General features: G+C 74.8%; 36 protein-coding genes and 1 pseudogene (1 of these 37 running past the window's edge). 31 read left to right on the forward strand and 6 right to left on the reverse strand.

The window, feature by feature from the left end; translation table 11 throughout:
* From ACEPPI_RS13100 to ACEPPI_RS13130, 7 genes are all read left to right on the forward strand, one after another.
* A partial coding sequence (locus ACEPPI_RS13100; RefSeq protein ID WP_373915402.1) for an SDR family NAD(P)-dependent oxidoreductase occupies positions 1 to 3,495 on the forward strand: 3,495 nt, incomplete at its 5' end.
* 29 nt (positions 3,496 to 3,524) lie between these two features.
* Entirely contained in the window at positions 3,525 to 8,246 is a 4,722-nt protein-coding gene (locus ACEPPI_RS13105) for an SDR family NAD(P)-dependent oxidoreductase (protein WP_373915403.1), read from the forward strand.
* Positions 8,247 to 8,295: 49 nt separating this feature from the next.
* Positions 8,296 to 13,815, forward strand: coding sequence for an SDR family NAD(P)-dependent oxidoreductase (locus tag ACEPPI_RS13110; protein WP_373915404.1), 5,520 nt, complete (start codon positions 8,296 to 8,298; stop codon positions 13,813 to 13,815).
* Positions 13,812 to 15,107, forward strand: coding sequence for a hypothetical protein (locus tag ACEPPI_RS13115; RefSeq protein WP_373915405.1), 1,296 nt, complete (start codon positions 13,812 to 13,814; stop codon positions 15,105 to 15,107). The genes ACEPPI_RS13110 and ACEPPI_RS13115 overlap by 4 nt, the downstream gene beginning before the upstream one ends.
* A complete protein-coding gene (locus tag ACEPPI_RS13120) occupies positions 15,095 to 16,420 on the forward strand; it encodes an activator-dependent family glycosyltransferase (RefSeq protein WP_373915406.1) in 1,326 nt (441 codons plus the stop codon). Before ACEPPI_RS13115 ends, ACEPPI_RS13120 begins: the two co-directional genes overlap by 13 nt.
* Positions 16,417 to 17,175, forward strand: a complete 759-nt coding sequence (locus ACEPPI_RS13125) for a trans-aconitate 2-methyltransferase (protein WP_373915407.1) — start codon at positions 16,417 to 16,419, stop codon at positions 17,173 to 17,175. Before ACEPPI_RS13120 ends, ACEPPI_RS13125 begins: the two co-directional genes overlap by 4 nt.
* Positions 17,176 to 17,696: 521 nt before the next feature.
* Entirely contained in the window at positions 17,697 to 19,643 is a 1,947-nt protein-coding gene (locus tag ACEPPI_RS13130) for a helix-turn-helix domain-containing protein (protein WP_373915408.1), read from the forward strand.
* A gap of 472 nt (positions 19,644 to 20,115) precedes the next feature.
* Here the strand turns inward: ACEPPI_RS13130 and ACEPPI_RS13135 are convergent.
* A pseudogene (locus ACEPPI_RS13135) lies at positions 20,116 to 20,814 on the reverse strand (IS701 family transposase); the annotation flags it as partial.
* 422 nt (positions 20,815 to 21,236) lie between these two features.
* Here ACEPPI_RS13135 and ACEPPI_RS13140 point away from each other — a divergent pair.
* The 3 genes from ACEPPI_RS13140 (at position 21,237) to ACEPPI_RS13150 (ending at position 25,571) form a co-directional block, all read left to right on the forward strand.
* Complete coding sequence (locus tag ACEPPI_RS13140) at positions 21,237 to 23,762, forward strand: glycoside hydrolase family 3 protein (RefSeq protein WP_373915409.1); 2,526 nt, start codon at positions 21,237 to 21,239, stop codon at positions 23,760 to 23,762.
* 33 nt (positions 23,763 to 23,795) lie between these two features.
* The gene (gene hflX, locus ACEPPI_RS13145; protein WP_373915410.1) at positions 23,796 to 25,202 is read left to right on the forward strand and encodes a GTPase HflX; all 1,407 of its coding nucleotides are present in this window, start codon (positions 23,796 to 23,798) and stop codon (positions 25,200 to 25,202) included.
* A gap of 186 nt (positions 25,203 to 25,388) precedes the next feature.
* Positions 25,389 to 25,571 carry a DUF5302 domain-containing protein gene (locus tag ACEPPI_RS13150; RefSeq protein WP_266845177.1) on the forward strand — a complete coding sequence of 61 codons (183 nt, stop codon included), beginning with the start codon at positions 25,389 to 25,391 and terminating at the stop codon, positions 25,569 to 25,571.
* Positions 25,572 to 26,239: 668 nt separating this feature from the next.
* Here the strand turns inward: ACEPPI_RS13150 and ACEPPI_RS13155 are convergent.
* Positions 26,240 to 26,722, reverse strand: coding sequence for a DUF1772 domain-containing protein (locus ACEPPI_RS13155; RefSeq protein WP_373915411.1), 483 nt, complete (start codon positions 26,720 to 26,722; stop codon positions 26,240 to 26,242).
* A gap of 247 nt (positions 26,723 to 26,969) precedes the next feature.
* On the opposite strand from ACEPPI_RS13155, the gene gdhA reads away from it, so the two are divergent.
* The 3 genes from gdhA (at position 26,970) to ACEPPI_RS13170 (ending at position 30,636) form a co-directional block, all read left to right on the forward strand.
* Positions 26,970 to 28,319: an NADP-specific glutamate dehydrogenase gene (gene gdhA, locus ACEPPI_RS13160; protein WP_373915412.1), complete on the forward strand. Its 1,350-nt coding sequence runs from the start codon at positions 26,970 to 26,972 to the stop codon at positions 28,317 to 28,319.
* A 179-nt stretch (positions 28,320 to 28,498) separates the two neighbouring features.
* Entirely contained in the window at positions 28,499 to 29,857 is a 1,359-nt protein-coding gene (locus ACEPPI_RS13165; protein WP_373915413.1) for an AMP-binding protein, read from the forward strand.
* A complete protein-coding gene (locus tag ACEPPI_RS13170) occupies positions 29,854 to 30,636 on the forward strand; it encodes a thioesterase II family protein (protein WP_373915414.1) in 783 nt (260 codons plus the stop codon). Before ACEPPI_RS13165 ends, ACEPPI_RS13170 begins: the two co-directional genes overlap by 4 nt.
* Before the next feature lie 34 nt (positions 30,637 to 30,670).
* Here ACEPPI_RS13170 and ACEPPI_RS13175 read toward each other — a convergent pair whose 3' ends face one another.
* The 3 genes from ACEPPI_RS13175 to ACEPPI_RS13185 form a co-directional block, all read right to left on the reverse strand.
* Positions 30,671 to 31,567 carry an RNA polymerase sigma-70 factor gene (locus ACEPPI_RS13175; RefSeq protein ID WP_373915459.1) on the reverse strand — a complete coding sequence of 299 codons (897 nt, stop codon included), beginning with the start codon at positions 31,565 to 31,567 and terminating at the stop codon, positions 30,671 to 30,673.
* Between the two features lie 49 nt (positions 31,568 to 31,616).
* A complete protein-coding gene (locus ACEPPI_RS13180) occupies positions 31,617 to 32,804 on the reverse strand; it encodes an NAD(P)/FAD-dependent oxidoreductase (RefSeq protein ID WP_373915415.1) in 1,188 nt (395 codons plus the stop codon).
* A gap of 143 nt (positions 32,805 to 32,947) precedes the next feature.
* Positions 32,948 to 33,376, reverse strand: a complete 429-nt coding sequence (locus ACEPPI_RS13185; RefSeq protein ID WP_373915416.1) for a MarR family winged helix-turn-helix transcriptional regulator — start codon at positions 33,374 to 33,376, stop codon at positions 32,948 to 32,950.
* Position 33,377: 1 nt separating this feature from the next.
* On the opposite strand from ACEPPI_RS13185, the gene ACEPPI_RS13190 reads away from it, so the two are divergent.
* Together ACEPPI_RS13190 and ACEPPI_RS13195 are read left to right on the forward strand one after the other, a co-directional pair.
* A complete protein-coding gene (locus tag ACEPPI_RS13190; RefSeq protein WP_373915417.1) occupies positions 33,378 to 34,091 on the forward strand; it encodes an alpha/beta fold hydrolase in 714 nt (237 codons plus the stop codon).
* A gap of 126 nt (positions 34,092 to 34,217) precedes the next feature.
* Positions 34,218 to 35,135: a DMT family transporter gene (locus tag ACEPPI_RS13195; protein WP_373915418.1), complete on the forward strand. Its 918-nt coding sequence runs from the start codon at positions 34,218 to 34,220 to the stop codon at positions 35,133 to 35,135.
* An 80-nt stretch (positions 35,136 to 35,215) separates the two neighbouring features.
* Here ACEPPI_RS13195 and ACEPPI_RS13200 read toward each other — a convergent pair whose 3' ends face one another.
* The gene (locus ACEPPI_RS13200; protein ID WP_373915419.1) at positions 35,216 to 36,073 is read right to left on the reverse strand and encodes a LuxR C-terminal-related transcriptional regulator; all 858 of its coding nucleotides are present in this window, start codon (positions 36,071 to 36,073) and stop codon (positions 35,216 to 35,218) included.
* Between the two features lie 257 nt (positions 36,074 to 36,330).
* On the opposite strand from ACEPPI_RS13200, the gene ACEPPI_RS13205 reads away from it, so the two are divergent.
* The 16 genes from ACEPPI_RS13205 to ACEPPI_RS13280 all read left to right on the forward strand — a co-directional run.
* Complete coding sequence (locus ACEPPI_RS13205) at positions 36,331 to 36,612, forward strand: hypothetical protein (protein WP_356225225.1); 282 nt, start codon at positions 36,331 to 36,333, stop codon at positions 36,610 to 36,612.
* Positions 36,613 to 36,687: 75 nt separating this feature from the next.
* A complete protein-coding gene (locus ACEPPI_RS13210; RefSeq protein ID WP_373915420.1) occupies positions 36,688 to 37,485 on the forward strand; it encodes a thioesterase II family protein in 798 nt (265 codons plus the stop codon).
* 38 nt (positions 37,486 to 37,523) lie between these two features.
* A complete protein-coding gene (locus ACEPPI_RS13215; protein WP_373915421.1) occupies positions 37,524 to 38,408 on the forward strand; it encodes an oxaloacetate decarboxylase in 885 nt (294 codons plus the stop codon).
* Complete coding sequence (locus ACEPPI_RS13220; protein ID WP_373915422.1) at positions 38,405 to 39,466, forward strand: 3-oxoacyl-ACP synthase; 1,062 nt, start codon at positions 38,405 to 38,407, stop codon at positions 39,464 to 39,466. The genes ACEPPI_RS13215 and ACEPPI_RS13220 overlap by 4 nt, the downstream gene beginning before the upstream one ends.
* Before the next feature lies 1 nt (position 39,467).
* Positions 39,468 to 41,762 carry an iron-containing redox enzyme family protein gene (locus ACEPPI_RS13225; protein ID WP_373915423.1) on the forward strand — a complete coding sequence of 765 codons (2,295 nt, stop codon included), beginning with the start codon at positions 39,468 to 39,470 and terminating at the stop codon, positions 41,760 to 41,762.
* Positions 41,763 to 41,773: 11 nt separating this feature from the next.
* Positions 41,774 to 42,970, forward strand: coding sequence for an acyl-CoA dehydrogenase family protein (locus ACEPPI_RS13230; RefSeq protein ID WP_373915424.1), 1,197 nt, complete (start codon positions 41,774 to 41,776; stop codon positions 42,968 to 42,970).
* Between the two features lie 140 nt (positions 42,971 to 43,110).
* Positions 43,111 to 44,316, forward strand: a complete 1,206-nt coding sequence (locus ACEPPI_RS13235) for a hypothetical protein (protein WP_373915425.1) — start codon at positions 43,111 to 43,113, stop codon at positions 44,314 to 44,316.
* A 90-nt stretch (positions 44,317 to 44,406) separates the two neighbouring features.
* The gene (locus ACEPPI_RS13240; protein ID WP_373915426.1) at positions 44,407 to 45,477 is read left to right on the forward strand and encodes a saccharopine dehydrogenase; all 1,071 of its coding nucleotides are present in this window, start codon (positions 44,407 to 44,409) and stop codon (positions 45,475 to 45,477) included.
* Positions 45,467 to 46,666: a saccharopine dehydrogenase family protein gene (locus ACEPPI_RS13245; protein ID WP_373915427.1), complete on the forward strand. Its 1,200-nt coding sequence runs from the start codon at positions 45,467 to 45,469 to the stop codon at positions 46,664 to 46,666. The genes ACEPPI_RS13240 and ACEPPI_RS13245 overlap by 11 nt, the downstream gene beginning before the upstream one ends.
* A complete protein-coding gene (locus tag ACEPPI_RS13250; RefSeq protein ID WP_373915428.1) occupies positions 46,663 to 48,030 on the forward strand; it encodes an acetyl-CoA carboxylase biotin carboxylase subunit family protein in 1,368 nt (455 codons plus the stop codon). The genes ACEPPI_RS13245 and ACEPPI_RS13250 overlap by 4 nt, the downstream gene beginning before the upstream one ends.
* Positions 48,020 to 49,273: an MFS transporter gene (locus tag ACEPPI_RS13255; RefSeq protein WP_373915429.1), complete on the forward strand. Its 1,254-nt coding sequence runs from the start codon at positions 48,020 to 48,022 to the stop codon at positions 49,271 to 49,273. The genes ACEPPI_RS13250 and ACEPPI_RS13255 overlap by 11 nt, the downstream gene beginning before the upstream one ends.
* A 57-nt stretch (positions 49,274 to 49,330) precedes the next feature.
* A complete protein-coding gene (locus ACEPPI_RS13260) occupies positions 49,331 to 50,659 on the forward strand; it encodes a lysine N(6)-hydroxylase/L-ornithine N(5)-oxygenase family protein (RefSeq protein ID WP_373915430.1) in 1,329 nt (442 codons plus the stop codon).
* Complete coding sequence (locus ACEPPI_RS13265; RefSeq protein WP_373915431.1) at positions 50,659 to 51,846, forward strand: NAD(P)/FAD-dependent oxidoreductase; 1,188 nt, start codon at positions 50,659 to 50,661, stop codon at positions 51,844 to 51,846. The genes ACEPPI_RS13260 and ACEPPI_RS13265 overlap by 1 nt, the downstream gene beginning before the upstream one ends.
* The gene (locus ACEPPI_RS13270) at positions 51,843 to 54,152 is read left to right on the forward strand and encodes a class I tRNA ligase family protein (protein WP_373915432.1); all 2,310 of its coding nucleotides are present in this window, start codon (positions 51,843 to 51,845) and stop codon (positions 54,150 to 54,152) included. The genes ACEPPI_RS13265 and ACEPPI_RS13270 overlap by 4 nt, the downstream gene beginning before the upstream one ends.
* Positions 54,149 to 57,439: an amino acid adenylation domain-containing protein gene (locus tag ACEPPI_RS13275; RefSeq protein ID WP_373915433.1), complete on the forward strand. Its 3,291-nt coding sequence runs from the start codon at positions 54,149 to 54,151 to the stop codon at positions 57,437 to 57,439. Before ACEPPI_RS13270 ends, ACEPPI_RS13275 begins: the two co-directional genes overlap by 4 nt.
* Positions 57,436 to 57,671, forward strand: partial view of an AMP-binding protein gene (locus ACEPPI_RS13280; RefSeq protein WP_373915434.1) — the 5' end (the start) only. It continues 1,348 nt past the right edge of the window; only the first 236 of its 1,584 coding nucleotides appear in the window; it begins with the start codon at positions 57,436 to 57,438; its stop codon lies off the right edge, out of view. Before ACEPPI_RS13275 ends, ACEPPI_RS13280 begins: the two co-directional genes overlap by 4 nt.

Below are 57,671 nucleotides of genomic sequence, written 5' to 3' on the forward strand. Positions count from 1 at the left end.
GCCCCCGCCGGGGACACCCCGCCCGCCGCCGCTCCCGGGTGGCCGGCGCCCCCCGCCCGGCCCGCGTCCCGCCCGGCCCCCGACTCCTTCTACGAGGAGTTCACCGCCCGCGGCTACGACTACGGCCCGCACTTCCGCGGCTTCCGCGACGGCTGGCGCGACGGCACCGCCGTCCACGCCGAAGTGGCCCTGCCCCCGCAGACCCGCGAGGGCTCCGCGGGCTTCGGCATCCACCCGGCGCTCCTCGACGCGGCGCTCCAGGCGATGAGCCTCGGCGCGTTCTTCCCCGACGACGGCCGCGCCCGCATGCCGTTCGCCGTCCGCGGCGTCCGCCTGCACGCCGAGGGCGCCGACCGGCTGCGCGTCACCGTCACCCCCGCCGGCCCCGACGCCGTCACCCTGCGCTGCGCCGACGAGGACGGCCGCCCCGTCCTCGACGTGGACGAACTCCTCGTCCGCACCGTCTCCGACGAACAGCTCGCCGCCGCCGCGGGCCCCGCGGGCGCCCTGCGGGGCGGATCCCTCCACGAGGTGACCTGGCCGCGGCAGCACACCGCCGCGGCCCCGCCCGGACGCCGCATCGCCGTCGTCGGCGAGGACCACGCCAAGGTCCTCGCCGCCCTGGAGAGCACCGGCGGCCACGGCGACTGGTACCCCGACCTGGCCGCGCTGTTCGCCGACACCGACGCCGCCACCCCCGACAGCGTCGTCGTCTCCTTCCCCCAGCACCCCCGCCCCGAGGCCGCGACCGCCCACACCGTCACCCACCGGACCCTCGACCTCGCCCGGACCTGGCTGGAGGCCCCCGAACGGTACGCGCACACCGCCCTCACCCTCGTCACCCGCGGAGCCGTCGCCACCGCCCCCGACGAGCACGTCACCGACCCGGCCACCGCCACCCTGTGGGGCCTGATCCGCTCCGCCCAGTCCGAGGAACCCGGCCGCTTCGCCCTCCTCGACCTGGACCCGGCCGCCGTCGACGGCACCGCCCTGACCGCCGCCCTGGCCGGCACAGAACCCCAGCTCGCCGTCCGCGGCGCCGCCGTCCGCGCACCCCGGCTGGCCCGCGCCGGCACCACCGACCCCCGTACGGACCTCCTCGTACCGGACGCCGGCACCACCGCATGGCGGCTCGCCACCGACGGCGGCGGCACCCTCGAAGGCCTGCGCCTCGCCCCCGCCCCCGACACCCTGGCCCCCCTGGAGGAAGGCCAGGTACGGATCTCCGTACGGGCCGCCGGCATCAACTTCCGCGACACCCTCATCGCGCTGGGCATGTATCCCGGAGAAGCGGCCGTCATGGGAGCCGAGGGCGCCGGCGTCGTCACCGAGGTCGGACCCGGCGTGAGCACCCTCACCCCCGGAGACCGCGTCCTCGGCATGTGGACCGGCGGATTCGGCCCGTACGCCGTCGCCGACCACCGCATGGTCGCCCCGGTCCCGGCCGGCTGGACCTACGCCGAAGCCGCCTCCGTCCCCGCCGTGTTCCTCACCGCCCACTACGCGCTGACCCGCCTGGCCCGGGCCACCCCCGGCCAGTCCCTGCTCGTCCACGCGGCCGCCGGCGGCGTCGGCATGGCCGCCCTGCAACTGGCCCGCCACCTCGGCCTCACGGTCCACGCCACCGCGAGCACCGGCAAGTGGGACACCCTGCGCGGCCTGGGCCTCACCGACGACGCCATCGCCGACTCCCGCACCACCGGCTTCGCCGACGCCTTCCTCGCCCGTACCGCGGGCCGCGGCGTCGACATCGTCCTCAACTCCCTCGCCGGGGAATTCGTCGACGCCTCCCTGCGCCTCCTGCCCCGCGGCGGCCACTTCCTCGAACTGGGCAAGGCCGACGTCCGCGACCCGCAGACCGTCGCCGCCGCCCACCCCGGCACCCACTACCAGGCCTTCGACCTCGTCCAGGCCGGCCCCGAAACGGTCGGGGAGATGCTCCGCGAACTCCTCGCCCTGTTCGAGGCGGGCGTGCTGCGGCCCCTGCCGCTGACCGTCCACGAGGTGCGCCGCGCCCGCGAGGCGTTCCGCACCCTCAGCCAGGCCCGCCACACCGGAAAGCTCGTCCTGACCATGCCGCCCGCCTTCGGGCCCCACGGCACGGTCCTCGTCACCGGGGGCACCGGCACCCTCGGCAGCGCCGTCGCCCGCCACCTCGTCACCGCACACGGCGTACGCCACCTCGTCCTCGCCGGCCGGCAGGGCCCCGAAGCCGAAGGCGCCGCCGAACTCGCCGACGAACTCACCGGGCTCGGCGCCCGCGTCACCGTACGGGCCTGCGACGCGGCCGACCGCGACCAGCTCGCCGCGCTGCTCGCCGCCGTCCCCGCCGCCCACCCGCTGACCGCGGTCGTCCACACCGCCGGCGTCCTCTCCGACGGCACCCTGGCCACCCTCACCCCCGAAACCCTCGACACCGTCCTGCGTCCCAAGGTCGACGCCGTACTCCACCTCCACGACCTCACCAAGGACCTCGACCTGTCGGCGTTCGTCCTCTACTCCTCCTCGTCCGCGCTGTTCGGCAGCCCCGGCCAGGGCGGCTACGCGGCCGCCAACGCCTTCCTCGACGCGTTCGCCGACCACCGCCGCTCCCTGGGACTGCCCGGCGTCTCCCTCGCCTGGGGCCTGTGGTCCGCCAACAGCCGCATGGCCGGCCACCTCGACCAGAGCGGCATGCACCGCCGTCTCGCCCGGGGCGGCGTCATGCCCCTCACCGACGCCGAGGGCCTCGCGCTCTTCGACGCCGCCCAGACCCTCGACACCCCCCTCCAGGTCCCGATCCGCCTCAACCCTGCGGCCCTGCGCGCCGCCGGACCCGTCCCCCCGTTCCTCAGCGCCCTCGTCGGCGCGACCGACGCCCCCGGCGGCCCCCGGCAGACCGGCGGACCCACCGGCACCCTCGCCGAACGCCTTCCGGGCGTGCCCGTCGAGGAGCAGGAAGAACTGCTCCTCGACGCCGTACGCGCCCACGCCGCAGCCGTCCTCGGCCACGGCGGCCCCGAGGGCATCACCGTCGACCGCGCCTTCAAGGAACTCGGCTTCGACTCCCTCACCGCCGTCGAGATGCGCAACCGGCTCGCCGCCGACACCGGGCTGCGCCTGGCCGCGACCCTGGTCTTCGACCACCCCACCCCGGCGGCCCTCGCCGAACACCTGCACCGCGCCCTCGCACCGCGGGACGACACCGCGGCCACCCCGGCCGCCGATGCCCGCGGCACCTCCGTCATGGCGGAACTCGACCGCCTGGAGGCCCTCTTCGGATCCCTGTCCGGCCAGGCCGCGCACGGCGCCGCGGGCCCCGACGAAGCCGCCCACAAGGAGATCGCCAACCGGCTCGCGGCCCTCACCGGCCTGTGGAACGGCATCGGCGGCACGAACGGCACGAACGACACCACCGGGGGCACCGGGCCCTCGGACCCCGGCGGATCCGTCGCCGTGTCCCTGGAGGACGCCGACGACGACGAGATCTTCGCATTCATCGACGAGCGGTTCTGAACCGCACAGCACGTGACGGGTGACGAGACATGGCGAACGAAGACAAGCTCCGCGAATACCTGAAGCGGGCCACGACCGAACTGCACCGCACCAGCGAACGCCTCAAGGACCTGGAATCCCGGGCGCACGAGCCGATCGCGATCGTCGGCATGGCCTGCCGCTTCCCCGGCGGTGTCGACAGCCCCGAGGCCCTGTGGAAGCTGGTCTCCTCCGGCACCGACGCGGTCTCCCCCTTCCCGGGGGACCGCGGCTGGGACGTCGAGGGCCTCTACGACCCCGACCCCGACGCGGCCGGCCGCTCCTACTGCCGCGAAGGCGGCTTCCTGGACGCGGCGGGCGCCTTCGACCCCGCCTTCTTCGGCATCTCCCCGCGCGAGGCGCTGGCCATGGACCCTCAGCAGCGGCTGCTGCTGGAAACCTCCTGGGAAGCCCTCGAACGGGCCGGAGTCGACCCCCGGTCCCTGCACGGCAGCCGCACCGGCGTGTTCGTCGGCGCCTGGGACGGCGGCTACACCTCCGGCGTCCACGCGCCGTCCGCCCAGCTCGAAGGCGACCTGCTCACCGGCAGCGTCGTCAGCTTCACCTCCGGCCGCATCGCCTACACCCTCGGCCTGGAAGGCCCCGCGGTGACCGTCGACACGGCCTGCTCGTCCTCCCTGGTCGCCCTGCACCAGGCCGCCCAGTCCCTGCGCCGCGGCGAGTGCGACCTCGCCCTGGCAGGCGGCGTCACCGTCATGTCGACACCCGCCGTCTTCGTCCAGTTCTCCCGCCAGCGCGGTGTGGCCACCGACGGCCGCTGCAAGGCCTTCTCGGACTCCGCGGACGGCTTCGGCCCCGGGGAGGGCGCCGGGATCCTGCTCGTCGAACGGCTCTCCGACGCCGTGCGCAAGGGACACCGCGTCCTGGCCGTCCTGCGCGGCTCCGCCGTCAACCAGGACGGCGCCAGCAACGGCCTCACGGCGCCCAGCGGCGCCGCACAGCAGCGCGTCATCCGCCAGGCCCTCGCCGACGCCCAGGTCACCGCCGCCGACGTCGACGCGGTCGAGGCCCACGGCACCGGCACGAAGCTGGGCGACCCGATCGAGGTCCAGGCCCTCATGGACACCTACGGCAGTGCCCGAGGGGTCGAACAGCCTTTGTGGCTGGGGTCGTTGAAGTCGAACATCGGGCATGCGCAGGCGGCTGCGGGTGTGGGTGGTGTCATCAAGATGGTGATGGCGCTGGAGCACGGTGTGCTGCCGCGGACGTTGCATGTGGGTGTGCCGTCTTCGGAGGTGGATTGGGCGGCGGGTGCGGTTGAGCTGCTGGCCGAGGAGCGTGTGTGGCCTGAGGTGGGGCGTGTGCGGCGTGCGGGGGTGTCGTCCTTCGGTGTGAGCGGGACGAACGCACACGTGATCCTGGAGCAGGCTCCGGTTCGGGTGGAGGAGCCGGCGGGGGAGGCGCGTGAGCTGCCCGTCGTCCCGCTGGTGGTGACGGGCAGGACGGCGACGGGCCTGCGTGACCAGGTGGAACGCCTGCGTACCCACATGGAGGTGGAGCGGGAGCCTGCGCCGCGTCCGCTGGACGTGGCGTGGAGCCTGGTCACGGGCCGTTCGATGCTGGAACACCGCCGGGTGGTCCTCGGCGGTACGACCGTCGAGGGTGTGGCGGGGTCGTTCGGTCGTCGGGTGTTGGTGTTTCCGGGTCAGGGGACGCAGTGGGTGGGGATGGGTGCGGGTCTTCTTGACTCTTCCCCGGTGTTTGCGGGGCGGTTGCGGGAGTGTGCCGATGCCCTGGCGCCGTTCGTGGATTTTGATGTGGTGGAGGTGGTGCGGGAGGGGCGTTCGCTGGAGCGGGTGGATGTGGTCCAGCCCGTGACGTGGGCGGTGATGGTTTCCCTCGCCGAGGTGTGGCGTTCGCTGGGTGTGGTGCCGGATGCGGTGGTGGGGCATTCGCAGGGTGAGATTGCCGCTGCTGCCGTGTCGGGTGCGTTGTCCCTCGGGGATGCGGCTCGGGTGGTGGCGTTGCGTGCGCAGGTGATCGGGCGTGAGTTGGCCGGTCTGGGGGGTATGGCGTCGATTCCGTTGCCGTTGGCGGTTGTTGAGGCGCGGTTGGAGGCGTGGGCGGGCCGGTTGGGTGTGGCTGCGGTGAACGGTCCGTCGAGCACGGTCGTGGCGGGGGACGCCGATGCGGTGGCCGCGTTCGTCGCGGAGGCGGTGGAGGAGGGGATCCGGGCCCGTCAGGTGCCCGTCGACTACGCCTCCCACTCCGCGCACGTCGAGCGGATCGAGGCCGAGCTGTTGGACGTCCTCGGGCCGATCGTGCCGCGCAAGGCGGACATCCCCTTCTACTCGACCGTGACCGGGGGCCTCCTGACGGAGATCCTCCTCGATGCCGGGTACTGGTACCGCAACCTGCGCCACCCCGTCCGCTTCGAGGACACCGTGCGCAAGCTGATCGCCAAGGGGTTCGGGACGTTCGTCGAGTCCAGCGCGCACCCCGTCCTCACCATCGGGATCCAGGAGACCGCCGACGCGGCCGGTGCCGAGGTCGTCACCACCGGCTCGCTCCGCCGTGACGAAGGCGGACTCCAGCGGTTCCTCACCTCCGCCGCCGAGCTCTTCGTGCGCGGCACCGACATCGACTGGGCGCGCCTCTTCGAGGGCACCGGCGCCCGCCCCGTCGACCTGCCCACCTACGCCTTCCAGCAGCGGCACTACTGGCTGGAGCCCTCGACCCCGGCCGCGTTCCGGGCCCCGGAGGCGCCCGGCGTCGACGGGTGGCGGTACCGGGCCGGGTGGAAGAAGCTGCCGGGCCGTGAGCTTCCGGCCCGGCTGGACGGGACCTGGCTGCTGGTGATCGCCGACGCACTCCCGTCCGGCCTGGCCGACGAGGCGGAGGCGGCCCTCGTGCGGCACGGCGCCCGCGTCGAGCGGTTCGCCCTCGACGCGGCGACCGCCACCCGTGCCGCCCTGGCCGCCTCACTCGCCCGGCACACCGCCCCGGCCGGGATCCTCTCCCTCCTCGGCACGGGCGAACTCCCGTACCCCGAGACGTCCGACGTGCCCCTGGCCGTGGCCGGTACCACCCTGCTCGCCCAGGCAGCCGTAGACGCGGGCCTCACGGCCGGGATCTGGGCCCTCACCCGGGGCGCCGTCGCCGTCTCGCCGGGCGAACTCCCGCACTCCGCCGGAGCCCAGCTCTGGGGTCTCGGACGCGGGATCGCCCTGGAGCACCCCCGCCTGTGGGGCGGGCTCGTGGACCTGCCCGAGGCCCCCGACCGGCGCGCCTGGCAGCAGTTGGCCGCCGCCCTGACCGGCACCACCGGCGAGGACCAGATCGCCGTACGGGCCTCCGGCACCTATGGGCGCCGGCTCGTCCCGGCGGACCGTACGCCCGTCCGCCGGACCTACGCTCCGCGCGGCACGGTCCTGGTGACCGGGGGGACCGGGGCCCTCGGCGCGCACGTCGCGCGCTGGCTCGCAGCGCAGGGCGCCGGGCACCTCGTCCTGACCAGCCGCCGGGGCGCCGGGGCGCCGGGTGCCGAGGAGCTGGCCGCCGAACTGCGTGCGCTCGGCGCCGAGGTGACCCTCGCCGCCTGCGACGTCTCCGACCGGAGCGCGCTCGCCGCCCTCCTCGACGCCCACCCCCCGACGGCCGTCTTCCACACCGCGGGCGTCCCGCACTCCGAGACCTTCCTCGACACCGGCACCGACTCCCTCGCGGCCGTGTACGGGGGCAAGGTCGCCGGGGCCCGCCACCTGGACGAACTCACCCGCTCCCGCGGCCTGGAACTGGACGCCTTCGTGCTCTACGCCTCCGGGGCCGGCGTATGGGGCAGCGGCGGCCAGAGCGCCTACGGCGCCGCCAACGCGGCCCTGGACGCGCTCGCCGAGCGACGCCGGGGCGAGGGCCTCACCGCCACCTCCGTGGCCTGGGGCCTGTGGGGCGGCGCGGGCATGGGCGAAGGCGCCGGGGAGGAGTTCCTCAGCAGCCGGGGACTGCGCGCCATGGACCCCGCCGAGGCCGTCCGCGCCCTCGGCCGCGCCCTCGACCGCGACGACGTGTGCGTGGCCCTCGCCGACATGGACTGGCCGCTGTTCGCGAAGGGGTTCACCACCTTCCGGCCCAGCCCGCTCATCGGGGACCTGCCCGGCGTACGCGAGGCCACGGCGGGCCCGGAGGCCGACGGGCCCGCCGATGACGGGCTGCCCGAGCTGCTCGCCGCGGCCGACCCGGCCGAACGGTACGAGATCGTCCTGGACCGGGTGCGCGCGGCCGTCGCCGCCGTCCTCGGCCATGCGGGGCCCGAGGACGTCGACCCCGAAGGGGCCTTCAAGGACATCGGGTTCAGCTCCCTGACCGCGGGCGAGCTCGCCGTCCGCCTCAGCGGCGCCACCGGACGCAAACTGCCCCCGACCCTGGTCTTCGACCACCCCACGGCCTCCGCCGTCGCCGCCCACCTGGTGGACCTGCTCGCGCCGCGGACCCCCGAGGGCGTGGCGGAGCCCGAGGAGGCGCGGATCAGGGCCGCACTGGCGGCCGTACCGCTCGACGTGCTGCGCGGGGCGGGACTGCTCGACACCCTCCTCGCGCTGGCCCCCGGGGCATCGGCAACGCCGGTACTCCAGCAGGGCTCGGGCGGCGTCGCCTTCGATCGGGTCGGCCACGGTCACGGCGGGGGCGGCGCCGACGGCGATGCCGTCGACCTGATCGACGCGCTCGACGAGGACGCCCTGATCGAGCTGGCCCTGCGGGACGCCGCCGCCTGACCCGGCGTCCCGCCCGTACCACCCGCCCCACCCAGAGAGGGATCCACCGATGGCCATGTCCTCCGAGAAGCTCATGGAGGCGCTCCGCACCTCGCTGAAGGAGACGGAGCGCCTGCGCCGGCGCAACCGGGAGCTGACCGAGGCCGCGCACGAGCCGGTCGCGGTGGTCGGCATGGCCTGCCGCTACCCCGGGGCCGACTCCCCGGAGGACCTCTGGGACCTGGTGGCCGCCGGGCGGGACGCCGTCACCCCCTTCCCCCGGGACCGGGGCTGGGACCTGGAGGGCCTCTACGACCCGGACCCGGACGCGGAGGGCACCACCTACTGCGCCGAGGGCGGCTTCCTCGCGGGCGCCGCCGACTTCGACGCCTCCTTCTTCGGCATCTCGCCCCGCGAGGCCGTCGTCATGGACCCCCAGCAGCGGCTGCTGCTGGAGGTGTCCTGGGAGGCGCTGGAGCGCTCCGGCCTGGACCCGCGCTCCCTGCGCGGCACCGGCACCGGCGTGTACGTCGGTGCCGCCCACGCCGAGTACGCCACCGACCTGGACCGGGTCCCCGAGGGATCGGAGGGCTACCTCCTCACGGGCAGCGCGGACGCCGTGCTGTCCGGGCGGATCTCCTATGCCCTCGGTCTCGAAGGCCCCTCCATGACCGTCGAGACGGCCTGCTCCTCCTCGCTGGTCGCCCTGCACCTCGCGGTGGCGGCGCTGCGGCGCGGCGAGAGCGCACTGGCGCTGGCCGCAGGCGTCGCCGTCATGCCCGACGCGGCGGCCTTCGTGGAGTTCTCGCGGCAGAAGGGACTGGCCGCCGACGGCCGGTGCAAGGCCTTCTCGGCGGACGCGGACGGGACCGGCTGGGCCGAGGGCGTCGGCGTCCTCGTCCTCGAACGGCTCTCCGACGCCCGGCGCAACGGGCACCCCGTCCTCGCCCTGGTCCGCGGCTCCGCCGTCAACCAGGACGGCGCCTCCAACGGCCTCACCGCCCCCAACGGCCCCTCCCAACAGCGCGTCATCCGCCAGGCCCTGGCGGACGCCGGCCTGGAGCCGCACGAGGTGGATGCCGTCGAGGCGCACGGCACCGGCACCCGCCTCGGCGACCCCATCGAGGCCCAGGCGCTGCTCGCCGTCTACGGAACCGGCCGTCCCGACGGCCGGCCGCTGCGGCTCGGGTCGCTGAAGTCCAACATCGGGCACGCCCAGGCCGCCGCCGGTGTGGGCGGGGTCATCAAGACCGTCCAGGCGCTGCGGTACGGGCTGCTGCCCAAGACCCTGCACGCCGCGACGCCCACCCCGCACGTCGACTGGTCGGCCGGCGGGGTCCGGCTGCTGACCGAGCCCGTCCAGTGGCCCGCCGGTACCCGCACGCGCCGGGCCGGGATCTCCGCCTTCGGCGTCGGCGGCACCAACGCCCATGTGATCGTCGAGGAGGCACCCCGCAGCGCGCCCCCGGCGGCCGTTCCCACCGGCGCGCCCCCGGCGGCCGTTCCCGCCGGAGCCCCCGACCGTGCGCCGGCCGCCGGAGCGCCGCCGCTCGTCCCGTGGTTCGTCTCCGGCCGCTCCGAAGCCGCCCTGCGCGCCCAGGCCGGCCGGCTGCGCGACCACCTCGTCACCGCCGAACCCGACGCCCTCGGCATCGGCCACGCGCTGGCCGCCACCCGTACCGCCTTCGAACACCGGGCCGTCGTCCTCGGGACCACGTACGCGGAACTCGCCCGCGGCCTCGACGCCCTCGCCGACGGCGTGCCCTCCCCCTCCGTGGTGACGGGCGTGCGGCGCCGCGAGGCGAAGACCGCGTTCCTCTTCACCGGACAGGGCAGCCAGCGCACCGGCATGGCCCGCGCCCTGCGCGCCGCGCACCCCGTGTTCGCCCGCGCGGTCGACGCCGTGGCCGAACGGCTCGACCCGCACCTGGACCACCCCCTGTCCACGGTCCTCGACGCCGCACCCGGCAGCCCCGAGGAGGAACTGCTCCACCGCACCCGGTACGCGCAGGCCGCGCTGTTCGCCGTGGAGGTGGCCCTGTTCCGGCTGCTCGAACACTGGGGCATGCGGCCCGACGTCCTCCTCGGCCACTCCGTCGGCGAGATCGCCGCCGCCCACGTCGCGGGTGTCCTCGACCTCGACGACGCCTGCGCCCTCGTCGCGGCCCGCGGCCGGCTGATGCAGGCCCTGCCCGCCGGAGGCGCCATGCTCTCCGTACGCGCCACCGAGGACGAGGTGGACGAACTGCTCGCGGACCTCGGCGGTGTCGCGGTCGTCGCCGCCGTCAACGGCCCCCGCTCCGTGGTCGTCTCCGGCACCGAGGAAGCCGTCGGGAAGATCGGGGCGGCGCTCGCCGGGCGCGGCAGGAAGACCAAGCGGCTCACCGTCAGCCACGCCTTCCACTCCCCGCTCATGGACCCCATGGTGGAAGAGTTCCGCACCTTCGCCGACGGCCTCACCTACCGCGCCCCCCGCATCCCCGTGATCTCCAACGTCACCGGCCGGCGCGCCACCGGCGGGGAACTGCGCGACGGCTCCTACTGGGCCGGCCACGTCCGCACGGCCGTACGCTTCGCCGACGGGGTGCGCGCCGCACACGCGATGGGCGTCACCACCTACGTCGAACTCGGCCCCGACGGCGTGCTGTGCGCGATGGCGGAGGAGACCCTCGCCGCGATCCCGGCCGGCACGCCAGGGGACGAGCCCGTCCTGGTCCCCCTGCTGCGCCGCGGCCGCCCCGAGGGCGAGACCCTGGTGCGCGCCGTGGCCGTCGCCGCGAGCCGGGGCGCCGCCGTCGACCGGGCCCGCCTCTTCGAGGGGACCCCCGCCCGGCCCTTCCCGCTGCCGGTGTACGCCTGGCAGCACCGGCGGTTCTGGATCGCCTCCGGCCCCCGGGGCCGCGGCCCGGCGGCGGGCGGCACCCGCCGCCACCAGGTCACCTGGCAGCCGCTGCCCGCCCCGCACCCGGGCCCCGAGCCCCTCACCGGCACCTGGCTGCTCGTCGAACCCGCGCCGGGCGACTCCGCCTCCGCGGCCCCCTTCGCCGCCGCCGCCCTACGGGCCCTGACCGCGCGCGGGGCCGTCGTACGCCGGCTGGCCGTCGACGCGGACCGGACCGACCGGGCCGCCCTGGCCGAGGCCCTGCGGGCCGCCGCGGCCGATCCGGCCGCACCCGTCGCGGGCGTCCTCTCCCTGCTGGCGGCCGACGAACGGGAACGGGCCGCCACCGGCGCCGTCCCGGCCGGGGTCCGGGCGAACCTGGCCCTCGTCCAGGCCCTGGCGGACACGTCCCCGACCACCCGCCTGTGGTGCGCGACCCGGTCGGCCGTCGCCCTCACCCCCGGCGAACGCCCTCGCCAGGCGGCCGCCCAGCTGTGGGGGCTCGGCCGGGTCGCGGCCCTCGAACTCCCCGCCCTGTGGGGCGGCCTGGCCGACCTGCCCGAGCACGCCGACGACGCCGACTGGCGGATCCTCGCCGCGGCCCTCGGCGGCCCCGAGGACCAGATCGCCGTCCGCGGCGGCCGGGCGTACGGGCGCCGCCTGACGTCCGCCCCCGCGCCCCGCGCGCAGCGCCCGTACCGTCCCTCCGGCACCGTCCTGATCACCGGGGGCACCGGCGCCCTGGGCGGTCATCTCGCCCGCCGGCTCGCCGCCGAGGGCGCCGCGCACCTGCTGCTCGTGGGCCGGCGCGGCCGCCGCGCCCCCGGGGCCGACGTCCTGGAGGCCGAACTCCTCGCCCTCGGCGCCAAGGTGACCTTCGCCGCCTGCGACCTCGCCGACCGGGCCGCGCTCGCGGACCTCCTCGACGGGGTGCCCGCCGACGCCCCGCTCACCGCCGTCTTCCACGCGGCGGGCGTCCCCCAGGTCAGCCCGCTGACGGAGGCCGTCCCCGCGACCTTCGCCGACGTCTACGCGGGCAAACTGGACGGGGCCCGCCACCTGGACGAACTCACGCGCACCCACGCCCTCGACGCGTTCGTCCTGTACTCCTCGGGCGCGGGCGTCTGGGGCAGCGCCGGCCAGTGCGCGTACGCCGCCGCCAACGCCGGACTCGACGCCCTCGCCCTGCGCCGCCACGCCGAGGGCCTGCCCGCCACCTCCGTCGCCTGGGGCCTGTGGGGCGGCGGCGGCATGGGCGACGGCGAGGGCACCGCCTACCTGGCCCGGCGCGGCGTACGGCCCATGGATCCGCAGGACGCGCTGACCGCGCTGTTCCGGGAGATCGGCGGCGGCGGGGCCACCGCCACGGTCACCGACACCGACTGGGAACGTTTCGCCGACGGCTTCACCGCGTACCGGCCCAGCCCCCTGCTGACCTCGCTGATCCCCGCCGCACCGGGCGGCGTACCGGCTGCACCCGGCGGCGTACCCGCCGCCGCGGACCCGGTGACCGGCGCACCCGTCCCCCGGGACCCGCGCCGGGACCTCGCCGCGTTGCCCCCGGCCGAGCGGCACGCCGCCCTCCTCGGCCTGGTGCGCGCCGAGGCCGCCGCCGTCCTGGGACACGCGGACGCCGCAGAGGTCGAACCCGACGCCCGCTTCACCCTCATCGGCTTCGACTCGCTCGCCGTCACCCACCTGCGGCGCCGCCTGGTGGGCGCCACCGGACTCGACCCGGCCCCCGAGGCCTTCTCGGACCACGAGACCCCGGCCGCCCTCGCCGGCCACCTCCTGGACCTCCTGCGGGCCGGCCCCGACGGCCCGCAGGACGGCCCCGACGCCACGCCCCGGCCCGGCACCGGCACCCTCGCCGCCCTGTACCGGGACGCGGTCCGCGACGGCCGGATCGCCGAAGCCGTCGCGGCGTTCGGCGCCGTCGCCGCCCTGCGCCCCGTCTTCACCCGTGAACGGCCCCCGCGCGTACGACCCGTACCCCTCGCACAGGGCCCGGACGGCGTCGGTGACGGGCCGCTGCTCATCGGCGTCGCGGGCACCGCGGCCGTCTCCGGTCCCGCGGAGTTCGCCGCCCTCGCGGCGGCCCTGGCGGGCCGTCGCACCGTCGTCGCCCTGCCGCAGCCCGGATTCCGGCCCGGGGAGGAACTCCCCGACTCCCTGTACGCCCTGTGCGCGGCCCACGCCGAGGCCGTCGCCGAGCTGGCGGCGGGCCGGCCGTTCGCGCTCGTCGGCCACTCCGCGGGAGCCAACGCCGCGCACGCGCTCGCCCGCCACCTGGAAGCCCGGGGGGACGGCCCCGCCGCCCTCGTGCTCGCCGACGTCTACACCCCCGGCGCGCCCGGCGCGATGGGCGTCTGGCGGGACGTCATGCTGCGCTGGGCCATGGACCGCAGCCCCGTACCGCCCGACGACACCCGGCTCACCGCCATGGGCGCCTACCACCGGCTGCTCCTCGGCTGGACGCCCGGGCCCACCCGCGCCCCGGTCCTGCACCTGCGCGCCACCCTGCCCATGGCCGACTGGACCGACCCGGACGAGGACTGGCGGTCCGTCTGGGACACCGCCCACACCGTCACGGACGTCCCCGGCAACCACTTCACGATGATGACCGAGCACGCCCCGGCCACGGCCCGTGCCGTCGACGGCTGGCTGGACGCGCTGTTCGGCGGCAACCGACGACGAGGAGAGGCATGACCTCCGAGACGCTGAACGGGGGAGCGCCGGCCCGGGACACCGCCCGCCGCGCCCGCGGGAACCAGCTCACCCGCGCCGCCCAGTGGTTCGCGGGCATCGAGGACGACCCCTACGGCCTCGTCCTGCGGGCCGGCGACGAGGACCCGTACCCGTACGAGGAGCGGGTCCGCGCCCTCGGCCCCCTGTACCACAGCACCCTCCTGGACACCTGGGTCACCGCCGATCCGGCCGTCGCGCGACAGGTCCTGGGCGACCCCGCCTTCGAGGGGCCCGGCCCCGCCGACGCGACCGGGGGCGGCGACCCGCTGCCCTACCGCAGCCCCGCCCTCACCCCGGAGCGGGCGGACGCCGCGCGGCTGGGCGCCCTCACCGCCTTCGGCGGGCCCCTCCTGCGGGCCGGGGACCCGGCGTCCGTCGAGCGGCGGACCGACGCGGCGGCCCGTACGCTCCTCGCCGGACTCGGCCCGCGCTTCGACCTCGCCGAGGACTTCGCCCGGCCCCTCGTCGGCCGCGTCCTCGCCGCGGAACTCGGTCTGCCCGAAGCCGTCCACGGGGACTTCGTCCGCCACCTGTCCGGCTGCCGCCACGCCCTGGACGGCCTGCTGTGCCCCCAGACCCACGCCGTCGCCGAGTCCGGCGAGGCCGCCGAACGCTCCCTGGCCGCCCTCCTCGCCGAGGCCCTGCCCGGAGCCCTGCCCGAAGCCGAAGCCGAAGCCGGTGCCGGTGCCGACCGCGCCGACGCCGACCGCGCCGACGTCCTGCGTGCCGCGCTGGCCCTGGCCGTGAGCTGCGCCGAACCCACCGCCGTCCTGCTCTCCCACGCCGTCGGCCGGCTGCTCGCCGGGCCGGGCGGCCGGCTCGGTCCGGCCGCCCTCCCCGAAGGAGCCGCCGCCGCCATCGCCTCGACCCTGCACGACGCACCGCCGGTACGGCTGCGGACCCGTACCGCCCGCGAGGCCGTCACCCTCGCCGGGCACGAGCTGCCCGCCGGGGCCCGGGTCACGGTCCTGGTCGCCGCCGTCGCCCGCGACCCGCGGGCCGCGGCAGACGGTCCGCCCCCCGGCCTCCCGGCCGACCCGTACCCCGGGCCGGGCGCCCACCTCGTCGGGGCCGTCGCCCGCGCCGCCCTGCGCGTCCTCGCCGCAACCCGTCCCGGGCTGCGCGCGGCCGGCGCTGCGGTCGTTCGTCCGCGCTCGCCCGTACTGCGCGCCCCGGCCCTGCGGCCGGTCGCCGCCGATCCCGCCGATCCCGCCGACGGAACCGAGGAGGAGACGCTGCCGTGCGCGTCCTGATCACGTGCTTCGCGCACAACACGCACTACTACAACCTGGTCCCGCTGGCCTGGGCGCTGCGCGCCGCCGGACACGAGGTACGGGTCGCCAGCCAGCCCGCCCTCACCGAGGTGATCAACGGGTCGGGGCTGACGGCGGTACCCGTCGGAGACCTCGACTCCATCGTCGAGCTGATGACCCGGATCGGCGGCGACCCCACCCCCTACCAGCAGGGCCTCGACTTCGCCGAGACCCGCGGCGGTCCGCTGGGTTGGGAGCACGCCCTCGGGCAGCAGACCATGATGACGGCCATGTCGTTCGCTCCGCTCAACGGCGACACGACCATCGACGACCTGGTCGCCTACGCGCGGTCCTGGCGGCCCGACCTCGTCCTGTGGGAACCCTTCACCTACGCCGGGCCGATCGCCGCGCACGTCGTCGGCGCCGCCCACGCCCGCCTGCTGTGGGGGCCCGACGTCATCACCCACGCGCGCCGGCAGTTCCTCGAACTGAGCGCCACCCGGCCCGAGGAGCTCCGCGAGGACCCCATGGCCGAGTGGCTCACCTGGACCCTGGAACGGTTCGGCCCCGCCCCCGACGCCGCCGCCGTCGAGGAGCTCATCGGCGGGATGTGGACCATCGACCCGGCCCCCGAGGCCCTGCGCCTGCCGGTGCCCGGCGAGGTCCTGCCGGTCCGCTACGTCCCGTACAACGGGCCGTCGGTGATCCCCGGCTGGCTGCACGCCCCGCCGGACCGGCCCCGGGTCTGCGTCACCCTCGGCGTGTCGGCGCGCGAGACCTACGGCCGGGACGCCGTCCCCTTCGAGGAACTCCTGCACGCCCTCGGCGACATCGACGCCGAGATCGTCGCCACCCTCGACGCGAGCCAGCTCCAGGACCGCGACGCGCTGCCCGCCAACATCCGGGCCGTCGACTTCGTCCCCATGGACGCCCTGCTGCCCACCTGCTCCGCCGTCGTCCACCACGGCGGCGCGGGCACCGGCTACACCGCCACCTTGCACGGCGTGCCGCAGATCATCGTCGGCTCCCTGTGGGACGCCCCGCTGAAGGCGCGACTCCACGCCGAACAGGGCGCCGGCATCGACCTGCCCCCCGCCAAGCTGGACGCCGCCACCCTGCGCGACGCCGTCGTACGGGCCCTCACGGACCCCTCCATCGCCGCGGCCGCCCGCCGGCTGCGCGAGGAGGTCCTGGCCGCGCCGTCACCCGCCGCGCTCGTCCCCACCCTGGAACGGCTCGCCGCCCGCCACCGGGCCGCCGCCCGCTCCGCTTCCCCCACCGCTCCCCGCCCCGGCCAAGGAGACCCGACGTGACCACCGCCACCGCCCCTGCCACCGCCCGACCGGACGACGGCTACACGGGCGGCATCGCCCGCCTCTACGACCTCGTCCACCAGGGCAAGGGCAAGGACTACGCCCGCGAGGCCGCCGACCTCGCGGACCTGGTGACCTCCCACGTGCCCGGCGCCCGCAGCCTGCTCGACGTGGCCTGCGGCACCGGACTGCACCTCGAACACCTGACGGCCGCCTTCGACACCGCCGAGGGCCTCGAACTCTCCCCCGACATGCGGGAGATCGCCGTCCGCCGCAACCCCGGTGTCCCCGTACACCCCGGCGACATGCGCGACTTCGCGCTCGACACCACCTATTCGGCCGTCACCTGCATGTTCAGCTCCATCGGCCACATGCGCGACCAGGCCGAACTCGACGCCGCGCTCGCCCGTTTCGCCGCCCACCTCGAACCGGCCGGCGGGGTCGTCGTCATCGAACCCTGGTGGTTCCCCGAGACCTTCACCCCCGGCTACATCGGCGCGTCCGTGGTGGAGGCCGAGGGCAAGACCATCTCCCGCGTCTCGCACTCGCGCCTGGAGGACGACGCCACCCGCATCGACGTCCACTACCTCATCGCCGAACCCGGCCGCGACATCACCCACCTGAGCGAGAGCCACCGCATCACCCTCTTCACCCGCGCCGCCTACGAACTGGCCTTCACCCGCGCCGGACTGGCCGTGGAGTTCCAGGAGGGCGGCCCCTCCGGGCGCGGCCTCTTCACCGGCGTCCGGGCCTGACCCGGCCGTGCCCGGCCTGACCCGGCCGCGCCCTGATCCGGGAGATCCTCCCGCCGGGCGCGGGCGCGGTCGACACCACGGCCGGGTTCCCGCCGGAGCCGCTCCCTCCCGAGGAACGGGCGGCCCGCCGGGCCGCCGCCCAGCGGCCCGCGCGGGGACCGAGGTGGCCCGGCCCGCCGCCTGAGATCCGCCGGAGCCCCGGCCGAGGTCCGCTCGCGGCCCACCGGAAGGCGGCAGTCCGCGCGCGCCCCGTACGGCATCCCCGCGGAGCGGACGGCCGCCCGTACCGGACGGCCGGGGCCGCTCCCCGCGCGAACCGGTCAGCCTACGACCGGGGCGGGGCACGGGCCAAGGTGGCGCGGGCACCCGGTGAAGGCCCCGCCGGGACCGCCGGAGGTGCTCCGGCCACCACCCGGCCGGGCGGCCGCGAAGGCCCGAAGTCCGGTTGACGCCCCTTCTCGGCGGACGTTACGTTCCCGGCCACCGAACAGATCGGCCGATTTCGTCCCAGGGGGGTAGCGATGACGGGGGAGGACTCCACGACCGAGGACGACGTACTGCGCGTCCTCGAACTCCTGGCGGGCGAGGCGCCCGCCCGCGCCTACGACCAGCTCCTCGCCGGTGCCCGCTCCGGCACCGGTGCCGGAGCCGGAGCCGCGCGCACCGAACGGCTGGAACGTGCCACGTTCCTGGCCCGCGAGGTCAGCGCCCTCTTCGAACGGCGCAGCCGGCGCGAGGCCGAACTCGCCGCCCTCGTCGACGCCGCACGCGACCTCAGCAGCCCGGGGAGTCTCGACGAGACCCTGCGCCTGATCACCCGCCGGGCCCGCCTCATGACCAACATGGACCTCGCCTGCACCGTCCTGGTCGACGAGGACACCGGCGACGCCACCCTCACCACCGCCGACGGCGCGGTCAGCGCCCTCACCGTCGGCTACCGCATACCCGCCGGGGCCGTGCCCGCCGCCGTTCCCGGCGAACCGCCCGCCCCCTTCTGGACCGCCGACCACCTCGCCGACGACCGCACCACCCACGCCACCGCCCTCGACGAGGTCCTGCACGCCGAGGCCCTGCAGGCCGTGCTCGGCGTCCCGTTGTGCGCCGACGGCCGTCACATCGGACACCTGTACGTCGCCGCGCGCGGCATCCACCACTTCACCCCCGACGAGGTCGCCCTCATGCGCTCCCTCGCCGACCTCTCCGCCAGCGCCGTCCGCACCGCCCGGACCCTGGAGGGCGTCCGTACCGCCAACGCCGAACTGGCCCGTGCCGACGGGCGGGTGCGCGCCTCCCTCAGCGAGGCCCTGCGCGCCCACCGGGTCCAGAACGACCTGGCCAAGCTCGTCCTGGACGGCCTCGGCCTGGACGCGCTCCTCGCCCGCGCCGCGGCGGACCTCGGCGGCAGCCTGGCCGTCCGCGGCGAGGGCGGCGAACGGCTCGCCGAACACGGCCGCCTGCCGCGCACGGACGATGCGGAACTGGCCCGCGTCCGGCTCAACGCGGCGGCCACCGGCGTCGCCTGCCCGCTGTCCGACGGCACCTGGGTCGTCCCGCTCTCCGTGCGCTCGCAGGACATCGGCTGCCTGCTCTTCCACCCGGCCGCCGGCGCCGGGGCGCCCGCCGACCAGCTCCTGGTCTCCTACGCCCGTACGGTGTCGCTGCTGCTCGTCGTACAGCGCTCCGGCGCGGTCGAGGGGCAGGTCCGCGACGACCTGCTGGCCGACCTCACCACCTGGGACGGGCCGCCCGAGCGGCTCGTCGAACGGGCCAGCCGGTTCGCCGCCGAACTGCACCGCCCGCACGTCGTGGTCGTCGCGGACCCGCAGACCGGGGCCACCGACCTCGTGGAGAGCTGGGCCGGCGGCTACGTCCGCCACCGGCGCGGCATGAAGACCGTCCAGTCCGGCCGACTGGTCCTGCTGCTGCCCGGCGAGGACGCGGCGGCCGTCGCCGAGGAGGTCCGCGCCGCCCTCGCCGCCGCGACCGGCACGCAGGTCACCGCCGGGGCCTGCGGTCCCACCCGGGGTGCCGACGCCGTCCACACCGCCTACCAGCAGGCCGTGCGCTGCCTCCAGGCCCTCGTCGCCCTCGGCGGGACCGGCCGCTCCGCCGCCGCGCGCGACCTCGGCTTCCTCGGCATGCTCCTCGCCGGGGACCACGACGTCGCCGGATTCGTCGAACGCACCCTGGGCCCGCTCCTCGACCACGACGCGGAACGCTTCGGCAACCTGGTCGAGACCCTGGAGGGCTGGTTCAGCGCCGCGGGCAGTCCCACCCGCGCGGCCGAGATCCTCTACGTCCACCCCAACACGGTCTCCCGCCGCCTGGAGCGCATCACCCAGCTGCTGGGCCGTGACTGGCAGCATCCGGACCAGGCACTGGAACTCCAGCTCGCCCTGCGGCTGCAACGGGCGCGCACCTGCCTCGACCCCGAACCCGTCGGCCCCCCTGCAACGGAGCGGACGTGACCTGCCCGCCCCCCAGGTGCAGGCCGCCGCCCAGCAGCCGCGAGGCGTGCGCCAGCGACACCAGCGTCGCGTGCCGGTGCCAGCCGTGGTACGAACGCCCCTCGAAGTCCAGGGCCCCCACCGACAGGCTCGTCCCGCGGAAGTCGGCGTCGGCCCGCCCGATCAGCCGGCCCAGCCCCAGCAGGGCGCCCCGGCCGGCCCCCGACATGCCGGTCAGCCACAGCTCCGCCACCTCCCGGCGGTCCGGATCCCACACCCCGACCAGGGTCAGCGCCGACGGTCCGGGCGGCCCGCCGGGCAGCCGCACGGGCAGCAGCCCCACCAGCGAGGTCCGGGTGTGCCCCGGCCACGCCGGGTCGTGCCACTGCACGGGGCGCCGCTGGGAGCGCGCCAGTTCCGCGAGCCCGCCCGCCGACCCGGCCACCGCCCGGCTGCGGCCCGCCGACAGGCTCGGCGCCAGCAGCCCCGTACCGGCTCCCACCCGGATCAGGAACGGCAGCCGAGCCCGGGAGAACGCCTCCACCAGCGGCAGCACGCCCTCCTCCCGGGCGTCCGCCACCACCGGCAGCGCGGAGGCACCCCATCCGGCCGTCTCCAGCACCATGTCCACGGCCAGCGCCCCCGCCGTGCGCTGATCCGCCGAGTCCTCCGGAATCGCGGCCCGCCGGCGCAGCTCCGTGTCGTCCAGCCAGTCGCCGCTCAGCGACAGCCGCCAGTTGACGGGCGCCGCGCCCGCGCCCGAGGCCAGCCACAGCCCGTATCCGTGCTGGCTGTTGACCACCTGCCCCAGCTGCGGGACGAACCGCCGGCCCACGCCCACCGAATGACGGCCCGTCTTCGGGATCACCAGCGGCCGCACCACCCAGGCACGCGGCGCGAGCAGCCGTTCCAGCCCGGCCGTCAGCTCCGCCCGCAGCGGCGACCAGTCCCAGGTGGAACAGCTGATGAAGTGGTGCAGGCTCTGCTCCGCCGAGCGGCGGCCCGTGGTCGCGGCGAGATTGCGCATCGTCTTGCGGCCGGGGGTGTTCAGCAGCCCGTGCACGTAGAGCTCGCCCTTGTGACGCTGGTCCCGGCGGCGAAGCGACCCCAGCACCGACGTGCACAGCGCCCGCACCTCCGCGGACTGGTCACGTGTCGGGGTCTCGGCTTCCACCGGGCGGATGGCCCTCATGGCGCTCCTCGCATTCTGCACCCCGGACGTGGGGGCCGGGGCAGGTCATTGGGTCCCTCCACCGTCACCCGCGTACCGGCCGGCGCCCAGGTAGGCCGGAACCACACTTCCCGGCGCCGCCCGGGGTGGCCGCCCGGTCCCGGCTCCCCGCCGCCGCGTACCGCCCCGGGTGGTGACCCGGCCACCACCCGGGGCCCGCCGGAGCCCGTACGGGGCCCCGCGGGCGCCCTCCGCGGCGCCCGCCGCGGGCAGCCGACCCCCACGGATCCCTTTCCCCGCACGGCCGAACACCACCGGAACCGCGTACTCCGAACAGTGTGGCCGGGGAACCTCGCCCCCCGGGCGGATCTCCGGAAGCGTGGAGGTGCGCGTACCCGGCGCCCGTCCCGGGGCAGCCGCGCGCCCACACCCAGGGAGACCACATGCCGTCCCGCACGCCAGGGGACCCGATACCCCGCCTCCGCAGCAGACTCCGCAGCCGCGGGCGGCGGGGCCCGCGCCGGGCCGCTCGCGTGCTCGCCGTCTGCGCGGCGCTCTTCTGCACCGGCAGCCTCCTCACCCCGGCCGCCGGCCACGCCGCCGGGGCCGCCACCGAGGGCAGCCCCCGCGTCCGGGCGCTGGTCGCGCGGATGACCCTCGACGAGAAGCTGTCCTTCGTCCACTGGACGGCCGGTCCCACCGGCGGCCCCCTCGCCCGCGGCGTCGGCTACCTGCCGGGCGTGCCCCGCCTCGGGATACCGCCGCTCCAGGCCTCCGACGGCCCCGTCGGGGTCCGCCTCAACGGGGTGCGGGCCACCGCGCTGCCCACCCCGACCGCCCTCGCCGCGACCTTCGACGACTCCCTCGCCACCGCCTACGGCACCGTCCTCGGCCACGAGGGCCGCGCCCTGGGCCAGGACGTGGTCCTCGGACCGATGGTCAACACCATCCGGGTGCCCCACGGCGGCCGCAACTTCGAGACGTTCAGCGAGGACCCCCTCGTCACCTCCCGCACCGCCGCCGCCCAGATCAAGGGCATCCAGAGCCAGGGCCTGATGGCCACGGTCAAGCACTTCGCGGGCAACAACCAGGAGACCGACCGCTTCACCGTGGACGCCTCCATCGACGAGCAGACCCTCCAGGAAGTCGAACTCCCCGCCTTCCGCAGCGCCGTCGACGCCGGTGCCGCCGCCGTCATGTGCTCCTACAACGGCGTCAACGGCACCCCCTCCTGCGGCAACGACCAGCTCCTGCAGAAGGTCCTGCGCGAACAGTGGGGCTTCAAGGGGTGGGTGATGTCCGACTGGCTCGCCACCCACGCCACCACCGACCTGAACAAGGGCCTGGACCAGGAACTCGGCCTGGAGATGGGCAAGCCCACCGACCCGGTCCCCGACGCCAGGCACTTCGGCGCCGCCCTGCGCGCCGCCCTGCGCGACGGCACCGTCCCCCAGGCCGCCCTCGACCGCTCCGTCACCCGCATCGTCGGGCAGATGGAACGCTTCGGCCTCCTCGACGCCGCCCGCCCGCGCCCCGCGCGCGACGCGCAGGCCGGCCGCGACACCGCCCGCCGGATCGCCGAGAACGGCGCCGTCCTGCTGCGCAACACCACCGTCGCAGGCCGCCCGGCCCTGCCCCTCACCGGCCCGGCCGGCTCCGACCTCGCCGTCATCGGCGACAGCGCCCTGCGCCCCAAGGTGTCCGGCCTGGGCAGCGCGCACGTGGTGCCCGACGGTGCCGGGGCACCCCTGGACGCCCTGCGCGAACGGGCCGGATCCGGCGCCACCGTCCGCTACGAGCCGGGTGTCGACCGCCTCGGCACACCGCTCACCGCCGAGCAGCTCAGCCCCGCGTTCACGGGCGGCAGGCAGCTCGACCCGGGCGGCGACCGCACCTTCTACGACGGCACCCTGACCGTCCCCGCCGACGGTGACTACCGCATCGGCCTGCGCGTCGACGGGGGCCTGGCCGTCCTCCAGATCGACGGACAGAGCCCCGTATACGCGGCCGACTCCTTCAGCGACACCACCAGCGTCGTCCTGCGCCTGACCCGCGGCACGCACAAACTGTCCATGAACGGCTGGGCGTGGCCCGACCGCCCGCTGTCCGTCGACCTCACCTGGGTCACCCCGGAGCAGGCCGCCCGCGACCTCGACCGCGCCGTGGCCGCCGCGGCCGCCGCCCGGACCGCGGTCGTCTTCGTCCAGGACGAGGGCTCCGAGGGCTACGACCGCCCCTCCCTCTCCCTGCCGGACGGCCAGGACGAGCTCGTCACCGCCGTCACCCGCGCCAACCCGAACACCGTCGTCGTCCTCAACACCGGCTCCTCGGTGCTGATGCCGTGGCTCTCCGGCACCGCGGCCGTCCTCGACATGTGGTATCCGGGCCAGGAAGGGGCCCGGGCCACGGCGGCCCTGCTGTACGGGGACGCCAACCCCAGCGGCAAGCTCACCCAGACCTTCCCGGCCTCCGAGAGCGCCCAGCCGATGGCCGGGCACCCCGAGCGCTTCCCCGGCGTCGGCGGCAAGCAGACGTACAGCGAGGGCGTCAACGTCGGCCACCGCTGGTACGAACAGCAGGGCGTCGCCCCGCTCTTCCCCTTCGGGCACGGCCTGTCCTACACCACCTTCGACTACCGCGACCTGGTCGTGGAACGCACCGGCGCGGGCGCCGCCGTCCACGTCACCGTCCGCAACACCGGCTCCGTCGCGGGCAAGGAGGCGGTCCAGGTCTACCTGGGCCCCAGCGGCCTCGTCACCGCCCCGCAGGCCGTCCGCGCACTCGCCGCCTACACCAAGGTCTCCCTGGAGCCGGGCGAGGAGAAGCGCGTCACCCTGCCCGTCGACGCCCGCCGGCTCCAGTACTGGGACACCCGCGGGCACGCCTGGCAGAACGCCCCCGGCCCCCGCACGGTCACCGTCGGATCGTCCTCCGCGGACATCCGTCTCACCGGCCGTCTGAACCAGTGATCCACCCCACCCACCCCTTCTGAGAGGAAGCGCATGACCGCCACAGAGCAGCCCGGCACCACCACCCGCCCCATCGGCGCCGCCGACGCCATCGACGCCCGGGAGGAGACCGGACTGCGCCACGTCGCCGGCCTGTCGACCGAACTGCGCGACGTCGTCGAGGTCGAGCAGCGTCAGGTCCGCCTCGAACGCGTGGTGCTGGTCGGAGTGTGGACCTCCGGCTCGGCCGCGGAGGCCGAGAGCTCCCTCGCCGAGCTGGCCGCCCTCGCCGAGACGGCGGGCGCCCTCGTGCTCGACGGAGTCATCCAGCGCCGCGACAAGCCGGACCCGGCCACCTACATCGGCTCGGGGAAGGCGAAGGAACTGCGCGAGATCGTCGAGCGGACCGGTGCCGACACGGTGGTGTGCGACGGCGAGCTGAGCCCCTCCCAGCTGGTCCGGCTGGAGGAGTTCGTGCAGGTCAAGGTCGTCGACCGGACCGCCCTGATCCTCGACATCTTCGCCCAGCGGGCCACGTCCCGCGAGGGCAAGGCGCAGGTCGCGCTCGCGCAGATGCAGTACATGCTGCCGCGCCTGCGCGGCTGGGGCGCCTCGCTGTCCCGGCAGATGGGCGGCGGCGGCGCCGGGGGCGGCGGCATGGCCACCCGCGGCCCCGGCGAGACGAAGATCGAGACGGACCGGCGCCGGCTGCGCGACAAGATGGCCAAGATGCGCAGGGACATCGACGAGATGAAGACCGCACGCGACCTCAAGCGCCAGGAGCGCCGCCGCAACAAGGTCCCCTCGGTCGCCATCGCGGGCTACACCAACGCGGGCAAGTCCTCGCTGCTCAACCGGCTCACCGGGGCCGAGGTCCACGTCCAGAACGCCCTGTTCGCCACCCTCGATCCGACCGTGCGCCGGTCCGAGACGCCCGCCGGGCGGGCCTACACCCTGGCCGACACCGTCGGGTTCGTCCGCCACCTGCCCCACCAGCTCGTCGACGCCTTCCGTTCCACCCTGGAGGAGGTCGCCGAGGCGGACCTCATCCTGCACGTGGTCGACGGCTCGCACCCGGACCCGGAAGCCCAGATCGAGGCCGTGCGCGCCGTCGTCGGCGAGGTCGGCGGCGCCGGCGTGCCGGAGGTCGTCGTGGTCAACAAGGCCGACACCGCCTCCGCGCAGACCCTGGAGCGGCTGCTGGCGGCCGAGCCGGGAGCCGTCGTCGTCTCCGCCCGCACCGGGGAGGGAGTTCCCGAGCTGCTGGCCCGGATCGAGGCGGGGCTGCCGCACCCCGAGACCGAGATCGAGGTCCTCATCCCGTACACCGAGGGCCACCTGGTCGCGCGGATCCACTCCGACGGGGAGATCCTCGCCGAGAGCCACGAGGAGAGCGGAACCTTCCTGAAGGCCAATGTGGACGCCGCGCTCGCCGCCGAACTCGCCGGCTACGTCGCCTGACCCACCCCGCCCGCCACCGGCCCGGCCGGCACGCTTTCCGGCGTGCCGGCCGGGCCTTCCACATCTCCCCTTCGAGGAAAGTCGGGAGGGTGGCTGGATTTGTTCAGTCCGATGGGGAAGAGGGTCGCCATATCGCCGCTGGGATGTCACACTAAAACGGCTCTAGAAAATGCTCAGGAGGTACGTATGACTGATACGCCGGAAAACCACGCCGCTGAGACCGATAGCAAGCGAAAGTTCCGCGAGGCTCTGGAGCGCAAGGTCCGCACCAACCGCTCGCAGCAGGCCCACCTGGAAGGACGGTCCAAGATCAACGGGCTCAACGGCCCCAACGTCCAGAACCGCAACTTCCGCCGAAAGGCCGGCTGAGCCGCCCCAGGTCGTTTTCTCAAGGCTGCCGCGATCCGATGCGCATCGGATCGCGGCAGCCTTTTTTGTATTCCGTTGGAGCCTGGGTCGAGGGAGAGTGGAATTGGCCTGGAGTATCCGATGATAAAGATCTGTGTGGCACTCGTTATTCGGACTCCGTTTGCCGATTGCGAATCGGGTTGATCCGGAAAAGAAATCGGATCGCCGGTTTTCCGCGGGCCCGGGGGCGCCCCGGACGCCCATGGAAGCGGAACGGTCACGACCGCGCGGTGGCGGATACGGGGGCGGCGCAAGAACCCGGGCGGCGGGCTTCCTGCTGGGGCCGGCGACCGTCCTGGTCGGCCTGATGGTGGGCCTGTTCTTCGCCCTCGAGGTCTCGGTGATGCCGGGGCTGGCCGCCTCCGACGACCGTACGTACGTCATCGCCATGCAGCACTTCAACGCCGCCATCGACGGCAAAGGCCTCTTCGGCACGGTCTTCCTGCTCGCGCTGCTCGCGCTGCTCGCGCTGCTCGCGCTGCTCGCGCTGCTCGCGCTGCTCGCGCTGCTCGCGCTGCTCGCGCTGCTCGCCGCGGCCGCCTCGGCCGCCTCGGCGGTCGTCGAGTTCCGCGGCGGGCGGCGCCGGGTCGCGCCCTCCTCCTGCACGGCCGGGACACGGTGGCCAGGACCTAGCGGGACCGTCCGTACAGGACCAGTGCCCACGCCAGCAGACCGGTCGCCGCCGTGCAGAGCAGCGTGCGCCACACGTTCGCGCGGACCCACGGTCCCTCGAACGCGCGGCGCACGGCGGCCGGGTCGGCCAGGGCGTCCGCCGGGCCGGCCTGCTCCAGGGCGTTGTTGAGCGGGATGTTCACCCGCCCCGTGACGACCAGCGCGAGGACGCTCGCCACGAACGCCCCGATCAGCGGAGGCAGCACCCCCCGCCCGTCCGCGGGCAGGTGCAGGACCAGGGCGAGCCCGGTGAACAGCGGCGCGCCCAGGAAACCGGCCAGGAACCAGCCGTTGAGGATCGAGACGTTGACCCGCTGCATCACCTCCACGGCCGTCCGGTCGCCCGCACCGCGCAGGGCGGGCATGACCGCCACCGCGAATCCGTAGAAGAGCCCGCTCACCAGCCCCGTCGTCACCACCGCCGCGATCAGCGAAGCCATCCGTACCGTCTCCACGCAGCCCTCTTCCCCGTGCTCGTGCCGCCCCCCGTCGGACCGTCCAAGCGACGGGGAGCCGGTCCGGGGTGATCCTACGGCGCGCCGACGGCCACGTCCCGACATATCCGACGCGGCCCAAAGTCCCAGTTCAGAGCCTTGGGAGAGGCTTTGCCGGGGCGCAGCCCGGGCGCGGTACGCTCCTTCGGCCGGGCCCGCACGCCCCCCGACAGACATCGGAGAGGAAACAGACGTGACCGACGCCAAGGACAGGCTGGACGTACTGCGGGCGGACATCGAGCGCCGCAACCCCGCACAGCCCGAGTTCCACCAGGCCGTACGCGAGGTCCTGGACACCCTGGCCCCCGTTCTCGCCGCACGTCCCGAGTACGCCGAGGCCGGCCTCGTCGAGCGGCTCCTGGAGCCCGAGCGCCAGATCATCTTCCGCGTGCCGTGGACCGACGACCGGGGCCGGGTGCACGTCAACCGCGGCTACCGCGTCGAGTTCAACAGCGCGCTGGGCCCCTACAAGGGCGGCCTGCGCTTCCACCCGTCGGTGGACATCGGCGTCGTGAAGTTCCTCGGCTTCGAGCAGATCTTCAAGAACGCCCTGACCGGCCTCGGCATCGGCGGCGGCAAGGGCGGCAGCGACTTCGACCCGCACGGCAAGTCCGACGCCGAAGTCATGCGCTTCTGCCAGTCCTTCATGACCGAGCTGTCCCGCCACATCGGCGAGCACACCGACGTCCCGGCCGGTGACATCGGCGTCGGCGGCCGCGAGATCGGCTACCTCTTCGGCCAGTACCGCCGCATCACCAACCGCTGGGAGGCCGGAGTCCTGACCGGCAAGGGCCAGGGCTGGGGCGGCTCCGCGATCCGCCCCGAGGCCACCGGCTACGGAGCGGTGCTGTTCGCCGCCGAGATGCTGGCGGTCCGCGGCGAGTCGCTGGACGGCCTCTCCGCGGTGGTCTCCGGCTCCGGCAACGTCGCCCTGTACACGATCGAGAAGCTCCAGCAGCTCGGCGCCAACCCGCTGACGGCCTCCGACTCCTCGGGCTACGTCGTCGACGACAAGGGCATCGACCTCGCCCTGCTCAAGCAGATCAAGGAGGTCGAGCGCGGCCGCATCGACGAGTACGCCGCCCGCCGCGGGCCCTCCGCCCGCTTCGTGCGGGGCGGACGGGTCTGGGAGGTGCCGGCGGACGTCGCCTTCCCCTCGGCGACCCAGAACGAGCTGGGCGTCGAGGACGCGCGCACGCTCGTCGCCAACGGCGTCAAGGCCGTCTCGGAGGGCGCGAACATGCCCACCACCCCCGACGCGGTCCACCTCTTCCAGGGAGCGGGCGTCGCCTTCGGACCGGGCAAGGCCGCCAACGCGGGCGGCGTCGCCGTCAGCGCGCTGGAAATGGCGCAGAACGCGGGCCGGGTGGCGTGGAGCCGCGACAAGGTCGAGGAGGAGCTCGCGGGCATCATGCGTTCGATCCACGCGGTCTCCCACGAGACGGCGGCCCGCTACGGGGCCGCGGGCGACTACGTGACGGGCGCCAACATCGCCGGCTTCGAGCGCGTGGCCGACGCGATGCTGGCCCAGGGCGTCATCTAGGCAGGACGCCCTCGCCGGGCGCGGTCCCGGACACCGGTACCGGGCACCGCTCCCACGCGTCGTCCTGCACGGCCGAGCGGTCCCGCCCCGCACCCCTCGGGGGCGGGGCGGGACCGCTCGGCCGGGAGTCAGGTGGGGAACGTAGCCTGGGTTCCCCACCACCGACAGGGAGTTGCCGCGTGCTGACCGCACTGGACGGGACGTACGGCGACCGGGCGGACGCCATCCGCGTCGCCGGCCGCACCGCTTCGTACGAGGAACTGCTGGGCGCGGCGGGCGCCGTGGCCGCCGACATCGCGGGCGCCCCCGCCATCGCCGTCACCGCGACGGCCTCGCTGGAGACCGTCGCCGCCGTCGTCGGCGCCCTGCTCGCCGGGGTGCCCTGCGTACCGCTGCCCCCCGACGCCGGCCCCGCCGAACGCGACCACATCCTGCGCGACTCCGGCGCCGTCGCGATCGAGGCCGACTTCACCCGGCGCGCCGCCCCGCCCTCCGCCGCTCCCGGCGCCTCGCCGCGGGACCCCGCGCTGATCCTGTACACCTCCGGCACCACCGGCCCGCCCAAGGGAGTGGTCCTCGCCGCCGACGCCCTCGCGGCCGACCTCGACGCCCTGGCCGAAGCCTGGCAGTGGAGCGCCGAGGACACCCTCGTGCACGGGCTCCCGCTCTTCCACGTGCACGGCCTCGTCCTCGGCGTCCTCGGCGCCCTGCGCACCGGCAGCCGCCTCGTGCACACCGGCCGCCCGACCCCGCAGGCCTACGCCGCCGAGGGCGGCAGCCTGTACTTCGGAGTGCCCACCGTCTGGTCCCGCGTGGCCGCCGACCCGGCGGCCGCCGCCGCCCTGTCCGGGGCCCGCCTCCTGGTCTCCGGCAGCGCCCCGCTGCCCGCCCCCGTCTTCCGGGACCTGGAACGCCTCACCGGACACCGCCCCGTCGAGCGCTACGGCATGACCGAAACGCTGATCACCGTCAGCGGCCGGGCCGGCGGCGCGGTGCGCCCCGGCACCGTCGGCACCCCGCTCCCCGGCATCCGGACCCGCATCGCCGCCGAGCCGGGCGCCGAGATCGGCGAACTCCAGCTGACCGGGCCCACGCTGTTCTCCGGATACCTCGGCCGCCCCGAGGCCACCGCGGCCGCGTACACCGAGGACGGGTGGTTCCGTACGGGCGACATCGCGGCCGTCGACGAGAGCGACGGCGTCCACCGCATCGTCGGCCGCGCCTCCATCGACATGATCAAGTCCGGTGGCTACCGCATCGGCGCGGGCGAGATCGAGAACGCCCTGCTGGACCACCCCAAGGTGAGCGAGGCGGCCGTCGTCGGCGTCCCCGACACCGACCTCGGGCAGCGGATCGTCGCCTTCGTCGTCGCCGAAGGGGTCACCGGCGCCGAACTGACCGACTTCGTCGCCTCCCACCTGTCGGTCCACAAACGCCCCCGCGAGGTCCGCTTCGTGGCCTCCGTACCGCGCAACGCCATGGGCAAGCCGCAGAAGAAGCTGCTGCTCGACGACCACTTCGGCAAGGAAGCGCGATGACCGCCCCCGCCGGCACCCGCCGCGACCCCTGGATCCGCCGCTTCCACCCGACGGCGCACCCCCCGACGGCGCCCGTACTCGTCGTCCTCCCGCACGCGGGCGGCAGCGCCTCCTTCTACTTCCCGTTCTCCCGGGACCTCGCCGCGCACGCCGAGGTGCTCACCGTCCAGTACCCCGGCCGTCAGGAGCGGCTGGGGGAGAGCTGCCCGGACACGGTGGCCGGGCTGGTCGACGGGGTGGAACGGGCGCTGCTGCCGTGGCGGGAGCGGCCCGTGGTGCTGTTCGGGCACAGCATGGGCGCCGTACTCGCCTTCGAGCTCGCCCGCCGGTGGGAACGCGCGGGGGAGGGCCCGCGCGGCCTGGTCCTGTCCGGGCGGAGCTCCCCGCTCGTGCACCGCGAGGAGAGCCTGCACCTCCAGGGCGACGACGCCCTGATCGGACAGCTGACGGCACTCGCCGGCACCGACGCCGCACTGCTGGCGGACCCGGACTTCCGGGAGCTGATCCTCCCGTCGCTGCGCAGCGACTACAAGGCCGTCGAGACCTACCGGTACGAGCCGGGGCCGCCGCTGCGCACCGCCGTGAGCGTGCTGTGCGGGGAGTCCGATCCGCGGGTGAGCGTGGCGGAGGCCATGGGGTGGCGGGAGCTGACGGGGGCGGCCTTCACCTTCCGCTCCTTCCCCGGCGGGCACTTCTACCTGGCGGAGCGGCACGCGGACGTGGTCCGCGCGGTCGCCGAGGACCTGGCGTCCTTCGCCCCCGCGCCGGCGTCCGGCTGACGGCGCGGGGGTCCACCGCACGGGGTGGAGGGGGTCAGCGGAGGGTCAGCGGCGTCTCCGAGGTGACGCGGGCGAGCTTCTCGGGGTTGCGGACGTAGTAGAGCCCGCTGACGCGGTCGTCCTCCACGCGGACAGCCATGATCCCGTCGATCTCCCCGTCCAGGCGTACGACGAGGGCGGGGCTGCCGTTGACCGCGGTGAGCTCGCAGGTGACCGTGTACCCGGCCTTGGCGGAGCCGCCGAGGTAGAAGCGGGCCACCTTCCCGGCGCCGACGACCGGCCGCAGCGCGGCCTGCTTGACGCCGCCGCCGTCGCTCACCAGGACGACCTCGGGGGCGAGCACGTCGAGGAGGGCCTGGAGGTTCCTGGTTTCGAGCGCGAGCCGGAACGCCTCCACGGCCGCCCGCGCCTTGCCCGCGGAGACCGCCCGGCGGGGGCGGCGGGCGTCGACGTGCCGGCGCGCGCGGTGCGCTATCTGGCGGACGGCGGCCGGGGTCTTCTCGACGGCCGCCGCGATCTCCTCGTAGTCGACGTCGAAGACCTCGCGGAGCACGAAGACGGCGCGTTCGGTCGGCGAGAGCGTCTCCAGGACCAGCATCATCGCCATCGACACGCTCTCGGCGAGCTCCACGTCCTCGGCCACGTCCGGAGTGGTGAGCAGCGGCTCGGGCAGCCACTGGCCGACGTACGCCTCCTTGCGGCGCTGCATCGTGCGCAGCCGGTTGAGCGCCTGCCGGGTGGTGATCCGGACCAGGTAGGCGCGGTGGTCGGCCACCTGCGCCGGGTCGACCTCGACCCAGCGCAGCCAGGTCTCCTGGAGGACGTCCTCCGCGTCGGCGGCCGATCCGAGCATCTCGTAGGCGACGGTGAAGAGCAGGTTGCGCAGGGAGACGAAGGTGTCGGTCGCCGGGCCGGCGGCATGATCGCTCAGGCGTGCGTCCACAGGGGGTCCTTGTCGTCGACGGGTCGGTACGGGTGATTCAGGGGGTGGCCGGCGTCGCTTCGCGCTCGGTGCGCAGCAGCTGCCGGCGCTTCTCGTCCTTGGCCCACCAGGTGCGCGTGCCGGGCCTGCGGGCCTCGTACCCCAGCTGCCAGGGGATGCCCTTGCAGATGAGTTCCTTGACCAGCGCGCCCGGCCGGCCGGCCAGGTGGTACTTCTTGACGGTGTCGTCCTTGTGGGCCGGTTGCAGGAGGCCGGCGCGGCGGCCCAGGCTGAGGCACTGGGCGGCGAACCCCACGTCGACGGGCTCGGGCCGGGTGCCGGCGATCCGGCTGAGCACCGTCTCGGCGGCCTGCGGACCCAGCTGGACGGCGGCCTGGCAGCTCATCCTGAACGGCAGGTCCGACGGGGCGGCCGAGTCCCCGGCCGCGACGATGCGTACGTCGTCCACGCTGGTCAGCGTCTCGTCCGTGAGCAGGCGGCCCAGGGCGTCGGTGGTCAGCCCGCTGCGGGCGGCCAGGTCGGGCACGCCGAATCCGGCCGTCCAGATGGTCACCGCGCTGGGCAGTTCGCGGCCGTCGCCGAGCCGCACGGCATCGTGCGACACGGCCGTCACCCTCGTGTCGGGGCCCGCGAGCACGGTCACTCCGAGCCTCGCCAGCTGCCGGGCCACCGCGCGCCGGGCCCGGGGGTGCAGGGACGGCCCGAGCGGCCCGCCGCAGACCAGGGTCACGGCGCGGCCCCGCTCCGCCAGTTCGGCGGCGGTCTCGATGCCGGTCGTGCCGCCCCCGACCACCGTCACCGGGGCCGCCGCGGGCGCGGCGTCGAGGAGCGGGCGCAGCCGCCTCGCCTCCTCCAGGCCGGCCAGCGGGTGGGCGAACTCGGCCGCGCCGGGCACGCGGGGGTCGGCGCTGCCGCTGCCCACCGCGTAGACGAGGTGGTCGTAGGCGACGGGAGTGCCGGTCGCCAGTGTCACGGTGCGTGCGGCCGCGTCGATCCGGGTCGCGCTGTCGACCACCAGCCGGACGCCCCCGGCGAGGACCTTGCGGTAGTCGAGGACCGCGTCGTGGGTCCCGGCCACCAGCTGGTGCAGGCGGATCCGCTCGACGAAGTCCGGGCGCGGGTTGACCAGCGTCACGCTCACGTCGTCGCGCCCGGTCAGGCGGTTGGCGGCCATTACGCCGGCGTATCCGCCGCCGATCACGACCACCTCGGTGCGCTGAGTCATGGTGTCTCTCCTTCGGTCCGGCCTTGTCGTTCGGCCTCAAGACACCGGTGGGACCGCGGCTGTGACACGTTGTGAGCCGGATCACCTCGCGGGGTGCGCGCGGGGGAGTGCCCTCGACCGGCGGCCGGTGCGTTCGACCGCGGTCAGTGCCCGGGGCGGACGGCGAGGTGGCGGGCGAGGACCTCCACGGCCCGCGTGACCTCGGGGAGCCGCTCGGCGCCCTCCTCGCCCAGGGCGCGGGCGAGGGCCTCCTCGACCTTGGAACTGCCCGCGGCGCGTACGGCCGTGACGCGTGCGGAGGCCACGGGGGAGGGCCGCACCAGCGTCCGGCGGCGGTCGGCGGGGTCGGGCGCCGTCTCGACGGAGCCGGCCCCGCGCAGACGGGCGACGGCGCCCGAGACCTGACTCTGCGGCAGGCCGGTGCGCTGCGCGGTCTCGCAGACGGTGGTGTCCGGGTGGGCGGCGATGTCCCCGGCGACGGTGACGACGGAGCGGGTGCCGCCGGCGTACCGGCCGGTGCCGCCGGGCGGTTCGGGCAGCTCGCAGAGCGGCGAGGGCGACGCGGACCGCACCGTGGACCTGGTCCCGCACCTCACCGACGCCTTCACCGTCCTGACCTACGACCGCCGGGGGCTCTCCCGCAGCCGGCTCGCGGAGCCGGGGCGGGCCACCTCGCTCGCCGAGCACGCCGAGGACGTCCACCGGCTGCTGGCCGCCGTCCCCGACGAGCCGGCGCTGATGCTCGGATCCAGCCTGGGCGCGGTCATCGGCCTGCACCTGGCCGTCCGTCACCCCGGGCAGGTGTCCACCCTCGTCGCCCACGAGCCGGTCGCCCCGCGCCTGCTGCCCGCGGCCGAACGCGTCCGGCACGAAGCGGAGCCGCTCGGGCTCCGCGAGCTCTACCGCGGCGCCGGGCTCGCCGCGACCCTGCCCGAGGTCGCCCGGTCGCTCGGCATGGACCCCGTCCGCCAGGAGACCGAGGCGGGCCTCACCCCGCAGCCCATGGACGAGCGCCGGCGCGCGAATTTCGGATATTTCCTGGAGCACGACGTGCTCGCCGCCGCCCGGGACACCCTCGCCCCCGCCGCCCTGGCCGGCTCGACGACCCGCATCCTCGCCGCCGTCGGCGCGACCACCCCGGCCACCGTCTTCGATCACGGCTGCGCGACCGCCCTGGCGGAGCTCACGGGCACCGGGATACACACCTTCCCGGGCGGCCACAACGGCAACACCACCCACCCCCGGGCCTGCGCCACCCGCCTCCGCTCCCTCCTCGCCACCGCCTGAGTCCTCACGCGCCGCCCGTGCACCACCCGCACTGCCGGGGCCGGAGGTGGCCGGAGGTGGACCCCGGTGTGGCGCATGCGCACCAACTCGCCCTCCGCAGAAGGCAATCCCTGCCAACATCGGGGGATGGATCAAACGGCTGGCGAGTCCAGAACCGATCAACGTGCCCTGTCGGCGGCTGCCGTGACCGTCGTGATGTGGGCCTCCGCATTCGTCTCCATCCGCGCGTCCGCCGAGTACTTCGGGCCCGGGGCGCTCGCGCTGGGGCGGCTGCTGACGGCTTCCGTCGCGCTGGGGGTGGTCCTGCTCGTCAAACGGGTGCCACCACCGTCGCGGCAGGCGTGGCCCGGGATCCTGGCGTCCGGAGTGCTCTGGTTCGGGCTCTACATGGTGACGCTGAACTGGGGTGAGCAGGGGGTCGATGCCGGTACGGCCGCCATGGTGGTCAACATCGGCCCCATCGTCATCGCCCTCCTCAGCGGCTGGCTGCTCAAGGAGGGTTTCCCGCCGATGCTGCTGGCGGGCATGGGCGTGTCCTTCGTGGGGGCGGCCGTCGTGGGGATGTCCACCTCCAAGGGCGGGAGTTCCTCCCTCACCGGTGTGCTGCTCTGCCTGGTCGCCGCGCTCGCCTACGGCGCCGGAGTGGTGTCGCAGAAGCCCGCCCTGCAGCACGCGAACCCTCTCCAGGTGACCACGTACGGCTGTTTCGTCGGCACGGTCTGCACCCTGCCGTTCGCCGGGCAGCTCATCGACCAGGTCCCCGACGCCCCGCTCACCGCCACCCTCAACATGGTCTACCTCGGTCTCTTCCCGACGGCCCTGGCCTTCACCACCTGGACCTACGCCCTGTCGCGCACCACCGCCGGGAAGATGGGCGCGACCACCTACGCCGTGCCCGCCGTCGTCGTGGTCATCGCCTGGTTCGTCCTCGACGAGGTCCCGGGCTGGCTGACCCTGCTGGGCGGCGCCATCTGCCTCGGCGGCGTGGCCGTCTCCCGCAGACGCCCCCGGCCGGCCCCGAGCCCGGCGGGCGTGCCCGAGTGAGAGCATCCCCCTCCCCGGGGAGGGGGATGTCCCGTCCTGCGGGAAGACCGGCGTGGGCTGCGGCGCCGGTCCTCCCGGGGTCACAGGACGTAGGTGGCCTCGTTGCGGCCCAGGAGGTAGCCGAGTTGTAATCGGTTCAGGGCCCCGAGGTCCTGCTTGATCGCAGCGATGTGGGCCTGGAGGGAACGTTCGCTGATGCCTATGCGGCGCGCGATCGCCTTGTCCGAGTAACCCTCCACCAGCAGCCGGCTGATGGACTCCCGGATCGCCGGGACGACCTCGTCGGCCGCCTTCGCGGCGTGCAGCGGGACGAAGGGAAAGGGCTTCGCCCGGTCCCAGGCCTTGTCGAACGTGTCGCGAAGAAATCGTACGATAGTCGGTTCGGTAATGGAGATCGCCGTGGTACGGTCCTCGTTCGCCGAAATGAAGGCGACATCGTCGACAATGATCAAACGGTCAAAGAATTCTTCCAGGGTGCGAACCTGGGCGCCATATTCCGTTACGGCGCGGACATATTCCTTGGTCGCCTCGTCGAATCTCGTGGTGTGCTGATACAGGGTCCGCATGGCGATCCCCGCCGAGATGTGCCGGCGCACGGATTCCAGCGCGTCCTTCAGTACCGCGCTCGGCCGCGCCCCGTCGGGCTGGGCCGTGAGGATGTCCCGGCGGACCGCGCCCAGTGCCTCGTTGATCGCCGTCGAGATGCTGCCCAGGCCGTGCAGGTACCGGACTCCGGGGCCCACGACCTCCTCGTCCGGCCGGGACTCCACCGCGGGCGCCGGGGTGGGCCGGGCCGCCTGCTGTGCGGCTTCCTGCGCCAGCAGGCCCAGGTGCGTTGCGAGTTCCCGCAAGAACGCCTGCGGTTCCCCCGCCGCAGCCGCGCACAGCGCTTCAGGTGCACCGCTTTGTGCGGTTTTGACGTATTTAACTACGTCCACGTGCCACCCCTGTCTGTCCGGTATGCAGCTGTTTATGGCGGTTGAGACCCCGTGGGTTCCCGCAATGCGTAAACCGGAGCCATCGTAGGTCTACCTCGTCGTGACCCGGCAGGGGAGATTTGGTCTCACCGCAGGAACGAACACCGACAAGGCGCCCCGGAGATCACCACCGCCGGAAACCCGCCTCGGTTTGGCGTTCCTGGAATGGCCGAAGGCGAAACGACTTGAGGGGACTGGGCAAAATGGGGAAGAACCACATGGTGACTCGTCGGGCCGGCCGCGTTTCGGGAATCCGCGGCCGCGCGGTTCTCGCCGCCGCGGGCATCGCCCTCGGCGTCGGTACGGCGGTCACCGGCCTTGCCCACGGTGCCTCCACGGCCGACTCCGTCAGCCACCTGCGCCTCGGCGACGTCGGCTGGAACAACGCGAACCCGCACGTCGTCGCGGGTGACGCAGGTGACGTCGGCTGGAACAACCCGCAGCCCGGCACCACCCCCACCCCCCAGCCCACCTCCACCAACGACGTTGGCTGGAATTGATCCACCACCACGGCCCCGTACTGCACTGCTTCCCCTCCCGCCTCCGACCGACCGGCAAAGGAATGGCTGATCCTCGTGGTTGCCTCGCCCTGGTTCCTGACGTCCGAGACCACGTCCGGCCCTGACCCCGCCGCCCGCGTCTACTGCTTCCCGCACGCCGGCGGGAACCCCCGGACCTTCCTCGACTGGCAGCCCGCCATGGACCCCGACGCGCGGATCCTCGCAGTCTGCCCGCCCGGCCGCGGCCACCGCTTCCGCGAACCCGCCCCCGCCTCCCTCGCCTCCCTCGCCGACGGCGCCGCCACCGCCATCGCCCTCGCCGCCGACGCCGACCGTCCCTTCCTCCTCTTCGGCCACAGCTTCGGCGCCGCCCTCGCCTTCGAGGTCGCCCGACGCCTCGACGGCATCCGCGGTTTCGCCGGCCTCGTCGCCTCCGGCTGCTCCGCCCCCTCGCTGCTGCCGACCCCCCGCGTGGTCGAGGCCGCCGCACTGGAGGGCCGCGCCTTCACCGAGGCCGTCCGGTTCTTCGGCGGACTGCCCCCCGAGGTGATCGAGGACGAGGCCGTACAGGAACTGCTCCTGCCGCACCTGAAGGCCGACTTCCGGATGGTCGCCGGCTACCGCTACGCGCCGGACACCCCCCTCACGGTCCCGCTCACCCTCCTCAACGGCGCCGACGACCCCCACGTCAGCCCCGCCGCGCTCGGCCCCTGGGCCCGCGAGTGCGCCGCCGAGCCGGAGCTCCACTGGACGCCGGGCGGCCACTTCTACTTCGAGGACCGGCCGCACGCCGTCACCGCCGTCCTGCGCCCGCTGGCCCGCGCGGCCGCGGCGGCGACCCGCAGCGGAGATGAGTACGTTGAGCTGATCTGACCAACCGGCCGACGCACCCCAGCCCTTGCGAGGAACCCATGACCAGCACCACCGACGCCGCCCGACTCCGGCGCGCCGTCGCCTTCCGGGACCTGCACACCGGTCCCCGCCCCTTCGTCGTCCCCAACCCCTGGGACGCCGGCACCGCACGCATCCTGGCCTCCCTCGGTTTCGCCGCCCTCGCCACCACCGGCGCGGGGCTCGCCCACAGCCTCGGCCGCCCCGACGGCGCCAACCGGGTCAGCCGCGCCGAGATCCTGGACAATGCCGCCGCGATCGTGGACGCCACCGGCCTGCCCGTCACCGCCGACCTGGAGAGCGGCTTCGGGGAACGCCCCGAGGACGTCGCCGAGACCATCCGGCTGGCCGCCGCCGCCGGGCTGGTCGGCGGCTCCGTGGAGGATTCCACGGGTCGCGACGAGGACCCCGTGCGCCCGCTCGACGAAGCCGTGGAACGGGTCGCCGCCGCCGTCGAGGCCGCGAAGGGACTCGACTTCCCCTTCACCGTCACCGCCCGCGCCGAGAACTTCTTCCAGGGCCTGCCCGACCTCGACGACACCATCCGCCGCCTGAAGGCGTACGAGGCCGCCGGCGCCGACGTGCTCTACGCCCCGGGCCTGCCGGACGCCGAGTCCGTCCGCGCGGTCTGCTCCGCCGTGGACCGGCCCGTCAACGTCCTGATGACCGGCGCCCTCAAGCTGTCCGTCGCCGACCTCGGGGACCTCGGCGTGCGCCGCGTCAGCACCGGCTCGGCCCTGTCCCGAGCGGCCCTCGGCGCCCTCGTCCGCGCCGCCCGTGAGATCACCGGGTCCGGCACCTTCGACTTCGGCCTGGACGCCCTCCCTTACGCCGAGGCCAACGCCCTCCTGGCCCCCGCCCCGTCCGCCCCGTCCGCCGACCGAGAGAGCGATCCGGCACCGTGAGCCTTCCGTACGCGTCACCCGCCGCCTCCGCGTTATCCGCGGCCCCCGCCGTCCACCTGTCCGCGCCCCGCTACGTCCTCGGCGAACTCCCCGCCGCCCACACCACGGTCGACGGCCTGGCGGAGCGGGCCCGTACGTTCGGCATGCCTCCCCGTGCCGAACTGTGGGGCTGGGGCACCGTCCACCGCACCGCCAAGGCCCTGGAGACCCTCGCCGCCGAGACCGCCCGCGCCACCCTCGACGGCGCGGGCGCCGCCCCGGCGGACGTGGACTGCCTCATCCTGTGCTCCACCCGCTTCCCCGGCGGCCCCCGCACCCACGGCGCGTTCGTGGAGAACGTCCTGGCCGCCACCGGCCTCGGCGCGGCCGCCTTCACCGGCCTCACCCTCGGCCGCTGCGCCAACCTCCTCGCGGGCATCCGCACCGGACAGGCCTACGTCGCCTCCGGCATGTACCGCCGGGTCATGGTCGTCACCGCCGACCGGGTCACCGACGAGGCCGTCCGCATGGAGAACTTCGCGCTCTTCAGCGACGGCGCCGCCTCGTGCCTGATCAGCGCCGACCCCCTCGGCCCGGACGCCTACGAGATCGTCGCGGGCGCCGGCGCCCAGGACCCGGCCGGTCTCGACTGGTCCAACGAGATCAGCTCCGACCTCGCCCGCGAGGTCAACCGGCAGATCCTGGAAGAGGCCGGGATGAAGATCGGCGACATCCAGGGGGTGCTCCACGCCAACCTCTACAAGCCGCTGGTCGTCCTCAAGGAACGCCAGGCCGGCTTCACCCGCGAGCAGCTCTTCCTGGACAACATCCCACGCGTGGGCCACTGCTTCGCCGCCGACCCGCTGATCAACCTCGTCGACCGGGAGGCGGCCGGGGACCTGAGGCCCCGCGGGCACTACCTGCTCGCCTCCAGCGTCCCGGGCGTGCGGATCGGCGTCCTGCTGCGCAAGCTCCCCGCGACCGGCTCCGCCTCCGCGACCGGCTCCGCGACCGGCTCCGCGACCGGCTCCGATTCCGCCCGGCAGGCCGACGACTCCGCCCGGCAGGGGGACCACTGACATGAACGCGCCCCTCACCCCCGGCGAGGAGACCTCCCTCGACATGGCGCGCGGCTCCTTCGCGCCCGCCTTCACCCTGCCCGACCTGACCACCTCCCTGCCGCCCGCCCCCTTCGAGGCCTCCCCGGCCGGCGCCGCCGAGGCCGCGCGGATCACCGCCCTGCCCCCCGCGGGGCTGTTCCGCCGGCTCCTCGCCGACCAGGAGAGCGAGGGCGTGCTGCTCGCCGCCCGCCGGGTCCTCGCCGCATTCCTGGCCCCCGAGCCCGACGACCCGGAGCTGCCGGAGCCCGCCGACGCCGACGGGGTCGCGGCTCAGGTGCTGGCCGCCCGCGCCGAACTCGCCGCCGTCCTCGCCCCGCTGCGCACCCACCCCGACCCCGAGGTGCGCACGGCCGTCCTGCGCCAGCGCGCGCCCCTGGCGCTGACCGGCGGATGCTGGCTGGACACCCTCTCGCAGGCCGCGACCCAGCCCGCCGAGATCGTGGGCCGCCTCTTCGGGCAGCACTGGCTGCTCCAGGGCGAGGGCACCACCGAGGCCGGCATGCTCGGCCGCCGCCGCCGGGCCCTGGTCGGCCACGGCGTGTTCCTGTCCGGGGTGGAGGCCGCCGCCTTCCTCGACGAGACCGGCGCCCGCCCGCTCACCGCCCTGCACGGCGCCTTCCACCTGGCCCTGTCCCGGCTGCCGGCCTCCTTCCTCCCCGAGGTCGTCGGCGTCCACTACGCCGCCCACGCCCTCGGCCTGGACGACCTGCTGCTCGGCATCGAGCCGATGCTCGCCGAGAGCGACGTGCGCCCGCTGCTCGCCGAGTACCTCTCCTTCACCGAGCAGTCGCCCACCGGAGCCGAGGACCGCCGCCGCGCGCTGGCCGCCGTACGCCTGCTCGTACGCCTGGAACGCGAGCACACCGCGGCCCTCTCCGAGCTCGCCGCCTGGCACGACGGGCTCTCGCTGGACGCCCGGGTCGCGCGGATCGTGGAGCGGCACGCGCCGCACGCGGGCCGCCAGCACCGCGCGGTGCGCCTGGGCACCCGCAAGCTCACCGACTGGCTCGACGACGGGCAGCTCGACCCGGCCGCCTTCGTACGGGAGTTCCGCACCGCCCGCCAGATCCGGCCCGCCCGCGACGGCGGCCCCTGCCGCTTCCTGAAGTCCATCAAGTTCGGCGGCCCCATGTTCGGCATCTTCGACGAGCGGGAGGCGGCCGTCCTGGCCGCCTGGGCGCAGGCCGTCGCCGACGGCGAACCCGCGGGCGCGGACCTCGTGCCCAGCACCGCGGGCGACGAGCCGGCCCGCGCCTGGAGCGGCCGGCTCGCCACCGTGCGGCCCGCCGACGTGCTCGTCCGCGAACCCGAGGACCCCGGCGACCACCGCCGCTTCTTCCACCGCCTCGTCACCTTCGAGCGTCACCCGAACGTGCTGCCGCAGGCCCGCGCCCGCGCCGAGGCCGGGCTGGCCGAGGCCGAACTGCTCTTCGCGCACGGGGCCGACGGCGTGCTGACCGACGCGAGCTGGTTCCCGTACACGCCCGGGGCGCTGATGGAGCGGGTCGAGCGGATCTACTGGGACAAGCTGGTGGACCCGTACGAGCCGCTCACCGAGATCCCCTCCCGCGACGAAGTCGTCTTCGAGCAGTCGACGTACGCCCTCGGCAGCCTCATCGACGGCACCTGGGCGCACCGGATCGGCAACCTGGGCCGCCGCGGCCGGCGCAGCGACGACCTGCTCTTCTCCATCTACGCGGACGAGATGGGCCGCGGCGACATGGCCAAGAACCACATCACGATCATCCACAAGGTGCTGGCCGGCATGGACATGGACCTGCCGCACATCCGGCAGGAGGCCTTCCTGCACCAGGGCGACCTGCCGGACCACCTGTACGGCTTCTCCATCCACCAGGTGTGCCTGTCGCTCTTCCCCGACAGCCTCTACAACGAGATCCTCGGCTACAACCTGGGCATCGAGATGTTCGGCCTCGGCGCGATGCGGCTGCACGAGATCCAGAAGCTGCGCCGCCACGGCCTCGACGTCTCCTACGAAGAGGCCCACCTGTCCATCGACAACTTCTCGGCGGGCCACGCCCGCCAGTCGGCCGAGATCGTCGTCGCCTACCTCGACGAGGTGCTGCGCGGTTCCGGCGAGGAGGCGGTGCAGCGCGAATGGCGCCGCATCTGGCGCGGCTACGCCTCCTTCGCCTACTTCGTCGAGCACGCCCTGGTGAAGCGGGTCCGCGCCGCCGAGGCTGCCCCCGAGCCGGTCGCCGCCCCTGCCGACACCCCCGCCGACCTGGTCATCTGAGGAGCCGGACGATGGAACTGACGACGAGCTTCGACCCCGAGGTCCTCGCCCTGCCCTTCTACGAGGACTCCCACCGCCGCCTCGCCGAGGAGGCCGGGGCCTGGTGCGACAGCAACCGGGTGCTGTGGGAGGAGATCCGCGCCCTCGACCCGGACGCGGCCGGGCGCCGGCTCGTGCGGGCCCTGGGCGCTGCGGGCTGGCTGGCCGAACTGGACCCCCGGGGCGCCCCGGTGGACGACTTCCGCGCGGTGTGCCTGCGCCGCGAGGCCCTCGCGTACGCGGAGGACCTCGCCGACTTCGCCTTCTCCATCCAGGCGCTGGCCGCGACCCCGCTGCTGCGCTTCGGCAGCGAGGCGCAGCGCCGCCGCTACCTGCCGGGGATGGCGGCGGGGACCCTGATCGGGGCCTTCGCGGTCTCCGAGAAGGAGGCCGGCTCGGACGTGGCCTCGGTGGGGCTGGAGGCGGTGAAGGACGCGGCGGACGGTTCGTACGTGCTCGACGGGCGCAAGGCCTGGATCGCCAACGGGACCATCGCCGACGTGTTCGTGGTCATCGCCCGCACCGGGCAGGGCCCCGGCCCGCTGGGGCTGTCGGCCTTCCTGGTGCCCGCGGCGACTCCCGGCCTGCGGGTCGAGCGGATCGACGCGATCGCCCCGCGATCCTTCGCGCACCTGTCCTTCGAAGGGTGCCGGCTGCCTGCGGACGCGCTGCTGGGGCGGCCGGGGAAGGGGTTCGTGGTCGCCGTCGACCTGCTGGAGCGGTTCCGTACGACGGTCGGCGCGGCGGCCCTCGGCTTCGCCCGACGGGCCTTCGACACCGCGCTCGCCCACGTCCTGGGGCGGGAGGCGTACGGGGCCACCCTGTTCGACCTCCAGCTGGTGAAGGCCTCCCTCGCCGACATGGAGGTGCAGCTGAACGCGGCCGCGCTGCTGGTGGCGCGGGCCGCCTGGGAGACCGACCGCGGCAGCCGGCGGTTCGCCCGGCACTCCAACATCGCGAAGGTGCACGCCACCGAGGCCGCCCAGGGGGTCGTCGACTCCGCCGTGCAGCTGCTCGGGGCGGCGGGCATCGTGCAGGGCTCGGTCACCGAGCGGCTGTACCGGCAGATCCGCTCCCTGCGCGTCTACGAGGGCACCTCGGAGGTGCTCAGGATGGCCATCGCGGGCTCCCTCGACATGCGCAGGGCGGCCCGCGCGACGGCCGCCTGATCCGGAGGCCGGGAGCGAACGTGCCGTGCGGGGCGGTTCCCAACGACGAAGACCGCAACCGTCAATTGAGGAAGCACGACGGCGGGCCACCAAGTCCGCGAGAGCGGCGCCGGTTCAGGCGCAAAAGAGGGAGTTTCTCAGTGAGCACCACGACCGTCAGCCCCGTCGAGGCCGTCCGCCTCCCGGACCCCTACCCCTTCTACGCGCGCCTGGTGGCCGAGCGCCCCTTCGCCTTCGACGAGGCGCTGGGGGCCTGGGTGGCGGCCGACGCGGCCGCGGTGCGCGCGGTGCTCGGCAGCGGCGTCCTGCGGGTACGGCCCGTGGCGGAGCCGGTTCCGGCCGGGATCGCCGGCACGGCCGCCGGCGAGGTGTTCGGGCAGCTGGTGCGGATGACCGACGGCGCGGCGGCGGCCCGCCTGAAGGGGGCCGTCGCGGGGTCCCTGGCCACTGCCGACACCGCGTACGCGGGGGAGCTGGCGGCCCGGTTCACCCGTGAGGCACTCGCCGCGGGCGGCGAAGTCCCCTACGAGGAGCTGATGTTCGGGGTCCCGGCGCGGGTGGTCGCGGTGCTCGCCGGGCTGACCGGGGGCGCCGACCGCGAGGCGGCCCGCGCGATCGCCGACTTCGTCCGCTGCATCCCCGCCACCGCGGGACCCGAGGACCGGGAGGCGGCCGCGGTGGCCGCCGTCCGGCTGCGCGAACTCCTCGGCCCGGTACTGGACTCGGCCGCCGCCGCCGGCCCGGAGGCGGCGCCGGGCGGCACGCCGGGGGCGGCGTCCGGTGCCGGGATCCGGGAGGGGTACGGCGCCGGCCGGGCACACGGACTGCTCGCCGGGCTGGTGCGGGCCGCCGACCGGGAAGGCCTGGTCGACCTCGGCCCGCTGCTCTCCAACGCCATCGGCTTCCTCTCCCAGACCTACGACGCCACCGCCGGGCTCATCGGCAACACCCTGGTCGCCCTCGCCCGGGGCGCGGAAGCCCCCGACACGGGCGCGCTCGTGCGCGAGGTGGTCCGCCACGACGCCCCGATCCAGAACACCCGCCGCTTCGCCGCCGGGGCCTTCACCCACGCGGGCTCCACCGTGGAGCCCGGGCAGCAGCTCCTCGTGGTGCTCGCCGCCGCCAACCGGGACCCCGCCGTCAACCCGGACCCCCACGCCCTGTCACCCGGCCGGGTGAATCCCGTGATCTTCACCTTCGGCGCGGCGGCCCACCGCTGCCCGGGGGAGCCGCTCGCGGTGGCGCTCGCCACCGCCGTCGTCACCGAACTGCGCACGGCAGGCTGGAGCGCCACAGCGACCCCCGCCTACCGCCCTCTGGCGAACGCCCGGATCCCGCTCCTCTAGCGCGCAGGCACTCCCAGGACGTCGCCCCCGCAACCGCGATCAGGCCGGGGGTCTCCCACCCCTATGCCTTCAGACAGGACAAAACGCACCATGTCGGACAGTACTCACCTCTGGATGCGCCACGAGGCCCGCCCCACCGAGCGCCGCGCCCCCCTCACCCCGCACGACGCGGGCCGCCTGGTGGAGGCCGGGGTCCGGATCACCGTCGAGGAGTCGGACCAGCGCGCCTTCCCCCTCGCCGACTACGCCGCCGCCGGCTGCGCCACCGCCCCCACCGCCTCCTGGGACGCCGAGGCCCCCGCCGACGCCTACGTCCTCGGCCTCAAGGAACTCCCCGCCGGCCCCGCCGCCCCCGCCCTGCGCCACCGCCACATCTACTTCGCCCACGCCTACAAGGGCCAGTCCGGCGCCGCCGAACTGCTCTCCCGCTTCACCGCCGGCGGCGGCGCCCTGCTCGACACGGAGTACCTCACCGACGAAGCCGGCCGCCGCGTCGCCGCCTTCGGCTACTGGGCCGGCTACATCGGCGCCGCCCTCGCCGTCCTGCACCACCGCGGCACCCTCACCACCCCGCTGACCCCCACCGACCGGCCCGCCCTCGACGCCCTCCTCGCCTCCGGCGCCACCGCCGGCGACCCCACCACCGCCCTCGTCGTCGGAGCCCTCGGCCGCAGCGGCCGCGGCGCCTGCGACGCCCTCGTGCGGGCCGGACTGGAACCCACCCGCTGGGACCTCGCCGAGACCCGCTCCCTGGACCGGGCCGCGCTGCTCGGCCACGACCTGATGGTCAACACCGTCCTGACCACCACCCCCGTACCGCCGTTCCTGACCAAGGCCGACCTCGACGACCCCGCCCGCCGCCTCTCCCTCCTCTCCGACGTCACCTGCGACGTCACCTCCGACTGCAACGTCCTGCCGGTCTACGACGAGACCACCACCTGGACCGAACCCGTCCGCACGCTGCGCGCCGAGGCCCCCCGCCTCGACCTCATCGCCATCGACAACCTCCCCTCCCTCCTCCCCGTCGAGGCCAGCACCGCCTTCTCCGCCGAACTCGCCCCGCACCTGATGCGCCTGGCCGAGTGGGACGGCGTCTGGGCCCGCGCCCTGCACACCTACCGGACCGCAGTCGAAGCCCAGGAGGCACCCCTTGTCCGCTGACCCGCCCTCACCCGCCGCGGCGCCGGCGTCCGGCACCGTCCACTGGATAGGCACCGGCCTGTCCACCGGCCGTTCCGGCCTGTCCCTCGTCTGTGAGCGCGCCCGTCGCGTGGTCCTGTGGGACCGCACCGCCGAGCGCGCCACCGCCCGCCTGGCCGCCCACGGCCTCGCGGGCCGCGCGGAGGTCCGCGCCCTCACCCCGTCCGCCCTGGCGGACGGGGTGGGCCCCGGAGACGTCCTCGTCTCCATGCTCCCCGCCGCCGAACACCCGGCGCTGCTGCGGCTGGCGACCGACCGCGGGGCCCACTTCGCCTGCACCAGCTACGTCTCCCCGGAGCTCGCCGCGCTCGCCGGCGCGGCCGCCGCCCGGACCCGTACCGTCGTGCTCACCGAGGCCGGACTCGACCCCGGCATCGACCACCTGATGGCCCACGACCTGGTCGCCCGGGGCCGCGAGGCCATCGGCTCGTTACCGGCGACCGCCGCGTTCACCTCCTACTGCGGAGGGGTCCCGGCGGTCCCCAACGCCTTCCGCTACCGCTTCAGCTGGGCCCCGTACGGGGTCCTCGCGGCCCTCGGCTCCCCGGCCCGGCACATCGACTCCGGGGCCGAACGCACCGCCGCCCGCCCCTGGGAGGCCACCCGGCCGCTGGTCCTGGCGGGCGAGGAGTTCGAGGTCTACCCCAACCGCGACAGCCTCCCCTTCGTCGCCCAGTACGGCATCCCGCACCAGTGGCAGCTCGCCACCTTCGTCCGCGGCACCCTGCGCAACGCGGGCTGGCGCACCGCCTGGAAGGAGGTCTTCGACACCGTCTCCGCGGGCGATCCCGCGGCCGTCCGCGCGCTGGCCTCGGCCCTCGCCGCCCGCTACCCCACCACCCCCGCCGACCGCGACCGCGTCGTCCTGTCGGTCTCCCTCGAACTGCGCACCGCCGCCGGGACCCGCTGGCGCGGCTCCCACCTGCTGGACCTCACCGGCGACGGCGAAGAGTCCGCGATGGCCCGCTGCGTCTCCCTCCCCGTCGCCTACGGCGTGACCCGCATCCTGGCCGGCGCCCTCCCCGCCGGCCTCAACCGGGCCGCCGAGACGCCCCGGGAGACCACCCGCTGGCTCACCTTCCTCGCCGCCCACGGCCTGGGCGGGACCTGCGAAGAAACCTCCTCCACCCCCTCAGGAGTCCCGGCATGACCCAGCCGACCGCGCACCCGTCCCACCCCGCCGCCCACGGGCCGCTCCCCGAGGCCTTCGTCCTCACCGGCGCCTTCCGGGTCGTCTGCCGCAACCCCCGCTACCTGGAGGAACTCGCCGCCCGCGGGCTGAAGATCCTCCTGATCACCCCCGAGTCGTACCGGGACGCCGCCGAGACCGCCCGCAAGGACCCCGAGCACCCGGCCTCCCTGATCAACGAGATCGCCTACGTCGACGGCTCCCTCGACCTCGACGGCTCCTTCACCCCCGGCTTCGCCGCCCGGGCCCGCGCCTGGCACGGCCGCTACACCGTGCGCGGCGCCTACGCCGTCGGCGAGACCCTGGTCGAGCAGACCGGCCTGCTGTGCGACGCGCTCGGCCTGCCCGGACCCGGACTGCGCGCCACCCGCGTCTGCCGCAGCAAGTACCTCCAGCGCTGGTACCTCGACGCCTTCGGCCCGGCCTGCCTGGTGGTGCCGCCCGGCGGCCGCGAGGACACCGACCTGACCGCGCTGAACTACCCGGTCGTCGCCAAACCCGCCACCCGGCACTCCAGTTCGGGCGTGGTCGCCGTCGAGGACGCCGGGGCGATGCGCGCCCTGCTGATGGAGTACCCCGCCCACGAGACCGTGCTGATCGAGGAGAAGGCCACCGGCCAGGAGTACTCCGTCGAGACCCTCGTCCAGCACGGCGAGCCCGTCTTCGCGTCGGTGACCCGCAAGGAGACCACCGAGTCCGGCGCGCACACCTTCGTGGAACTCGCCCACTCCGTCCCGGACCCGTCCGGCGCGCACGACGCGGTCCTGCTCGACGCCAACCGCCGGATGCTGGACGCCCTCGGCTTCCGCGACGGCATCGCCCACTCCGAGTGGCGCGTCGGCGCCGACGGCCGCCCCTGCCTGATGGAGGTCGCCGCGCGCACCCCCGGCGACGGCCTGCTCGCCCTCTACCACCTGGCCACCGGGCAGCCGATGGAACCCGAGATCATCAAGATCGCCCTCGGCGAGCCCGCCTCCTACCCGGCCCCGCGCCGCTTCACCCGCCAGGTCTACCTCGACCACGCGCCGGGGATCCTCGCCGACGTCACCCTCGACCGGCCCGGCGTGCGCCCGCAGTGGGTAGGCGAGGCCGGGATGTGGCCCGAGTGGCGGCCCGGAGCCGCCGGGGACCCGGCCGCGCTGCGCGCGCTCCTCGTCCTGAAGGAGGCCGGCGCCCGGCTGGGCCCGCTCGCCAGCTCCGACGACCGCGCGGTCACCTTCCTCCTCGACGCCCCGACCGCCGACCGCCTGGACGAACTGGAGCGCTCCGTACGGGCCGCCGTCACCGTCGTCACCGAACCGGAGGCCGGCGCCGATGAGCACTGACGTCCGCCCCGCCGAGGCCGCCCCGGAGCCGGCGGCCGCGCCCGCCGCACCCGGGGTGTGGGTGACCTTCAAGGAGGCCCCGCGCGCGGTGAAGACCGTACTGGCCGGGGTGCTCGTCAACCGGCTCAGCGGCTTCCTGCACGTCTTCCTCGTCCTCTTCCTCACCGCCGAGGGCCACTCCAAGGGCCACACCGTCATCGCCCTGGGCGTCTACGGCGGCGGGGCCGTCGCCGGCTCCCTGGCCGGCGGCACCCTCGCGGACCGGCTCGGCATCCGCGGCGCCACCGTGCTCTCCATGAGCAGCACGGCCGTGCTCACCGCGTCCCTGCTCTACCTGTCCGACTTCACCCTGCTGCTCTGCGCCATCGCGCTGGTCAGCCTGGGCGCCCAGCTGTTCCGCCCCGCCTCGGCCACCCTGCTCGCCGAACAGACCGACGGCGACCGGCAGATCATGATCTTCGCGATGTACCGCTTCGGGCTCAACGTCGGTGCGACCGCCGCCCCGCTGCTGGGCTACGCGCTCTACAACGCCGGCGGGCAGACCTACACCCTGCTGTTCTGGGGAGAGGCCGCCCTCGCCCTCGCCTACGCGCTCGTCGCACGGGCCACCCTGCCCGCCAGGAGCCCGGTCCGCACCGGGCCGGTGCGGGAGGCCGCCCCCACCGGCGGCTACGGCGCGGTCCTGCGCGACCGCCGCTACCTGCTCTACCTCGTCGCAGCCTTCTTCCACTCCGCCGTCTACATGCAGTACCTCTCCACCCTCCCGCTGTCCCTGAAGGACGCGCACATCGCGCTCTTCTGGTACACCTTCGCGGTCGCGCTCAACGGCTTCATCGTCATCGCCTTCGAGCTGCTGGTCACCAAGGTCTCGCAGCGCTGGCCCCTGAAGATCACCATCGGCCTGGGCTTCGCCCTCGTCGGTGCCGGCGTCGCCTGCTACGGACTGCCGATCGGGCCCGCCGCCGTGGTCATCGGCACCCTCGTCTGGTCCCTGGGCGAGATCCTCGGCGGCCCCGCCGTCTTCGCCTACCCGGCGGGCGCCGGGCCCGAGGCGCTGCGCTCCCGCTACATCGGCAGCTTCCAGTTCACCTTCGGCCTGGGCTCCGCCCTCGGGCCGATGGCCGGCACCTGGCTCTTCCTCCAGTACGGCCAGCTCGTCTGGCCGCTGGTCGGTGCCTGCTCCCTGCTCGCCACCCTGTTCGGCCTGATCGCCGTACGCACGCGCCCGGCCGCCGCGGCCTAGCGCTCCCCACCCCACCCCCTCCTCTTCCCTTACCGAATCGAACGAGAGGTTCCGACCATGGGGCACGAGAGCTTCCGGCCGGGCATCACGCACTTCCGCTGCCTGGGAGTCGGCGTGGGCCCGGCCAACCTGAGCCTGGCCTCCCTGCTGCACAGCAGGCCGGACGTACCCAATCTCTTCCTCGACCGCAAGGAGTCCTTCAGCTGGCACGACGGCCAGCAGATCCCGGGCACCACCCTCCAGGTCTCCCAGTTCAAGGACCTGGTGAGCCTCGCCGATCCCGCGAACCCGTTCTCGTTCCTGTCGTACCTGCACGCCAAGGGACGGGTCTACCACTTCCTCAACGCCCAGTTCGAGGACGTGCCGAGGCTGGAGTTCCGCAACTACCTGGCCTGGGCCAGCCGCCGCAACGAGAACATCGTCTTCGGCGAGGGCGTCCGGGAGGTCGGCTTCGACGACGGCCTCGGCGCGTTCACCGTCCGCACCGACCGCCGCGAGCTGACCGCCGAGAACGTCGTGATCGGCGTCGGCAGCCGCCCCTGGGTCCCGCCGCAGGGCGAAGGACTGCTCGGCCCCACGCAGTTCCACGTCGCCGACTACCTGAACGCCGCCCGCGACGTCGGCGGCAAGCGGGTCGTGGTCATCGGCGGCGGCCAGTCCGGTGCCGAGGCCTTCCTCGACCTGATCTCCCGCAGCGGCTGGGACCTGCCCCGCCGGGTCTCCTGGATCTCGCGGCGGCCGAACTACCTCCCGATCGACGACTCGCCCTTCACCAACGACTACTACATGCCCAGCCACGCGGACTACTTCTACGGACTGCCGCGCGAGCGCCGCCAGTCGCTGAACTCCAGCAACCTCCTGACGAGCGACGGCATCTCCGAGTCCACGCTGCGCGAGATCTACCAGACCATCTACGTCCACCGGTTCGTCGAGGGCAACGAGGACCTGGTCGCCCTGCACCCCGGCCGCGAGGTCTTCGACGTCTCCACCGGACCCCTCGGCGGCTGGGAGGTGTGCGCCCGGCACACGGGCGAGGCGGAGTCCACGGAGAGGTTCGAGGCCGACATCGTCGTCTGGGCCACCGGATACCGGCCCGCGGCCATGGACTTCCTCGCCCCCCTCACCGGTCGTCTGGAGCACGAGGGCGAGGAACTGCGCGTCGACGAGGACTACGCCGTCCGCTGGGACGGCCCCGCCGACCGCCGGATCTTCGTCCAGAACGGGGTCCGCGGCCAGCGCGGCCTCGCCGACCCCAACCTCAGCCTCAACGCCTGGCGCAGCCGGCGCATCGCCGACCGGCTGTGCGGCGTACGCGGAGACGAGCAGCTCGCCTCCTTCATCGAATGGTCCTCCAAGGCCCCGCAGGACGAACGGTGGAGCGCCTGATGCCCGCCACCGGCCCGTCCACCGACGCCACCGGCCCCGCCACGGAACCCCTCGCCGGCCCCGACGCCACCGAGCCCGCCGGCTACCGCGCCGCCGCCCCCGACGCCGGCGGCCCCACCGGCGCCCGCACCGGCATCGCCGTCGTGGGCGCGGGCATCCTCGGGGTGCTCATCGCCCGCGAGATCCTCAACCGCGACCCCTGCGCCACCGTCACCGTCCTCGACCGGGACATGATCGGCTCCGGCGCCACCCGCCGCTCCGCCGGACTCCACTTCCCGCGCGGCGCGAACGACACCGTCCGCACCCTGGCCGCCGAGAGCGAGCGCTTCTACGCCGACCTCCACACGGCCCGCCCGGACCTGCCCATCCACCCGCTCGGCATGACCGTCCTGGCCCCCGAGAGCGCCGAGGAGCGGCTGCGCGAGGTCTACCTGCCCGAGGCCAAACTCCGCTGGACCACCGAACTCCCGCCCGCGGCCGGTCCCCTGCCGGAGAACTTCGGAGCCTGGGAGGGCGACGGCTGCCAGTACGCGGACGTGCACGCCCTGACCCAGCTCCTCGCAGCCGAACTGCGCCCCCGGGTCGCCTTCCGCGAGGGCGTCGCCGTCACCTCCGTCGCCGCCGGGCCCGGCGGCGCGCGCCTGACCCTGACCGGCGGCGCCACCCTCACCGCCGGACACGTGGTGATCGCCCCCGGGCCCTGGCTCGCCGAAGCCGCCTGGCGGGACCTGGTGGCCCCCCTCGGCGCCCGGGTCAAGAAGATAGTCGCCCTGCACATCGACCGGGCGCCCGCCCCGGGGGACCGGGCGGTCGTCCTGCACGCCGAGGACGCGTTCCTGCTGCCCTTCCACCACCGCGGCCACTGGCTGTTCAGCTACACCTGCCGGGAGTGGGACGTCGACCCCGCGGCCGTCGACCCCGCCCTGACCGCCGGCCACCTGCGCGAGGCCCGCGCCCTGCTCACCCGCTACGCCCCGGACCTGGCCGCCCACTGCCGCTCCGGCCGGGTCTTCTGCGACGCGTACGGGCCCGGCGGCACGCCCCTGGTCACCGCGCTCGACCCCTACGGCCGACTGGTGTTCGCGGGCGCGGCGAGCGGCTCCGGCTACCGGCTGGCCCCGGCCCTCGCCGCCCGCGCCGCCGATCTGATCCCCTCCCTCCCGTCCCCGCGAAAGGCCACGACATGATCATCGCGAGTTACGACGCCGACGTCCTGGAGCAGGCGTTCGGCATCGACATGAGCGGCGTGGAGGGGCTGGGCACGGCCGCCGGCTGGGGCCGCGTCGCCCCGGGCCGCGCCACCGACAGCCACCGGCACGACGAGACCGAGCTGTTCGTCATCGTCTCGGGCCGCGGCGAGTTCGTCATCGACGGAGAACGCCACCCCGCCGCCCCCGGAACCGTCGTCCTCTTCGAACCCTTCGAGTCGCATGTCTTGGAAAACACCAGTCTGGAAAACACCAGTCCGCAGAACACGCAGGACACCGGCGGGGACGGGGCCGACCTCGTCTTCTTCACCCAGTACTGGCGCGACGCCCAGCGCGCCGCCACCTCCGCCGCCGACCCGGTCCGCAAGGGCTTCGGCGACCGCCCCGTCTTCGTCTTCTCCACCCCGCCCACCCCCAACGGCGACCTCCACCTCGGCCACCTCTCCGGCCCCTACCTCGGCGCCGACGCCTTCACCCGCTACCAGCGCATGACCGGCGCCGAGGCCTACCACCTCACCGGCAGCGACGACTACCAGAGCTACGTGGTCGCCGCCGCCGCCAAGGACGGCACCACCCCCGCCGGGACGGCCGCCCACTACAGCGCCGAGATCGCCGAAACCCTGCGGCTGATGGACATACCGCTCGACCAGTACACCGTCACCGACCAGGACCCCGCCTACCGCGAGGGCCTGCGGGACTTCTTCGGCAAGGTCGTCGCCTCCGGCGAGATCGCCGTCACCGAGACCGACGCCCTCTACGACGCCACCACCGGCGGCTACCTCTACGAGGCCGACGTCAAGGGCGGCTGCCCGGGCTGCGGCTCCACCACCTCCGGCAACATCTGCGAGGAGTGCGGCGAGCCCAACACCGTCGCCGACCTGAGCGGCCCCCGCTCGGCCCGCTCCGACGCCCCGCCCACCACCGCGCCGGCCGCCCGCTGGACCCTGCCCCTGCATGCCTACGCCGGCGACGTCCGCGCCCACCACCGCCTGGGCCGGGTCCCGGCCCGGCTGCGCGAACTCGCCGACCGGCTCTTCCGCCGCCCCGACCTGACCATCCCCCTCACCCACCCCTCCACCTGGGGCGTCGAGCCGCGCGAGACCGGCACCGACGGCCAGGTCATCTGGGTGTGGCCCGAGATGAGCTACGGGTTCCTGCACGGCATCCAGTCCCTCGGCGCCCGCCTGGGCCGGCCCTGGAAGGCGGCGGACCCGGCCGCCGACTGGAAGATCGTCCACTTCTTCGGCTACGACAACAGCTTCTACCACTCCGTCCTCTACCCGGTCCTCTACCAGCTCGCCTTCCCCGGCTGGACCCCCGACATCGACTACCACGTCAACGAGTTCTACCTGCTCGAAGGCGAGAAGTTCTCCACCAGCCGCCGCCACGCCATCTGGGGCAAGGAGATCCTCACCCCCGACACCGTCGACTCCGTCCGCTACTTCCTCGCCTCCACCCGCCCCGAGGGCACCCGCACCGACTTCCGCCGCGCCGCCTACGAGGCCACCCTGACCGACACCCTCATCGGCACCTGGCAGCAGTGGCTGAACGACCTCGGCGCCCGCGTCGCCAAGCACCACGACGGCCTGGCCCCCGACGCCGGGAACTGGACCGCCGAACACTCCGCCTTCCTCGCCCGCCTCGGCACCCGCCTCGCCTCCGTCACGGGCGCCCTGCAGAACGACTCCTTCTCCCTCAACCAGGCCGCCGCCGAACTCGACGGCATCGTCCGGGACACCGTCCGCTTCGCCCGCGCCGAAGGCCTCCTCACCGACACCCCCGGCTGGGAGGCCGAGAACCGCACCGCCGTCGCCCTCGAACTGGCCGCCGCCCGGCTGCTCGCGCACGCCGCCGCCCCCGTCATGCCCCGCTTCGCCGACCGGCTCGCCGCCGCCCTCGCCGCGGACGCCCCGAGCACGTGGCCCCGTAGCGTCGAACTCCTCGCCCCCGGCAGCGCCGTCACCCTCGCCGACGCCGTCTTCTTCCGGCCGGCCCCGCCCGCCCCGCCCGCCGAGCCGGCCCTCACCCCCTGGCTCACCGGGATCGCCCGCACCGTCCTGCGCCTCGGCGAGGACGAGCAGATCGCCCACCGCACCCTCACCCAGCTCGCGGCCGGCTCCCTCCAGGCCGTCACCGTCCAGTACCAGATCCTCGACGCCCTCGACGTCGACCTCTCCATGGACGAACTCCTGCACGGCGGCACCCTCGCGGAACTCGCCGCCGTCATCGCCGAGCGCGCCGAGCCCTCCGCCGTCGCCGCCCTGACCCCGGGGGACGCCCGATGAACGCCCGCCACATGCTGCGCGAGATAGCCCGGCGCGGACTGTCGGTCACCCTCACCGACGGCGACCTGCGCCTCCAGGGAAACCGCGAGCGGATGGATCCCGAGTTCATCGCCTCGCTCAAGGCCGCCAAGCCCGAGCTCGTCGCCCACCTCGCCCGCGAGGCCGAACACGGACCCGGCTTCCCCCTCACCCCGCTCCAGCGCAGCTACTACCTCGGCCGCAGCGGGATCTTCGAGATCGGCGACGTCGCCAGCCACGTCTTCCACGAGATCGAGGGCGACTGGGACCTCGACCGCCTCCAGGCCTCCCTCGACACCGTCGTGGCCGCGCACAGCGCCCTGCGCTCGCGCTTCCTCTCCGACGAACGCCAGGTCACCGAGTACGGCGACCACGCCCCGCGCATCGGCGTCCTCGACCTGCGCGGCCACAGCCCCCGCCAGCAGGACCTGATCCGCGCCGAACTGCGCGAAATGCGCTCCCACCAGGTGCTCCCCGCCGACCAGGCACCCCTGCTCACCGTCGACGCGACCATCCTCGACGACGACCGGATGGTGCTGCACGTCGGCCACGACGGGCTCGTGATGGACGGCATCAGCATGTTCCTGTTCTTCCGCGCCTGGTGGCACGCCTACCAGAGCCCCACCGCGGACGTCCACGAGGAACTCCCCTACGAGGACTACGTCGCCGCCCTCGAAGCCGCCCGCGACCGCGCCCCCGCCCGCCGCTCGCGCGACTACTGGATGCAGCGCTGCGACGACCTCGCCCCCCACCCCGACCTGCCGCTGCGCACCAGCCCGGCCGCCCTGACCGGCACCCGGTTCACCCAGCGCACGGTACGTCTGGGCCGCGAGGACTGGAGCGCCCTCAAGGACCGGGCCGCCGCCGCCGGACTGACCCCCTCCGCACTGCTGCTCGCCGCGTACGCGGAAACCCTGTCCACCTGGGGCGCGGGGGAGCGGTTCACCCTCACCACCACCGTCGCCCACCGGCCGCCCGTGCACCCCCGGGTCTTCGAGGCCATCGGTCAGTTCTCCGACACCCTCCTCGTCGAGGCCGAGGTCGACCGCTCCCTGCCCTTCGCGGAACGCGCCAAGGCCCTCCAGACCCGCCTGCACACCGACATCGACCACCGGCACTTCTCCGGCATCGAGGTCCTCAAGGAACTGGCCCGCCGCCGCGGCGGGGTGGCCGGCGCCCGGATGCCCTTCACCTTCAACAGCGCCATCGGACACGTCAGCAGCGAGGTCGACGGCTCCGCCCTGGAACTCTTCGGCGAGGAGGTCTTCTCCGTCAGCCAGACCCCGCAGGTGTGGCTCAACGCCTTCGCGATGGAATGCCGCGGCGACCTCGTCGTCCAGCTCGACGGCATCGACGAACTCTTCTGCGAGGGCCTCCTCGACGACCTCGCGCACGGCTACGGAACCCTCCTCGCCGCCCTCGTCGACGAGAGCGCCTGGCAGCTGCACCACTTCGACCTGCTGCCGCCCGCCCAGCGGGCCCGCCGCGACGAGGCCAACGACACCGCCGTGGCCCTGCCCGACGAGATGCTCGGCGACGCCATCGTCGCCCAGGCCGCCCGCACCCCCGCCGCCCCCGCCGTCCTGACGTCCGACCGCACGATGAGCTACGGCGAACTCCTGCACCGGGCCGCGACCGCCGCGACCTGGCTGCGCGGACAGGGAGTGGGCCGCGGCGAACTCGTCGGCCTCGTCATGCGGCGCGGGCCCGAGCAGATCGTCGGCATCCTCGCCACCGTCCTCGCCGGCGCCGCCTACCTGCCCGTCGACGCCGACCTGCCCGCCGCCCGCCAGGACTACATGCTGGCCGACGGCGAGGTCCGCTGTGTCCTGACCAACACCGGCCGGCCCGACTCCGGTGACATCGCCTGCTTCGACCTCACCCAGCCCTGCTCCGGCCGCGCCGAGGTCCCCGACCGGCTCCCCGGATCCCACCCGGACGACCTCGCGTACGTCCTCTACACCTCCGGCACCACCGGCGCCCCCAAGGGCGTCATGGTGACCCACCGCAACGTCGCCAACGTCGTCGCCGACTGCCAGACCCGCTTCGGGATCACCCCCGAGGACCGGTTCATGGCCATCAGCGCCTTCAACTTCGACCTGTCCGTCTGGGACGTCTTCGGCGCCCTCGCGGCCGGCGCGGCCCTCGTGATGCCCGACCGGGACAAGGCCGTCGACCCCGCCCACTGGCTCGACCTGTGCCGTCTGCACGACATCAGCGTGTGGAACTCCGTCCCCGCCATCGTCGGCCTCCTGCACGGCCAGGCCCGCGCCGACGGCGCCGTACCGCCCGCCCTGCGCCTGGTCATGATGAGCGGCGACCGGCTCCCGCCCGCCCTGCCCGCGCAGCTGCGCACGATGATGCCGGAGCTGGAGGTGGTTTCCCTCGGCGGCCCCACCGAGACCACCATCTGGAACATCCTGCACCCCGTCGGCGCGCAGGAGGACGGCAGCGAGTCCATCCCCTACGGACGCCCCAACGCCAACAACCGCGCCTACGTCCTGGACCGCCACGGCCGCGACGCCCCCGACTGGGTCACCGGAGAGATCGTTGCCGCCGGCGCCGGCCTGGCGCGCGGCTACTGGCGCGACGAGCAGCGCACCGCCGAGCGGTTCCACGAGGACCCCGTACGCGGCGAACGCCTCTACCGCACCGGCGACCTCGGCCGGTACCTGCCCGACGGCGACATCCAGATCCTCGGCCGCAGCGACTTCCAGATCAAGATCAACGGCTACCGGATCGAGGCCGGGGAGGTCGAGACCCGCCTCGCCGCCCTCGCCGAGGTCACCCGCGCCGTCGTCGCGGCCCAGGGCAACCGCCTCGTCGCCCACCTGGTGCCCGCGGGCGAGCACCGTCCGCACCTGAACGACCTGCGCGGGGCGCTGCGCTCCGACCTGCCCGACTACATGCTCCCCGCGGCCGTCCTGTGGCACGACGAGCTGCCCCTGACCCGCAACGGCAAGGTGGACCGCACCCGGCTCGCCGAACTCGGCGCGCAGGCCCCCGCCGACGCACCGCCCACCGGCGGCAGCGCCCCCGCCACCCAGGCCGAGAAGATCCTCTGCGACATCTGGTCCACCGTCCTGCGCCGCCCCGACGTCGGCGCACTGGACACCCTCGCCTCCCTCGGCGGCGACTCCATCGCGGCCGCCCGGATCCTCACCGCCGCCCGCAAGCGCTTCGGCGTCACCCTCACCCTCGACCAGTTCTCGGAACTGGAGACCGTCCGCGCGATGGCCGCCGTACTCATGCCGGGAGTGGCCCGATGACCGCCGCGCCGACCCCCGCTCCGGCGCGGGCGTCCGCCGCGGGCCCGGCCGGGGGCGACGGCGTCCCCGAGACGATCCGGCGGATCGTCAGCCGGCCGCCGGACGGCGGGCACATCTCCGTCGCCCGCCTGGACGGGACCCGGACCGTCCCCCTGCGCGACCTCCACGACCGCTCCGGCCGCCTCGCCCACCACCTGCGGGACACCTACGGCATCGGTCCCGGCGACCGCAT

The sequence above is a fragment of the Streptomyces sp. AB3(2024) genome, from assembly GCF_041862025.1.
Classification (GTDB): domain Bacteria; phylum Actinomycetota; class Actinomycetes; order Streptomycetales; family Streptomycetaceae; genus Streptomyces.

Bases quoted from the DNA above. Each gene is read 5' to 3' on its own strand.
- ACEPPI_RS13105 (WP_373915403.1), top strand. From the start codon at position 3,525: ATGGCGAACGAAGACAAGCTCCGCGAATACCTGAAGCGGGCCACGACC.
- ACEPPI_RS13110 (WP_373915404.1), top strand. From the start codon at position 8,296: ATGGCCATGTCCTCCGAGAAGCTCATGGAGGCGCTCCGCACCTCGCTG.
- ACEPPI_RS13115 (WP_373915405.1), top strand. From the start codon at position 13,812: ATGACCTCCGAGACGCTGAACGGGGGAGCGCCGGCCCGGGACACCGCC.
- ACEPPI_RS13130 (WP_373915408.1), top strand. From the start codon at position 17,697: ATGACGGGGGAGGACTCCACGACCGAGGACGACGTACTGCGCGTCCTC.
- ACEPPI_RS13140 (WP_373915409.1), top strand. From the start codon at position 21,237: ATGCCGTCCCGCACGCCAGGGGACCCGATACCCCGCCTCCGCAGCAGA.
- hflX (WP_373915410.1), top strand. From the start codon at position 23,796: ATGACCGCCACAGAGCAGCCCGGCACCACCACCCGCCCCATCGGCGCC.
- ACEPPI_RS13150 (WP_266845177.1), top strand. From the start codon at position 25,389: ATGACTGATACGCCGGAAAACCACGCCGCTGAGACCGATAGCAAGCGA.
- ACEPPI_RS13155 (WP_373915411.1), bottom strand. From the start codon at position 26,722: ATGGCTTCGCTGATCGCGGCGGTGGTGACGACGGGGCTGGTGAGCGGG.
- ACEPPI_RS13170 (WP_373915414.1), top strand. From the start codon at position 29,854: ATGACCGCCCCCGCCGGCACCCGCCGCGACCCCTGGATCCGCCGCTTC.
- ACEPPI_RS13180 (WP_373915415.1), bottom strand. From the start codon at position 32,804: ATGACTCAGCGCACCGAGGTGGTCGTGATCGGCGGCGGATACGCCGGC.
- ACEPPI_RS13195 (WP_373915418.1), top strand. From the start codon at position 34,218: ATGGATCAAACGGCTGGCGAGTCCAGAACCGATCAACGTGCCCTGTCG.
- ACEPPI_RS13205 (WP_356225225.1), top strand. From the start codon at position 36,331: ATGGTGACTCGTCGGGCCGGCCGCGTTTCGGGAATCCGCGGCCGCGCG.
- ACEPPI_RS13215 (WP_373915421.1), top strand. From the start codon at position 37,524: ATGACCAGCACCACCGACGCCGCCCGACTCCGGCGCGCCGTCGCCTTC.
- ACEPPI_RS13225 (WP_373915423.1), top strand. From the start codon at position 39,468: ATGAACGCGCCCCTCACCCCCGGCGAGGAGACCTCCCTCGACATGGCG.
- ACEPPI_RS13230 (WP_373915424.1), top strand. From the start codon at position 41,774: ATGGAACTGACGACGAGCTTCGACCCCGAGGTCCTCGCCCTGCCCTTC.
- ACEPPI_RS13240 (WP_373915426.1), top strand. From the start codon at position 44,407: ATGTCGGACAGTACTCACCTCTGGATGCGCCACGAGGCCCGCCCCACC.
- ACEPPI_RS13250 (WP_373915428.1), top strand. From the start codon at position 46,663: ATGACCCAGCCGACCGCGCACCCGTCCCACCCCGCCGCCCACGGGCCG.
- ACEPPI_RS13255 (WP_373915429.1), top strand. From the start codon at position 48,020: ATGAGCACTGACGTCCGCCCCGCCGAGGCCGCCCCGGAGCCGGCGGCC.
- ACEPPI_RS13260 (WP_373915430.1), top strand. From the start codon at position 49,331: ATGGGGCACGAGAGCTTCCGGCCGGGCATCACGCACTTCCGCTGCCTG.
- ACEPPI_RS13265 (WP_373915431.1), top strand. From the start codon at position 50,659: ATGCCCGCCACCGGCCCGTCCACCGACGCCACCGGCCCCGCCACGGAA.
- ACEPPI_RS13270 (WP_373915432.1), top strand. From the start codon at position 51,843: ATGATCATCGCGAGTTACGACGCCGACGTCCTGGAGCAGGCGTTCGGC.
- ACEPPI_RS13275 (WP_373915433.1), top strand. From the start codon at position 54,149: ATGAACGCCCGCCACATGCTGCGCGAGATAGCCCGGCGCGGACTGTCG.